Origin of the sequence: Achromobacter sp. UMC71, from assembly GCF_014170305.1 — a bacterium.
Taxonomy (GTDB): domain Bacteria; phylum Pseudomonadota; class Gammaproteobacteria; order Burkholderiales; family Burkholderiaceae_B; genus Achromobacter.
Window position 1 is genome coordinate 1 of record NZ_LZZT01000009.1, and the last position, 56,485, is coordinate 56,485.

The 56,485-nt window shown below is 66.5% G+C and carries 49 protein-coding genes; 16 read left to right on the forward strand and 33 right to left on the reverse strand.

The window, feature by feature from the left end; all coding sequences use genetic code 11:
• The first annotated feature begins 665 nt into the window (after positions 1-665).
• The 3 genes from A9974_RS03285 to A9974_RS03295 all read left to right on the forward strand — a co-directional run bounded on the left by A9974_RS03285 (position 666) and on the right by A9974_RS03295 (position 4,368).
• Positions 666-1,682, forward strand: coding sequence for an amino acid ABC transporter substrate-binding protein (locus A9974_RS03285; protein WP_183002731.1), 1,017 nt, complete (start codon positions 666-668; stop codon positions 1,680-1,682).
• A gap of 152 nt (positions 1,683-1,834) precedes the next feature.
• Entirely contained in the window at positions 1,835-3,976 is a 2,142-nt protein-coding gene (locus A9974_RS03290; RefSeq protein ID WP_183002732.1) for an ATP-dependent helicase, read from the forward strand.
• A gap of 110 nt (positions 3,977-4,086) precedes the next feature.
• Positions 4,087-4,368 carry a peptidylprolyl isomerase gene (locus tag A9974_RS03295; RefSeq protein ID WP_175174789.1) on the forward strand — a complete coding sequence of 94 codons (282 nt, stop codon included), beginning with the start codon at positions 4,087-4,089 and terminating at the stop codon, positions 4,366-4,368.
• 127 nt (positions 4,369-4,495) lie between these two features.
• On the opposite strand, the gene A9974_RS03300 is transcribed toward A9974_RS03295, so the two are convergent.
• The 5 genes from A9974_RS03300 to A9974_RS03320 form a co-directional block, all read right to left on the reverse strand.
• A complete protein-coding gene (locus tag A9974_RS03300) occupies positions 4,496-5,653 on the reverse strand; it encodes a hypothetical protein (RefSeq protein ID WP_183002733.1) in 1,158 nt (385 codons plus the stop codon).
• A gap of 108 nt (positions 5,654-5,761) precedes the next feature.
• Positions 5,762-6,514, reverse strand: a complete 753-nt coding sequence (locus A9974_RS03305; RefSeq protein ID WP_183002734.1) for an ATP-binding cassette domain-containing protein — start codon at positions 6,512-6,514, stop codon at positions 5,762-5,764.
• 39 nt (positions 6,515-6,553) lie between these two features.
• Positions 6,554-7,516, reverse strand: a complete 963-nt coding sequence (locus A9974_RS03310) for a substrate-binding domain-containing protein (RefSeq protein WP_183002735.1) — start codon at positions 7,514-7,516, stop codon at positions 6,554-6,556.
• A gap of 15 nt (positions 7,517-7,531) precedes the next feature.
• Entirely contained in the window at positions 7,532-8,476 is a 945-nt protein-coding gene (locus tag A9974_RS03315) for an ABC transporter permease (protein WP_183002736.1), read from the reverse strand.
• Positions 8,477-8,621: 145 nt separating this feature from the next.
• Complete coding sequence (locus A9974_RS03320; protein WP_183002770.1) at positions 8,622-10,190, reverse strand: FGGY-family carbohydrate kinase; 1,569 nt, start codon at positions 10,188-10,190, stop codon at positions 8,622-8,624.
• 198 nt (positions 10,191-10,388) lie between these two features.
• Here A9974_RS03320 and A9974_RS03325 point away from each other — a divergent pair, with 198 nt between their 5' ends.
• Complete coding sequence (locus A9974_RS03325) at positions 10,389-11,588, forward strand: ABC transporter substrate-binding protein (RefSeq protein ID WP_183002737.1); 1,200 nt, start codon at positions 10,389-10,391, stop codon at positions 11,586-11,588.
• A 19-nt stretch (positions 11,589-11,607) separates the two neighbouring features.
• Here the strand turns inward: A9974_RS03325 and A9974_RS03330 are convergent, their stop codons facing one another.
• From A9974_RS03330 to A9974_RS03400, 15 genes are all read right to left on the reverse strand, one after another.
• Positions 11,608-12,537: a LysR family transcriptional regulator gene (locus A9974_RS03330; RefSeq protein ID WP_183002738.1), complete on the reverse strand. Its 930-nt coding sequence runs from the start codon at positions 12,535-12,537 to the stop codon at positions 11,608-11,610.
• A gap of 135 nt (positions 12,538-12,672) precedes the next feature.
• A complete protein-coding gene (locus A9974_RS03335) occupies positions 12,673-13,278 on the reverse strand; it encodes a tail assembly protein (RefSeq protein WP_183002739.1) in 606 nt (201 codons plus the stop codon).
• 21 nt (positions 13,279-13,299) lie between these two features.
• Positions 13,300-13,521, reverse strand: coding sequence for a hypothetical protein (locus tag A9974_RS03340; protein WP_183002740.1), 222 nt, complete (start codon positions 13,519-13,521; stop codon positions 13,300-13,302).
• Positions 13,502-13,873 carry a hypothetical protein gene (locus A9974_RS03345; RefSeq protein WP_183002741.1) on the reverse strand — a complete coding sequence of 124 codons (372 nt, stop codon included), beginning with the start codon at positions 13,871-13,873 and terminating at the stop codon, positions 13,502-13,504. The genes A9974_RS03340 and A9974_RS03345 overlap by 20 nt, the downstream gene beginning before the upstream one ends.
• Positions 13,870-17,478, reverse strand: a complete 3,609-nt coding sequence (locus A9974_RS03350) for a host specificity protein J (protein WP_220805829.1) — start codon at positions 17,476-17,478, stop codon at positions 13,870-13,872. Before A9974_RS03350 ends, A9974_RS03345 begins: the two co-directional genes overlap by 4 nt.
• On the reverse strand, positions 17,475-18,080 hold the full coding sequence (locus A9974_RS03355) for a tail assembly protein (RefSeq protein ID WP_183002742.1): 606 nt from the start codon (positions 18,078-18,080) through the stop codon (positions 17,475-17,477). Before A9974_RS03355 ends, A9974_RS03350 begins: the two co-directional genes overlap by 4 nt.
• On the reverse strand, positions 18,077-18,856 hold the full coding sequence (locus tag A9974_RS03360; protein WP_183002743.1) for a C40 family peptidase: 780 nt from the start codon (positions 18,854-18,856) through the stop codon (positions 18,077-18,079). Before A9974_RS03360 ends, A9974_RS03355 begins: the two co-directional genes overlap by 4 nt.
• A gap of 2 nt (positions 18,857-18,858) precedes the next feature.
• Entirely contained in the window at positions 18,859-19,587 is a 729-nt protein-coding gene (locus tag A9974_RS03365; RefSeq protein ID WP_183002744.1) for a phage minor tail protein L, read from the reverse strand.
• Positions 19,588-22,230: a pyocin knob domain-containing S74 family peptidase gene (locus A9974_RS03370; protein WP_183002745.1), complete on the reverse strand. Its 2,643-nt coding sequence runs from the start codon at positions 22,228-22,230 to the stop codon at positions 19,588-19,590.
• 5 nt (positions 22,231-22,235) lie between these two features.
• Positions 22,236-22,574 carry a phage tail protein gene (locus A9974_RS03375; RefSeq protein WP_370539566.1) on the reverse strand — a complete coding sequence of 113 codons (339 nt, stop codon included), beginning with the start codon at positions 22,572-22,574 and terminating at the stop codon, positions 22,236-22,238.
• A 2-nt stretch (positions 22,575-22,576) separates the two neighbouring features.
• On the reverse strand, positions 22,577-23,884 hold the full coding sequence (locus A9974_RS03380) for a phage tail tape measure protein (protein WP_183002747.1): 1,308 nt from the start codon (positions 23,882-23,884) through the stop codon (positions 22,577-22,579).
• 56 nt (positions 23,885-23,940) lie between these two features.
• A complete protein-coding gene (locus A9974_RS03385; RefSeq protein ID WP_183002748.1) occupies positions 23,941-24,231 on the reverse strand; it encodes a DUF4035 domain-containing protein in 291 nt (96 codons plus the stop codon).
• Complete coding sequence (locus A9974_RS03390) at positions 24,231-24,704, reverse strand: phage tail assembly chaperone (RefSeq protein WP_183002749.1); 474 nt, start codon at positions 24,702-24,704, stop codon at positions 24,231-24,233. Before A9974_RS03390 ends, A9974_RS03385 begins: the two co-directional genes overlap by 1 nt.
• 5 nt (positions 24,705-24,709) lie before the next feature.
• Entirely contained in the window at positions 24,710-25,177 is a 468-nt protein-coding gene (locus A9974_RS03395; RefSeq protein ID WP_049076510.1) for a phage tail tube protein, read from the reverse strand.
• A gap of 255 nt (positions 25,178-25,432) precedes the next feature.
• Positions 25,433-26,020, reverse strand: coding sequence for a hypothetical protein (locus A9974_RS03400; RefSeq protein WP_255467988.1), 588 nt, complete (start codon positions 26,018-26,020; stop codon positions 25,433-25,435).
• 273 nt (positions 26,021-26,293) lie between these two features.
• Between A9974_RS03400 and A9974_RS03405 the strand changes: the two genes are divergently transcribed.
• A complete protein-coding gene (locus A9974_RS03405) occupies positions 26,294-26,989 on the forward strand; it encodes a helix-turn-helix transcriptional regulator (RefSeq protein ID WP_183002750.1) in 696 nt (231 codons plus the stop codon).
• Between the two features lie 61 nt (positions 26,990-27,050).
• Here A9974_RS03405 and A9974_RS03410 read toward each other — a convergent pair whose 3' ends face one another.
• From A9974_RS03410 to A9974_RS03435, 6 genes are all read right to left on the reverse strand, one after another.
• Positions 27,051-28,514 (reverse strand): DUF1254 domain-containing protein, encoded by a 1,464-nt coding sequence (locus A9974_RS03410; RefSeq protein ID WP_183002751.1) that lies wholly within the window; start codon positions 28,512-28,514, stop codon positions 27,051-27,053.
• 170 nt (positions 28,515-28,684) lie between these two features.
• Positions 28,685-29,233, reverse strand: coding sequence for an ureidoglycolate lyase (locus tag A9974_RS03415; RefSeq protein WP_183002752.1), 549 nt, complete (start codon positions 29,231-29,233; stop codon positions 28,685-28,687).
• Complete coding sequence (locus A9974_RS03420) at positions 29,230-29,523, reverse strand: Arm DNA-binding domain-containing protein (RefSeq protein WP_255467989.1); 294 nt, start codon at positions 29,521-29,523, stop codon at positions 29,230-29,232. The genes A9974_RS03415 and A9974_RS03420 overlap by 4 nt, the downstream gene beginning before the upstream one ends.
• A gap of 66 nt (positions 29,524-29,589) precedes the next feature.
• On the reverse strand, positions 29,590-30,114 hold the full coding sequence (locus A9974_RS03425; protein WP_183002753.1) for a hypothetical protein: 525 nt from the start codon (positions 30,112-30,114) through the stop codon (positions 29,590-29,592).
• Between the two features lie 89 nt (positions 30,115-30,203).
• The gene (locus A9974_RS03430) at positions 30,204-31,418 is read right to left on the reverse strand and encodes an MFS transporter (protein WP_183002772.1); all 1,215 of its coding nucleotides are present in this window, start codon (positions 31,416-31,418) and stop codon (positions 30,204-30,206) included.
• Positions 31,419-31,558: 140 nt separating this feature from the next.
• Positions 31,559-32,980 carry a sensor histidine kinase KdpD gene (locus A9974_RS03435; RefSeq protein WP_183002754.1) on the reverse strand — a complete coding sequence of 474 codons (1,422 nt, stop codon included), beginning with the start codon at positions 32,978-32,980 and terminating at the stop codon, positions 31,559-31,561.
• A 72-nt stretch (positions 32,981-33,052) separates the two neighbouring features.
• Here A9974_RS03435 and A9974_RS03440 point away from each other — a divergent pair, with 72 nt between their 5' ends.
• The 4 genes from A9974_RS03440 (at position 33,053) to A9974_RS03455 (ending at position 40,717) form a co-directional block, all read left to right on the forward strand.
• A complete protein-coding gene (locus A9974_RS03440) occupies positions 33,053-33,691 on the forward strand; it encodes a response regulator transcription factor (protein WP_183002755.1) in 639 nt (212 codons plus the stop codon).
• A gap of 287 nt (positions 33,692-33,978) precedes the next feature.
• Positions 33,979-34,563, forward strand: a complete 585-nt coding sequence (locus tag A9974_RS03445; protein WP_255467990.1) for an RNA polymerase sigma factor — start codon at positions 33,979-33,981, stop codon at positions 34,561-34,563.
• A gap of 116 nt (positions 34,564-34,679) precedes the next feature.
• Positions 34,680-37,829: a WG repeat-containing protein gene (locus A9974_RS03450; RefSeq protein ID WP_183002756.1), complete on the forward strand. Its 3,150-nt coding sequence runs from the start codon at positions 34,680-34,682 to the stop codon at positions 37,827-37,829.
• Positions 37,830-37,831: 2 nt separating this feature from the next.
• The gene (locus A9974_RS03455) at positions 37,832-40,717 is read left to right on the forward strand and encodes a WG repeat-containing protein (RefSeq protein ID WP_183002757.1); all 2,886 of its coding nucleotides are present in this window, start codon (positions 37,832-37,834) and stop codon (positions 40,715-40,717) included.
• 58 nt (positions 40,718-40,775) lie between these two features.
• Here A9974_RS03455 and A9974_RS03460 read toward each other — a convergent pair whose 3' ends face one another.
• Complete coding sequence (locus A9974_RS03460; protein WP_183002758.1) at positions 40,776-41,636, reverse strand: oxaloacetate decarboxylase; 861 nt, start codon at positions 41,634-41,636, stop codon at positions 40,776-40,778.
• A 104-nt stretch (positions 41,637-41,740) separates the two neighbouring features.
• On the opposite strand from A9974_RS03460, the gene A9974_RS03465 reads away from it, so the two are divergent.
• Positions 41,741-42,619 carry a LysR family transcriptional regulator gene (locus tag A9974_RS03465; RefSeq protein ID WP_183002759.1) on the forward strand — a complete coding sequence of 293 codons (879 nt, stop codon included), beginning with the start codon at positions 41,741-41,743 and terminating at the stop codon, positions 42,617-42,619.
• A gap of 63 nt (positions 42,620-42,682) precedes the next feature.
• On the opposite strand, the gene A9974_RS03470 is transcribed toward A9974_RS03465, so the two are convergent.
• The 4 genes from A9974_RS03470 to A9974_RS03485 form a co-directional block, all read right to left on the reverse strand.
• Positions 42,683-43,498, reverse strand: a complete 816-nt coding sequence (locus A9974_RS03470; RefSeq protein ID WP_183002760.1) for a siderophore-interacting protein — start codon at positions 43,496-43,498, stop codon at positions 42,683-42,685.
• 25 nt (positions 43,499-43,523) lie between these two features.
• The gene (locus A9974_RS29370) at positions 43,524-44,318 is read right to left on the reverse strand and encodes a PadR family transcriptional regulator (RefSeq protein ID WP_255467991.1); all 795 of its coding nucleotides are present in this window, start codon (positions 44,316-44,318) and stop codon (positions 43,524-43,526) included.
• A gap of 99 nt (positions 44,319-44,417) precedes the next feature.
• Positions 44,418-45,323, reverse strand: coding sequence for a DMT family transporter (locus A9974_RS03480; RefSeq protein WP_183002761.1), 906 nt, complete (start codon positions 45,321-45,323; stop codon positions 44,418-44,420).
• A 51-nt stretch (positions 45,324-45,374) separates the two neighbouring features.
• Entirely contained in the window at positions 45,375-46,325 is a 951-nt protein-coding gene (locus A9974_RS03485; RefSeq protein ID WP_255467992.1) for a helix-turn-helix transcriptional regulator, read from the reverse strand.
• Positions 46,326-46,420: 95 nt separating this feature from the next.
• On the opposite strand from A9974_RS03485, the gene A9974_RS03490 reads away from it, so the two are divergent.
• On the forward strand, positions 46,421-47,866 hold the full coding sequence (locus tag A9974_RS03490; RefSeq protein ID WP_183002762.1) for an MFS transporter: 1,446 nt from the start codon (positions 46,421-46,423) through the stop codon (positions 47,864-47,866).
• A gap of 1 nt (position 47,867) precedes the next feature.
• On the opposite strand, the gene proC is transcribed toward A9974_RS03490, so the two are convergent.
• Both proC and A9974_RS03500 read right to left on the reverse strand, forming a co-directional pair.
• Entirely contained in the window at positions 47,868-48,674 is an 807-nt protein-coding gene (proC, locus tag A9974_RS03495) for a pyrroline-5-carboxylate reductase (RefSeq protein ID WP_183002763.1), read from the reverse strand.
• An 18-nt stretch (positions 48,675-48,692) separates the two neighbouring features.
• Positions 48,693-49,841 (reverse strand): alpha-hydroxy acid oxidase, encoded by a 1,149-nt coding sequence (locus tag A9974_RS03500; RefSeq protein WP_183002764.1) that lies wholly within the window; start codon positions 49,839-49,841, stop codon positions 48,693-48,695.
• Positions 49,842-50,060: 219 nt separating this feature from the next.
• Between A9974_RS03500 and A9974_RS03505 the strand changes: the two genes are divergently transcribed.
• The 5 genes from A9974_RS03505 to dapA are packed head-to-tail and all read left to right on the forward strand — an operon-like array spanning position 50,061 to position 56,447.
• A complete protein-coding gene (locus A9974_RS03505) occupies positions 50,061-51,488 on the forward strand; it encodes an FAD-binding oxidoreductase (RefSeq protein ID WP_183002765.1) in 1,428 nt (475 codons plus the stop codon).
• 46 nt (positions 51,489-51,534) lie between these two features.
• Positions 51,535-52,617: an ABC transporter substrate-binding protein gene (locus A9974_RS03510; protein ID WP_183002766.1), complete on the forward strand. Its 1,083-nt coding sequence runs from the start codon at positions 51,535-51,537 to the stop codon at positions 52,615-52,617.
• A gap of 22 nt (positions 52,618-52,639) precedes the next feature.
• A complete protein-coding gene (locus A9974_RS03515) occupies positions 52,640-53,728 on the forward strand; it encodes an ABC transporter ATP-binding protein (protein WP_183002767.1) in 1,089 nt (362 codons plus the stop codon).
• Between the two features lie 4 nt (positions 53,729-53,732).
• Positions 53,733-55,508, forward strand: coding sequence for an ABC transporter permease subunit (locus tag A9974_RS03520; RefSeq protein ID WP_183002768.1), 1,776 nt, complete (start codon positions 53,733-53,735; stop codon positions 55,506-55,508).
• A 36-nt stretch (positions 55,509-55,544) separates the two neighbouring features.
• The gene (dapA, locus tag A9974_RS03525) at positions 55,545-56,447 is read left to right on the forward strand and encodes a 4-hydroxy-tetrahydrodipicolinate synthase (protein ID WP_183002769.1); all 903 of its coding nucleotides are present in this window, start codon (positions 55,545-55,547) and stop codon (positions 56,445-56,447) included.
• Positions 56,448-56,485 lie beyond the last annotated feature (38 nt).

Consider the following 56,485-nt stretch of genomic DNA (forward strand, 5'->3'; position numbering starts at 1 on the left):
CGCCTGGCCCGTCCCCTGAACGTTGAATCCGCTAGCGCCACCGTTCCCCCCCGCTATCGCCCCCGCGGCCCCGTTGCCGGCACTACCTTGACTGCCAAACCTGTTCCCGCCATCGCCCGCGGGCGTGGCCCCATCATAGGACGCCCCTCCTGCGGACATCGGACCCGCTCCCAGCCCTCCCGCGCCGGCGGCGAAAGCGGGATGGGCGCCAGAGGCCGTGATCGCAGCCAGCACCAGTGTCAACGGCAAGGGGGATGGACGCTTGGATGTCATCAACGTACTCCTGAATTCACTTGCGAATAGGGAGCCTCAGTAACGCCCGCGCGGAAAAGGTTCCGTTTGATGCCAGGGCAGCCGTGACCGCGGCATCGGTCGTTCACCGGCGATCAAAAACGGGGCCGAAATAAAATCCATGCAGGAAGCATCCGCCCGACGAGCGTTCGATCCCACGAAGAAGATCACCGCCACACGCACGCGAAAGCCCGCGCTACCGTTTGCAGAGTGCGGTCTCCGAAGCGCCCGGCCATCCGGCCCCTTAAATTCCGCCCAGTGGATTTAAGGGGAATTCCCCGATTCTCCCTCCCCGGCCCGGCCGATACCATTCGCCGCATTTCCGCCTGCCGGCGGACATAGACCAATATGTTGCGCGCCCGCGCGGAGACACCATGAAAGCACTGACTACCGTCGCGGCAGGGGCCGCGCTCCTCTTCTCCTCTTGGGGCGCCAGCGCGGGCGTGACGTTCGAAAGCGTCAAGAACAAGGGCTTCGTCCAATGCGGGGTGTCCACGGGCGTAGCGGGGTTTTCGGTCAATGACAGCAAGGGCGGCTGGATGGGGCTGGACGTGGACCTGTGCCGCGCGCTGGCCGTGACCATGTTCGGCGACGCTTCCAAAGCCAAGATCATGGCCGTCAGCGCCGTGCAGCGCTTTACCGCCTTGCAGTCGGGTGAAGTGGACGTCCTGCCGCGCAACACCACGCTGTCCCTGACACGCGACACGACTCTGGGCCTGATCGGCGTGGGCGTGAACTACTACGACAGCCAGGGCATCATGGTGAACAAGTCGCTGAACGTGAAAAGCGCCAAGGAGCTGGACGGCGCCACCGTCTGCGTGCAGCCCGGCACCACCACCGAACTGAACCTGTCGGACTGGTTCCGCTCGCAGAACATCGTGTTCAAGCCCGTGGTGGTGGAGCGCCTGGACGAGATCATCCGCGCCTTCGCGGTGGGCCGCTGCGATGCCTTCACCGGCGACAAATCGCAGCTGGCTGCAGCCCGCACCAATCTGGCCAACCCTGAGCAGTACGACATCCTGCCCGAGAATTTCTCGAAGGAACCGCTGGGCCCGATGGTGCGCCAGGGCGACGAGCAATGGTTCAACGTGGTTCGCTGGACGATGTTCGCGATGCTGGAAGCCGAAGAATACGGCGTGACGTCCAAGAACGTGGACGAGATGCTGAAAAGCACCAATCCCAACGTGCAGCGCCTGTTGGGCGTGACGCCGGGCATGGGCAAGAACCTGGGCGTGGATGACAAGTGGGCCTATAACGTCATCAAGCAGATCGGCAATTACGGCGAGAGCTTCGAGAAGAACCTGGGCGAGACCAGCCCGCTGAAGCTGACCCGCGGGTTGAATGCGTCGTACCGCAATGGCGGGCTGATGTATGGGTGGCCGGTCCGGTAAGGGCATCCTCCACCCGACCGACCAGCGAGCGCCCAGGGCGCTCGTTTTTTTGCTGGCCGGGTCGGTGACGCATGGCCTTGCGGGGCGCCATTACCGGATGTCACTTACGTAGTATCGTTGACGACCCCGGCCTTTCCCCTTCCCTCAGGTACATGACCTCTTCATCGATCTCCGTTCAATTCATCCCGACAGGTTTTGTTCCGACCGACGAACAGAGAAAGATCCAGGCGTCCCGGCACCGCATCAATCTGGTGCTGGCCAATGCGGGCGCGGCCAAGACCACGACGCTTGCGCTGCGCATCGGGGAAGCCATCAGCAAGGGCACGGCGCCGGAAGAGATCCTGGCGCTGACGTTCACCGACGAAGCCAGGCAAGTCCTGCAGGCACGCCTGACGGCAGTGGGCATCGCCTACAACACGGCCAGGCGGGTCCGCGTGCAGACGGTCGAGGAGTTTGCGCGGCAGGTGCTGGCCGGGCTGGAAGATGCGGTGCCGAGCGCGCTGGCGTCGGTGCGGGAACAGAAGGCTTTCGCGCTGGACGCGCTGGAAAACGTCGCCCCCAATCATCCGGACCGGGGCGATGTGCTGGATATCCGCACGCACAACACGGCGGTCAGCCAGTTTCTGGACAATCTGCTCAAACTGAAAGCCACCATGACCCTCATGCGTGGCGGCGAAGGCCTGGAGCCGGAATTGGCCGCGGAAGGCCTGGCCATTCCGGTGACCGATTATCTGTGGGCCATCGAGTATGAAAAGCAGCGCATCGACCTGTTCGGTTATGTCGAGGCGCGCGGTTTTTTTGACGCCACTTACGACCTGGCCTGCATGCTGCGCACGACGCCTGAAATACACGAAGCCCTGCCCGCGTACAAACTGGTGGTTTGCGACGAACTGCACGACGTCAACGAGGCGTCTTTCTGCATTATCGAAACCCTGTTGAATGTGCACCAGCCCTACTTTGTGGGCGTAGGGGATAAGGACCAGGTGATTTATTCGCACCTGGGCGCCGACGATGCCTTTCTGCAGTATCGAATTGCGGCCAGCTTTCCGGACTGCGCGACGTTTGCGCTGTCGATGACGTACCGCCATGGCCCGCACCTGGCCTATGCCATGGAAGCGTTCAAGCACAAGACGGTGGAGTCGAATCTGCCGCTGCGCACCGAGATTCACGAGGCTGCCTACGCCGATCAGCCCGGCGCTTGTGGCCGGCAGGTGGTCCAGGCCGTGCTTCAATGGCAGCAAGACGGCAAACCGCTGGACGCATGCTGCATTCTGTTCCGCGATCAGCATCAATCCATCGACATCGAAAACGCGCTCATGCAGGCGCAGGTTCAATATCGCACGTTGACGATGCGCAGCTATCTGCTGCGCGACGAAATACTGTTCCTGCGCGGCATGCTGGCAATTGCGCTGGCCGATTTTCATAATGTGGCCTCCCCGGACACCCGGGCTGCCATCGTGGAAGCGCTGGCGACGTTCGCCGAGGTGCCGCTGTCCCCGCAGGAACTCAGCGAAGCCAAGACGACCATCGCCCGGGACCCCGCCACGCTGGAGTATTTTTTTGAAGGCCAGATCAAGCGCGTGGGCAACCCTGCCGCCCGGGCGCGGATTGAACAGGCGGTGGCGTATCTGCGCGACCTGGAACCGGCCGCGCCCGCCCATGCCGCGTTGGCAACGGTCTGCGACTTCGTGGAAATGGAAAAGCTGGCGCAACGCCTGTATGTCCACCCCTACCAGGCCTCGGTCGTGACCAAGTGCGTGAACGGCTTTATCGCGACGGCGCGCAACCTGAACCAGAACCTGTCCGATTTTTCCGCATGGATCGGAACCGCGGAGAAGGTCGCCGGCGCGCGGCCCGGCAAGGCTACGGTGTTGCTGGACTGCGTGGCCAACGTCAAGGGCAAGGAATTCGACCACGTGATCCTGCCTTTTCTGGACCAAGGCGAGTTTCCGAATCCGCTACGCACGCTGTCCGAAGAGGAAAACCTCTTTTATGTCGCCGCCACCCGGGCAAAATCGCGGCTGACGCTTGTGACGGCCGAAGACCCCGCACGGCGCAGCCCGTTCATCGCCAGGATGCAGCTGGCGGGCACGCTCAACCGCGCCAACAATGCCGTGCGCCGCAACGTCGGCGTGCCCACCGCAACCGCCGGCCGTCGCGATCTGAAGGTGGCCTATGCCAACAAGGACGCGGTGAAGTCGCTGGGCGCCCAGTGGGACCGCACCCGCAAGGTCTGGTACGTCCCCGATCACCTGGATCTGGAGCCATTCAAGAGCTGGCTGGCCGAGCCGTGATCCGTCCCCGGCATGGCTTTGCCGTTGGCCCGTTTATGATGTCGGGGTAGCGAGTCCGCCCAAATGCGGTACTCTCCCCACCCCGATCATTTCCCCGCAAGGAGCCAAACATGGCACAAGCCTCCGCCCGTCACATCCTGGTCTCGACCGAAGCCAAAGCGAACGAACTGAAGACCGCCATCGCCAACGGCGCTGATTTCGCTCAAGTGGCCAAGGAAAACTCCAGCTGCCCGTCCAGCCGCGACGGTGGCAACCTGGGCACGTTCGGCCCCGGCCAGATGGTCAAGGAATTCGACACCGTGGTGTTCAGCGCCCCGGTCGGTGAAGTCCAAGGCCCGGTGAAGACGCAGTTCGGCTATCACCTGGTTGAAGTGACCAGCCGCAAGGACTAAGTCCCCGCCGCTGCACGCAAGAAGGCCGCTGCCAGAAGACGCTGGCGGCGGCCTTTTTGTTGCCTGAACAGTCCAGAAAACGGGAAGCGACGGCCTGGCCACACGCCCCCCCGCCGGGGCCCTACCCCTAGAGCAGATACAACCTGAACGGATACGCGTAGTAGATCTGCTCGGTGCGATTCACCCTGCCTTCGAATTCCTTGTAGATCTGCCGCCGGGTCCGGTACAGCGCGTCGATCGGGGCCATGCCTTGCTTCAGGCCGCCAAAGAAGTAACGCAGCGTCAGCGTGGACGAATGGCCGGCTTCATTGCTGATGATGGGCGCCAGGTAATGGCGCGCGCCGCTGCGGCGGGCCGCGTCGATGAACGCTTTGCTCAAGGCGAGCTGGCTGGCGTCCAGGTAGACCAGTTTGAAAGCAGCGCCGTGCAGGTCCTGGGGATACATGTCGTCTTCGCCCAGGCCGATGGCGTCGTTTTCGTCTTTTTCCGGCTTGCCCCAGGTGGGGCTGACGACGCCTTCGCCGCTGATCAGCAGGAAGTCATAGCGGCTGCGCGCGAACATGTCCGGGGTGGCGCTGCCGATGAGCTGGAACTTGGAGCCTGGGTAGAGTTTCTGCACTTCACCGGTGCCGTCGTCAGGGTCCGTTTCCAGGTCGCGCAGGATGAGGCCTTTGGACTGCGGGCCGAGACCGGTGGCCGGGGCGGCGACTTGAACCGCTGCCGATTGGCCTTGAACCGCCGGCGCGCCCCCGGCATCGGCGAAGCCGAAGGCGACCGGCTTCTGCACGAACAGCGGCACGCCATCCAAGGGCAACAGGTCCAGCGCAAAGTGCATGGACGTGGGTTCGATCTGGAAGATGACGCAGGGCGCTTTACGCAGACCCGGCAGCAGCGGGCCGAGCAGTTCGTGGGACAGGATCGCCATGCGGGCATCGAAGCGCGCATCCAGCCGCCGGTTCTCTTCGAGCATGTCGTAGACGCGGCGGAATTCCTTGGACAGGATGGCGGCGGAACGCTCGGGGCTGACGGTTTGCGTGATGGTGTCGAAGGTAGATTGCAGCGTCAGGCGGTCGTCCTGCTGGTGCACCTGGATGCGCATGCAGCGTTCTGGCGAGGTCTGGGAGACGGTGTCAGCAACGGTCGTGGATTCGATGGCGGCGGCCGCCATGCCAGAGGCGATTGACGCGATGGCCAGCAGCGCAGCGCAAGTGATGCCGTGAGCGGCACGGCGAGCAAACGCGCGTGGAGGGAGCAGCCCGGAGTGCAAGGCAGCGGTGCGGGACATGTGAAACGTCTCTCGGAAACCAGACCCGCCAATGCTACGCACGATCCTTGTGAAGGTCTGTGAAGTTTGCCGCGGACTTTGTCTGGGACGCGAGGCGCCAAGCCGCGGCTACGCCCTCCCCGTCATCACCATATGCGCCAGCGCATCCGCATCCAGCCCCGCCACGTCCCGTTCAATGACCTTGACGCCGCTCTTCAGGATGGCGACGCGGTCGGCCAGCGCCACCACGTCCGCCATGTTGTGGCTGATGAGGATGACGGTGCGGCCTTCTTCGCGCAGCTTGCGCACCAGGTTCAGGACCAGGGCGGTTTCCTTGACGCCGAGCGCGGCGGTGGGCTCGTCCATGATGACGACACGGGCGTCCCAGCGCAGGGCGCGGGCGATGGCGACCGCCTGGCGTTGGCCGCCGGACATGCGTTCGACGGGCCGGTCCATGTCATCGATCGGCACCGACAGGCGTTGCAGGTAGCCGCGGGCCTGCTCGGCCATGCGGCGCTTGTCCAGCACGCGCAGCGGACCGATGCGGCGCACCAGTTCGGCGCCCATGAAGACGTTTTCCCAGATGGACAGGCGCGGGGCCAGGGCCAGGTCCTGGTAGATGGTGGCGATGCCCTGCACCAAGGCATCGTGGGGCGAGCGGAAGATGGCGCGCTTGCCCGCCAGGCTGAGTTCGCCGCCGCTGGGCTCCTGGGCGCCGGAGATGATGCGGATCAGGGTGGATTTGCCGGCGCCGTTGTCACCGCAGATGGCCATGACGCGGCCCGCGGGCACGTCCAGGTCGACGCCCTTGAGCGCCTCGACGGCGCCATAGGATTTACGGACTTGGCGTAGCGACAGGGCAATGGTTGGGGCGGCGGTCATGGTGATGGCGAAACGGCAATCAGGCAGCGGGTGTGGGGCCTACTTCGCAGGCGCGAGGAATTTCTGCACGTTGCCGGCATCGACCAGCACCGAATCCATGAACAGGTATGGCCCGGCGGCGATCTTGTCCTTGGGTTCCTTCTTGACGACGATACGGTCGATGGCGTCGATGGCGGTGGCGCCCAGTTGCTCGAAGGGAATCATCATCGTCGCGGTGATGAGGCTGTTGGGGTCGGCGATGCGGCGATAGGTCTCGGGGCCGCCGTCGACGGACACCAGGGTGATGTCGCCCTTCTTCATACCCTGGGCTTGCAGCAGGTCGTCGATGACATAGGCCTGGCCGTCGAACGAGGCCCACACGCCCTTGAACTGGCCCTGGTTGCGCAGGAACAGCGCCTGCATGCCGTTGCGCACGTCGTCGCGCCAGCTTTGCGTGCGCGCCATGCTGAATTTCGCCAGATCCTTGACGGCAGTGTTTTCCGACAGGACGGCATCGAGCATCTTGCCGCGGATGCGGGTGCCGGAATTGCCGTCGAAACGGGCGGACAGGATGTTGCCCTGGTAGCCCATCTTGCCCAGCAGGTACAGCACCGACTGCGCGCCCGTGGCGTATTCGTTGACCTCGACGTCGACCAGCATGTGCGGGCTGGCGCCGGACATGACGCCGACAACGGGGATACCTTTGTCCTTGGCGGCCTGCAGCTGCGCGTCGGTTTCAACGGGCTTGCCCATGGCCACCACGATGGCGTCGACCTTCTTGTTCACCAGGGTGTCCAGCTGTTCAGCCAGCTTGGGCAGCGAACCCTCGGCGTTCAGCTGGGTGACGGTCCAGCCTTTGGCGCGGGCGGCTTCCGACGCGGCATTGGCGGCGCGGGCATGGGTTTCCGAGGACATCTGGAAGGCGATGACGCCGACCTCGAAAGCATGAGCGGCGCCCGCCGCGGCCAGCGCCTGAACGGCGAAGACGCCCGCCAGCAGCGTGCGCGTGAAGAATCGGTTCATGGCGTTTCCCCTTGCTTATCCGAATTTGAAGGCCGCTTTCTTGAGCACGGCCGATGACACCGCGACGGACGCGATGATGATGAAACCCAGGACGATGTCCTGCACGTAGTAGGCCGCGCCCATCAGCACCAGGCCGTTGCCCAGCACCTTGAGGATCAGCGCCGCGACCAGGGTGCCGGGAATGTTGGCGTGGCCCGGGTTGAACATGGTCATGCCCAGCAACACCGCGGCGATGGCGTACAGGAAGTAGTCGCCGGCCATGTTGGGCGCGGCCGACGACAGGCTGGACGTGAGCAGCACGGCGGCCAGGCCGGCGCACAGGCCGGACAGCGCCAGGCCGATGCCTTTCATGGCGTGGATGTTGATGCCGGCCAGGCGGGCGGATTCGCCGGCCTCGCCGGTGGCGGTCATGCGGGCGCCGGTGCGGGTCCACTTGACCAGGAAGAAGGCGAACAGCACGGCGCCCAGCATCCACAGCACCAGCGCCGGAATGCCAAAGGGCTTGCCCCGCGCCAGATCGGTAAAGGTGGCGGGCCAGCGGCCCACGTAGGACACGCCATCGGTCAGCATGAAGGCGAAACCGCGCGCCATGGCGGCCATGCCCAGGGTGGCGATCAGGGACGGCACCCGCAGCCGCGTCACGGCCATGCCGTTGACCAGGCCGCACAGCAACCCGACGCCCAGGCCCGCGGCGATGGCCAGCACGACGGGCTGGCCGGTATGCACCAGGGCGCCCGTGACGACGGCGGCCAGGCTGGCGACGTCGGCAACGGACAGGTCCAGCTCGGCGGTGACCAGCGCCAGCGTGAAACCAATGGCGATGATTGCCAGGAAGCTGGTTTCCTTGGCGATGTTCAAAAGATTATTGGGTGCTGCGAAGTTCGGCGCAGCGATCGCAAAAAAGCCCACCAGGACCAACCCTGCGATGGCCGTACCGTACTTTTCCAGGATGCCGCGCATCGCCTCGCCCTTGCTGCATTTGATGATGGCACAGCGCGCCTGCGCTCTGCCCCCGGCCGGGTCGTTGCCCAGGCCTGTGGCGTCGTAGTGTATACCCGGCGTAGCCGGCTGGGCGCGGGTTGGCGCGGCTTCGGGCCCTAGGGTTTTACCCCAGCCGGGTCGCCGTCAAGGCGTGCGATACGGGCGCCAGCGCGGCTTCGGCGGCGCGGAACTGGGCATACATGCCGCGATAGATCTCGGACTGCGCGGGCCGCGGCTCGTAGCGCCGGGCGACCGCCGCCAGGGCATCCTGGGCGGCGGCGAAGCTGGCATGGCGGCCCAAGGCTGTCCACGCTGTGACCGCCGCGCCCAGGATGCCGGGCTGGTCCGCCTGGCCCACGACCACGGGGCGTTCGCAGATATCGGCCTTGACCTGGCACCACTGGGGGCTGGACGCGGCGCCGCCGCCGAAGCGGATCTGCGCCACGGGGCGGCCCAGGGCGGCTTCGGCGCGTTCGAGCACGATGCGGTTCAGGAAGGCCACGCCTTCCAGTACGGCCCAGGCCAGATCGCCGGGGCCATGGCGGCGGTTCAAGCCCAGGAAAGCGCCCCGCAGGTTGGGATCCCAATACGGCACGCGCTCGCCTTGCAGATAGGGCAGGAACAGCGCGGGCTGCGGATCGCGCGGGACGGCCAGCAACGCGTTCATGGCGTCGCCCACGCCGGCCATGCCTTCATTGCCCAACCGGCCCAGCAACGGCAGCAGCCAGGCGATGGTGTCCGCGCCATTCTGCCCCGGGCCGCCGATCTGATGGTTACCGCCGCCCCAGTCCACGGTCATCAGGCCTTGGGCCTGCACCGGTTCGGCGCCCACGGCGCCAAAGACTTCCGTGGTGCCGGAGATGTTGTAGGCGTAACCAGGCCGCAGCGCCCCCAGGCCGGCCACGGCCGCCCAGGTGTCGTTGGCGCAGGCGACCACGGGACGTCCGGCCAGACGGCGCAATGCGCCCGGCAGGCCCGGTTGCACGGGACCGACGACGTCCAGGGGGCTGAGCAGGTCCGGCACCCAGGCGGGGTCGGCGCCTATAGCGCTCAACAGGTCTTGGCCAGTCGCCGCCCCGTGGGGCGCCGCGCTGACAGCGCTGGCCGGGCGCGCAGCCGAGGCGCCATCGGCCGCCGCACCGGGCAGCGCCGACGCGGCCAGGCGCGCCAGGGATACGGCATCGCTGGCTGCCCTGCCCGTCAGGCGCAGGTTCAGATAGTCCTTGGGGTCCAGCACGGCGCGCACGCGGGCGGCATGGCCGGGTTCGGCGCGCAGCAGCCAAGCGATGCGGGCCCAGGGGTGAAAGGCATTGATCTGGCGGGTTTCAGGATGATGCTGCGGCAAGGCCGTCATCCATTGCGTCACGTCGGCCGCCGCGCGCGTATCGCGCCAGGTGATGGCCGGACGGATGGCCGCGCCTTGGGCATCCACGAACACTTGCGTGCGCGTAACGCCGCAAATGGCGATGGCCGCTATCGCGTCGAAGGCCGGGCCGGCCTGCACGGCCAGGGTATCGGCCAAGACCTGCAAGCCGCGCCACCAGGCATCGGCGTCGATCTCGTCCCATCCCGGCTGCGGCCCCGCGCCTGCGGGGCTGTCGATGGCGCAGGCATGCGCGATGGCCCCCATGCTGTCCACTAACGCCGCTCGAAAGCGCGTGCCGCCCAGATCGACGGCCAGGACGTAGTGCATTGCGGAAAGGTCGGACTTCAGAGGCACCATCGCATATCCAAACGCCCTGCCGGCGGCGGCAGACCAAGCGTGCGGCCATTGTATGGCAGCGGTCCGCTGCAACGCAGCACCGGATTCCCTATCAATTGATAATTTCTGTTCAGGTGACAGCCCCGATACCGTGCGACAGAATGGCCTGCACCCGGAGGAGACAACACCATGAAAAAGACACTATGCGCGGCCGCGCTGGCCGCAGCGCTGGGCTGGGGCGCAGCCGCCCAAGCCGACGACGGCGTGATCCGCATTGGTTTCATCACGGACATGTCCGGGCTGTCGGCGGACGCGGATGGGCCCGGCGGGGCCGAGGCGATCAAGATGGCCATCGCCGACTTTGGCGGCACGGTGGCAGGCAAGAAGATCGAAGTGCTGGTGGCCGACCACCAGAACCGCGCCGACATCGCCTCGTCGCGCGCTCGCGAATGGCTGGACCAGAAAGGCGTGAACATGTTGATCGCCGGCGCCAATTCGGCGGCGGCGCTGGCGATGGCCAAAGTGGCCGAGGAAAAGAAGACGCCCTTCTTCGTGGTCAGCGCGGGCGCGTCGGAACTGACCAATTCGCAGTGCACGCCCTACACAGTGCACTACGCCTACGACACCGTGTCGCTGGCGCGCGGCACGGCGCGGGCGATGCTCAAGGAAGGCAACAAGGACTGGTTCTTCCTGACGGTGGACCACGCCTTCGGCCAGGCTCTGGAGCGCGACGCCTCGGCCGTGGTGACCGCTGACGGCGGCACCGTGAAGGGCCGGGTGCGGCATCCCTTGAACACGGCGGACTTCTCCTCGTTCATCCTGCAGGCGCAGGCTTCCGGCGCGTCGGTGCTGGGCCTGGCCAATTCGGCCAGCGACACCAGCAATGCGGTCAAGGCCGCTGCCGAATTCGGCCTGACGCCCAAGATGAAGATCGCGGGCCTGCTGGTGCTGATCACCGATATCCACGCGCTCGGCCTGCAGGCCGCGCAGGGCATGTACCTGACCACGGCCTGGTACTGGAACCAGGACGATCCGTCGCGGCAATGGGCGGCGCGTTTCGAGGAACGGATGAAGAAGAAGCCGTCGATGCTGCAGGCGGGCGACTATTCAGCCGCCACGACCTATCTGAAGGCGGTGGCCGCGACCAAGAGCACCGATGGCGACACCATCATGACATGGCTGAAGGCCAATCCGGTGAACGACTTCTTCGTCAAGGACGGCAAGATCCGCGCCGACGGGCTGATGGTGCATGACATGTTCCTGATGCAGGTGAAGACCCCTGCCGAGTCGAAAGGGCCCTGGGACTACTACAAGCTGGTGGCGCGCGCGCCGGGCGACCAGATCTACACATCACCGGCGGAATCGGCCTGCCGGTTGATGAAACCGTGAAAGGGCGCCGCGTGGCGCCTTACTCCAGTACCTGGATCGTCTGCGCGAACGCGCCCTGCTGGCGCTCGTGGGCGGTCGCGCGCAGCGCGTCCAGCAGGCGTTCGGTCAGCTCCTGGTTGGCGGATTCCTTGCGCGTGATGAGCAGGAAATCGAACCACAGTCGTGACGACAAGGGCAGCGCCATCAGATCCGGATAGGCCGCCACGATGTCGGACGCCGACAGCGCGTTGACCAGGCTGATACCGCGCACCGCGCGCACGGTACCCGCCAACAGCGACATATGCGCCTGCATGCCGGACCGCAACTGCAACGTGTCGGTGATGTCGCCCTGAGGCATGACGTAGTCGGACCAGAGCGGCTGCACATAGGTCTCTGGCGCGATATCGGCAACGGCGATGGTCGCCCTTCGCGCCAACGGATGGTCGCGATGGACGATTGCCATGACCTCGGTGCGCAGAAAGGGCCGGAACGCTACCCGGGCGCTGTCCTGCGACACCGCCCCCAGGCCGAAGTCGGCGCGCATGGTTTCCACCGCGCTGATGACCTGCACCGAAGATTCCAGGTCAATCGAGAACGGTCGGGTACCGTTGGCCTGCAGATAGCGGCGCACCGCGTCCGGCGCATAGGACAGCGCCAGCGCGGGCGACGTGGCAATCCGCAGACCACGGCCGCCGAACTGCTCGATGCTGTGCAGCGCCTCGTCGATGCGGACCAGTTCGTCCAGCACGAATTTGGCTTCGCTGTACAGGTAGTGGCCGGCCTCGGTGGGGCGCAGCGTCTTGTGCGACCGGTCGAACAGCAGCACGCCCGTGGCGCCCTCCAGCCGCGAGATGGCGTGGCTGACCGCCGGCTGCGTCAGGTGCATGGCCTGGGCGGCCTGCCGCGTGGAGCCGGTCATGACGACTGTGTAGAAAATGCGCAGGTCGTGGATGTTGAAGTTGCGCTTCATGCGGCGTCATAGCTCCCGATAGCACGCTGACGGCGGGACCGCGCCCCGCCTGATGCCTGATTCTAGGGCCTGACCGGGCCAGAGGTTGCCCGCGCCAACCGGGAATCCGTCTGCCATCGGGCAGGCACCCTCGCTTTACACCTGGTCCTCCGAGTAGATTCCCGCCGAAATGGTGGAGCTGCCCACGATCAGTTCGCCGTAAAGCAGCGGCACGGGGTTGCCTTGCGCCGTCGTATTGACGGGACCATTGAAGTTATACGAAGCGCCGTTGTTGGGTCCGTCTTTGACGCTCAACGCCCGCTGCTGAGGGCTCAACATCTGGACGAGGCCGCCCAGCGCCATGGCCATACCCATCGACATCATGGTGCCCGAGATGGTCATGGCAGACCCCCATACCGCGACGTTCAAACCCGGGATGAAAGACGCAACGATCAGCGCCACGCCCACCACCACCTGCATCAGCCCCCCGCGCTTGGCGCCCGTCGGCATCGGTGCGATACGGATGTCTTCGTCGCCCGCCGGCCGCGCCAGCTCGTCTTCGCGCAGATTGCGCCGGCCGATGAAGCACGCATAGCGCACGCCCTTCGATTCGCTGTCGAGCAAGCGGTTTTCAAAGCCGGGCAGCAGCACGCACAGGGCGCGTATCGCCTCCGACGTGCTGGACACGGCCAACCGGTGCAACCGGCCGAATTCCGCGCCCAGCCTGCCATAGAGGCGGATGGTTTTCAGTTGTTGTGACATATTGACTCTCGCTTGAAGCCGCTAGACGGACTGCGGCGGCTCGACGCCACGTGTGGCGGTCTTCGGAAAGCGCTGCTTCACGTGGTTGCATTGCGCGACCCATTGCGTGACTTCGTCAGGCAAGCTCTGGCCCGAGCGTTGCAGATGCTCGGCGAACTTCATGATCGCGTCGAGCTGGTCGCCAATGGCGGGATAGGCGCGCGCGCGCAGCGGCGCATAGGGTTCATAGTGGCGGATTTTCAACTTCAAACTCCTTGTCGATGTGGGGCCAGGCGCGCACCACGATGCGGTAGCGGCCCGGTTGATCGAACTCCAGTTCGATGCTGGATTGATTGCAGGGGTATTCCATGCGATTGACACTGACCACGCAGGGGACGGGCAGTCCTGAAAGCATGCTTCCGGTCAGCACCGACGTGCCCGGCGGCCTGGATTCGACTCGCCCTTCCTGGACATACTGTGTCTCGGGGTCGACTACGCCCTCGATATAGCCTGCAGCGCCATTCATGGAAACGAGCCGCTCCAACTGGTCAACCTGCTGCAAGGAAAGCACGCTGAAAACACGGCCATCCGAGTCGTAGAGTGAATATGTGTTCATCGTAGTAGTCCCATAAGTGCCACGTTGCCCCTGGCGTTGCCGTAGCCATCCAAAGGCCTGGGAAACGTTATCGTCAGCGAATACGTTCCTGGTTGCAGAAAATCGCTCAGCCATACCTGCGCCATACCGCTGAAGCCAAAGTTTGAAGTCATTGTTCCTTGAGGCGCTTCACCGCCCCAGTTCCCCCCGCCCAATCCGAAAACATGGTTCTGCATCATCATCAAGCGGGCCGGCACATTCAGGTAGATGGACACCGTGGCGGTATTCGTTCCCGAATAACGCCCCCATTCCAGGCTGTAAGTCGCCGAATTATTGATAACCACCGCGCCGCTCGCGATACGCAAGGTATCCACCTGCGCCACGCCGATATGCGCCGTGCTGATGTACGCCGTATTCAGGTTCGCCAGCTTGGCTGCCAGCACGTTGGCGTCGAGACGGTCGGCATTGATATACCCTGCGCTGATCTTGCCCGCGTCCAGACTTCTGATCATCGCGTTGGTGATCCGCCCCGTGCCGATTACCGCGTCGTTGATGAAGGTCTGGCCGTTCTCGATCACGAACGGGGTGGTCGTCGCGCCATTGGCCAGGTTCAGCAAGGCCAGCCGGTCAGCCAGGAAATACACCGAGGTCTGCACTTGCCCGTCGGGCTGGCTGTAGGCCCCCAATGACATGCCGGCGGCGTAGACCTTGTTGTCCTGCGTGACCTGGGCCTTGACGCTCCAGGTGGCCTTCAGCTTGCCATCCAGCCCGACCAGGGCCGAGCGAGCCTCTTCGACCCCGGCAGCAGCGCCGTTAGCCGTCGCCAGCACCGTATCCACGCGCGAAGCCAACGCGCCGTCTGCGTCCTCGCGCTTGATTTCCTCGGCGGTAATGGCGGCGCGGGTCGCGTCCAGGCCGGTGGTCAGGCCATCGATCGTGCCGGTCAGATCCTTGGCCAGTTCATCGCGGCTGATCTTGCCATTCAGGTACTCCAGAATTTCGCTGGCTTCCCAGCTCGATTCCCCCATCACGCCTTGGTCACCCGGATACCAGGCGCCGATCTCGCCATTGAGCGCGACGATGCGGCCCCAGAAGTAGAAGCGCTTGCCAGCCGACAGCCCCATCAGGGTGTGGGCGCTTTGCGGGAAGGCATAGTCGCCCAGCTTGATGGCGCTGGCACGGTCGTTGGACGCGCTGTACCAGATCTCGGTGCGTTGCGCCGTGAAGCGACCTTCCGGGAAGGCCCAGCGCAGGTCGATGCCGAACACCAGCGGCTTGGCGGCCAGCAAGGCCAGCGCGGGCGGCGGCGCAATGTCGCCCTCCAGCTGCGTTTCGGTGGAATTGACCCAGACCGACGAGATGTCCGCCACATTGATGGCGCGCACCCGCGCCACGTAGGCGCCGGCCCGGATGTCCGGCAATTCCAGGGTCAGCGCGCCGGTACGGCCCGCTTCGACCCAGTCAGAGTTGTCGCGGCGCCATTGCACCTGGTAGGCCACGGCCGAAGCCGCCGCGTCCCAACTGATCACCCCGACGTGCCGCGCCATGCCCTGGTCAATCACCGAACGCGACGCCAGGCGGATGTTGGTGGGCGCGGGCTGGACGGACGGCGGCACCACCGTGATGGGCTTGGGATCCAGGCGCGTGCCGAAGTCCACGTTGTCGAACTTGCCCGGTTCGTGCTGTACCGCCGAGATCTCGGCGATCAAGCCTTCCTTGCGCTTCACGCTCAGCACGCGGAAGGTCTGGGCCGACAGGGCCTCGGATTCCAGTGTCCAGACACACTCGGCTTCGGGTGCCTGCGAGAAGGGCGTGGTCACCGTGATATGCAGCACCGTGCCCGGCAGGCCGACCAGGTCAGCGGTCAGCTCGGTGGAGTCCACCGTGAAGACCGTGTTGTCCGCCGTCAGGCCCGTGCCCACCGCGGTGGCGACCACGCGCGTTTCCGACAGGCCGTTGGGCAGGTTCACCGTCAGGCGGTCGCCGGGCCGAACGCCCAGTTCGGCATCGACCGTGATCTTGCTGAGCGACCCTTCACGAATGCGACCGCCGATGCGGCGACCGGCCAGGTGCTGGTCCGCTACCCGGATGACGCTGCCCGGCCGCACGCGGCAGGCGTCCAGGCCCACCGAGAAGGTGACCGAGCGCGTCTCCATGTTAGAGGTCAACAGCATCCACTTGCCGATGCGGTGGGCCTGGCCGCGCGAGGTGCAGCCAAAGCCGGTGACTTCCACCTGCTGGATGCCGTAGCGCGCGATGCCTTCACGGCTTTCGACGTACTCGACCTTCTGGCGGCCCATTTCGGACATGTCGTTCCAGGACACCAGCGCCACGGTATAGCGGGTCGTCAGCGCCGATCCGACGTAGTTGAACTTGCCTTCGACCACGTTGGCGGACGAGAAGGTGTAGACCGGGTCGCCGGGCATGTCGGCCGACGCGAACACGGCGGCGTTGGCCCAGTAGGCCATGCCGCGGAAGATGGACGCGAAGTCCTGCACCACGCGATAGGCGTCGGCCGCCTGTTGCAGGTAGACGTTGCAGGTGAAGCGCGGTTCCTTGCCGCCAAAGCCGTCGTCGACCATCTCGTCGCAGTAGCGGCCGATCTGGTACAGGCCCCACTTGTCCAGCCAACCCGCGGGCACGCGGGTACCCAGGCCGTAGCGGTCATTGCTGATCAGGTCGTAGAACACCCAGGCCGGGTTGTTGGTCCAGGCCAGCTTGAAGGTGCCATCCCACACGCCGTTGTAGCTGCGCAGATCCGGATGGTAGTTGGACGGCACGCGGATGATGCGGCCGCGCACGTGATAGGCGCGGGTCGGGATGCTCTGGAATTGCGAGGCATCGATCTTGATGCCGACCACGGCCGACATCGGATAGCGCAGCTTGGCGTCGATGATTTCCGTGACCGTATCCACCACCGTGCGGTCCGAGATGGTGTTGCTGTTGGCATTGGGCGTGATGCGGCGCACCCGGATGTTCCAGCCCTGGCGCGCCCGCGGCAGGTCGATGCGGTGCGAGCGGGTATAGCGCTGCGTAGTCTTGCCGTCGAACGCCGTGGCCAGCACCACCTGGTAGCCGGCGCCGTCCGTGTTCACCTCGATCAGGTATTCGACACGGTAGCCATTGATGTCGCCATTCTTGGTGTCCGCGCGGCTCAGCCCTTCGACCGCCAGCGTCACGCGCACGGCGGACGCCTGCAGGTTGGTGAAAAGGCGCGTCCAGGGCTGATTCGATTTCAGCTCGGCATTGATGCCGATGGTGCTTTCCGACGCCGGAAAGCCGGGCAACGGATCCTGCAACTGCGTGCCCGTGCGAAAGTCGATCGACGCCCCCGTGAAGTTCAGCGAGCCGTCTTCGTTGGCCACGGGCGTGCCGTTCAGGTAAACGTCGCGCAGGGCATTGTCCATGCCGTGCACGGGGCCGTAGATCTCGCCTTCGCCAAGCAGGTCGATGACGCGCGCGTAGGCCGTGCTGTGCAGGCTGTCGGGCGATTCCACCGGCGCGCGGCCGCCGCCGCCGCCCTTGCCCTTGTGGCCGATGACGTCCTGTCGCGCATCCGCCCGCTTGCCGCCAAAAGCAAAGGCGCCCGTGGGCGCCTTGTTCCTGATGCGATGTCGTTGTTTCATACGTGGTCTTCCGAATAGATACCTGCGGAGATCGTGGCGCTGCCGACGAACATTTCCCCGTAAAGCAGCGGCACGGGGTTGCCCTGCGCCGTCGTGTTCACGGGTCCGTTGAAGTTGTAGGACGCGCCGTTTTCCGGGCCATCCCTGGCGCTTAGCACGCGTTGCTGGGGCGACAGCATCTGGGCGATGCCGCCCAGCATCATCGACAGGCCCAACGTCGCGGTGGCCTGCACCAGCCCGCCTGCCTGGAACGCTGCCGCCAAGCCGCCCGTGTAGAACGCGGCCACGGCGATCAGGACCGCCCCCAGCACGGTCTGGAACACGCCGCCGTTCTTGGCGCCGGCCAGTATCGGTGCAATGCGAATCGTGTCCCTGCCAACCGGATGCCGCAACTCGTCTTCCGACAGATTACGGCGACCGGCAAAGCACGCAAAGCGCACGCCGTTTTGCTCACTATCCGACAGCGCCTTTTCAAAACCGGGCAGCAAGACGCACAGCGCCCGCACGGCCTCGGCCGGGCTGGTGACCGCCAGCCGGTGTTCCCGGCCGAACCGCGCGCCCAACCAGCCATACAGGCGGACCAAACGTGTCTTGTCGTTCATCGCTTCTCTCCATGACGCAGCACCACCCGGGTCGCCTCGCGCCAGAATCCGCCATATACCACCCGCTCGGAATCGCGCCCGTACAGATGGTGCAGCATGGCGTCCGGCAGCGGAAACAAACCTGGCGCCTCGCTCAACGGTTCGGCACCGATGAAAACACCCGCATGATTGGCCCGGTCGGACCGCACCTGCATGATCACCACATCGCCCGGCGCCATGGCCTCGTGGGCAGCCAATGGCCGAAACCCGGCTTCGGCGTAATGGTCCATGTACAGGTCACCGGCGCGGCCCGCTTCCCACCAGCCGTCTTCGCGGGCGAAGTCGGGCAGGCGGATGCCGCGTTCCCGCGCATACCAGTCGCGCACCAGCGAATAGCAGTCCAGCACGCCATGGGCGAACTGGCGGCCCAGCAGCGGCGCCTGGAAGCCTTCGGGCGTAAAGCCGCGGATCTCGCCGGCCTTGACCTGGCCGTCCAGGTGCTTTTCGACGGCAACGATGTACCAGGGCAGGCCCGACGCCTCGCAGGCCACCCGGTCGGCTTCGCTGGGAATCGCCGGCGCATCCGGATGCGAATGCACCACGGCCGCGATCTTGCCGCTTTCCTCGGCCGCCGCGTAGTCTTCGGCCGCCATCACGAAATGTTCTTCGCTGGCGGCCGTATTGCGGCACGGCACATACCATTCGCGGCGGCCGGCCTTGACCACCAGCCCGCAGCATTCCTGCGGATACGTCGCCACGCCATGGTCGCGGATGGCCTGCATCGTGCTCTTGCGCATGCTTATCCCCTGACCAGATCGGCGGACGGAAAGCCGCCGAAGTTGATGATTTCGTATTCGCCGAAGCGCTTCTTGCAATCCGACATCAGGCCGGAACACCGGTCCTGCGTCGGGTCGTTGACGGACTTGCCGTCCAGATCGAACATGCGGTTGCCGGTGTAGCCGCAATACGGGCCGCGATAACCGCCCTTGCGCAGCCACGAGCACACGCCCGCGATGATCGGACGGTCCGGCAGCTTCTGGCCGTTGAAATCCAGCGCGCTGGACAGCGAGAACTCGACCACCTGGGCGGTTTCCGCGGTCTTTTGCTGCACGATCCAGACTTCGGGCGGCAGCTCTTCCTGCGGGTCCGCCGTGGGATTGCCCTGCGGGAAGTTGGCCGCGTCCAGGTACTTGCCCAGCGTGCGGCGCACGACCACCCGCGCGCCCACCAGGTCATCCAGGTGGATACACAGGGACGAGATCACGCCCACGACGGCGTTGCCCTTCTCATCCTGGCCGATATTGCCAACGCGCAGCGTGGGCGATGGCTGTTGGCCTTCACCGACCTGCTCGAAGCCTTCGGCCTGGATCGCCCAGGGGTCGTACTGCTTGCCTTGCCAATAGATCGGCCCCACCTGCATGTAGCCATGAAAGCGCTGCACGGCGCCGCCGATCTCGCTGGCGTCCAGTTCGAACAATTCGACCAGGGCGCCCGGCTCCAGTTTTTGTATGTCTGCGTTGATACCCATTCATTTATTCTCCAGAGACGGCGCGGCGGACGTGGATGCAGCAGCGCCGCTGCTCAATTGCTCAAGCTGGCGATTCAGGCTTTCAATCTTGCTGTTCATTTCCTGCATCGCGCAGACCATCCGGGCGACCAGTTTCGAGCTGTCGACGCCTTGCAACTTCATGCGCGGACCCGAACCATGACCGTCAGGCATCACAGCATCCTTTTCTCCGGACACGGCTAAGGGCGCCACCTCCTGCAATTCGTGCGCAATGAAGCCGTCCTGCGAGCTGTCATCCATCACCATCTTGAAAGTGCGCGGACGCATTTTCAGAATCGAGGCCAGCGCCCAAGCCCCGTCCATGTCTCGAACGTCGTACTTAACCCGGTAGTCCGAAGTCGTGTAATAGGACGTGGCAGACGGCGAAGTCTGGATGGAGCCGACGAGGCCACCGGCCGCATTTGAGAAACCGATGGCCACGGTATCGTCCGCTCGCGGGCTATACAGCGTGCCGAATCGGGTTCCGCCTCCGTCGAAGTTGATCGCCTGACGCACCAGATAGTTGCGGCTGTATTCAGGGCCGAGCACCCACGTGGCAGCGGTACTGATCCGGCCGCACTCCTGACCGACGGCCTCGAAGATCAGCGGTTGAAACGCGCCGCTTCCCGTTCGGCCACTGGTGATATAGGCACCCGTAGGAAAACATTGAAGGGAGAGCATGCTCGCATTGGCGCTGCTGTCCTGCCATACGTTCACGCGGCTGCCGCCCGCCGCGGTACCCGGCACCACGTTGAGGTTCGCCGAACCGGAGGTGCTCTGGAAGACACCGCCCGCGTTCGGGCCGAAGCCCATCGCTCCCCGTACTTTCCAGGTCGCCGAATCGAAGGCGAGGTCCTGGGAAATACTGGGGTCGTACTTCGCATAGGCGGTTCCATTCCACCTGTACCACCCCGCACCGTCCACATGGATGTCGCCGCAATCGGCTGTAGGCATCTGTACTGCGCTACTCCAGGTCCCGACGACTCGCCAGGGCTGCCAGGTTCCATTGGCAGGATTGCCATAGCGTGAGTATCTGCGGGGCTTCTGGTTTGAGAAAAGCACCGACATTTCCTGGCACACGATCCCCGCCGTGAGCCAATACACGTTCATGTATCCGGCGTTCACTGCCACACCAGCAGGCCAGTTCGACCCACCCGATAGCGGCACAGCCGCCGCCCAGGTGTAAAACGTGTTGTCCGCCACCAGCGTGTTGGCGTCGGTTGCCGTGGCCAGGTACACGTGCGTGACCGCCTGATCGCTGCGAGCCAGCTCGAACCACGGCCCCCAGGCCGCCGTGCCTGCACTCAGAAAGCGATTGCGAATGAACTTGCGCGGGTTGGTCAACGTATAGGTCGTGTATTCCTGATACACCGCGCTATTGCCGCCCGGGCCAAATTTCACCGACAACATGCCCGCCAGCGGCACGGGATAGTTTGCTCCGGCCGTCGCAGCGGCATTCGTGTTCTGGCTGTAGTCGCCCGGGGTCGCATAAGTATTCAGGTCTTCCGCGGCGCCCAAGGGCGTCGCATTTACGCCGGGGATCTGCGCAACGGACACTTTGCCGTTGCTGTCCAGGGTGGCCACGCCGCCCGGCGCGGCAAGCTGACTCGAGTCCACACTCGCCACCCAAGGCGACCAATTGCCGTTGACCAGCGAGCGGTTGTAGACCTTGTTGCCATTGGCGGCGTAGTAAACCTGGCATACACCGGAAGTCACCGAGACGCCCCCCAGCGGCGCAGCAGACATGACCAGCAGATAGCCCGACTGCCCCACGGGAAAGTTCGACCCACCGGCGGCGATGGCCGAGGAGCCGACGGCCCACAAGCCCCGTTGGGTGTAGCTGTTCAGGTCCTGCGCGGTGGCCATGCCCCCCGCATACGAGACCACGGTCGTGACATCCGCCAGCTCCTTCCAGGCCGACCAGACAGTGGCCGACATGCGTACACGCCAGAAGCGCTGCATGGCCGTCGTAACGTTGGTACGTGTGGTGTAGACCTGGACCACCGGCGTGCCCGTGGCGGTGACCTCCAGGAACCCCACATTGGCTACCGGATAGTTGACGCCAGCCGTCGCGCCAGCGATGGTCGTCTGGTAGAACGACCCCGGCGTGATGTATTCATTCAGGTCGTGCGCCGCCGTCGGCAGCGCAGCCGAGTATGCGGCAGGAATCTGCGCCGTGGGTACTTTGCCGTTCGCATCCAGCGCGGCCAGACCGTTCGCAGCGCCCTTTTGCGACAGCGCGGGCAATTCCTGCCAGGCCGCCCAAGTGCCGCCGTAGAACGATCGCCAGAAGCGCCGCGAATACGCACCCGCGCGATACTGGGTGTACTCCTGGTAGACGAACGCACTGTCGGCGGACCCAGCCACCTCCAGAAGGCCCGCATTCGCGACCGGGTAATTGCTGCCCGTTTGCGCATTGGCGTTCGTATGCTGGTGATAGCGCCCGGGAGCCGTGATCGTGTTCAAGTCGACCGAGGCGCCTAGGGCTGCGGCATTCCACACGCTGGCCAGATCTGCCTGCACCGCAGTGAAATTGGCGTTCACCTTCTGCATAGCAATGCGCAGCGGGTCGCCCGTTTTGTCGTTGTCGGTTTTTCCGACATTGATGGGTTGCGTATTCGCCATGGTTTTCAAGGCCTGAAGACTTGTTGGAAGGTGACGGCCAGCGAGTACATCTCGCCGCCCATCGCAGTAAGGTCGTAGTCCGCCGCCGTGTAGTACCCCATCTCGCCCAGCGGCGGCTGCCACTGGAAGGCCCGAACCGCCTGATGGCGGTCCAGGAAGGCCACGATCGGGCTGATCTGCGCCGCCGATCCCGCGAATTGCAGCGGCCAGGAGGCCACCTTGTTGTTGATGCCGTCGGCGGCGGTCTGGCTGTAGCCGTCGCCGAACTGCGCGGTCAGCACGCGAAACTTGGTCCTGCCTTGCGGATTGATGCGCGGGGACCAGTTGAAGGTTTCGATTGCCATGCTCATGCCCCTGCTAAACGGTTGTTGCTGGCCTGCCAGGCCAAACCGCCCTGGCGGTACGACTGCGTCATACGACGGTCGACCAACTGGTTGACGTATTCGCCGATCTGCTGGCCGAACTGCTTCCAGCCCCCCTCGCCCGATTCGGTTTCGGTATTGACGTTGCCGTCCTGTACGTAGACGTTGACGGACACGCCGCCGCCCACCTGGCCGGTGTCACCCGCCACGTTGGGGAAGGCCGCGCGGATGCCCAGCGAACCATCCGAACCGCGATGCAGCGGCATGATGGCTTCGGGGCCGGCTTCACCCATGACGCCCATCGGGAAGGCGACCGGGCTGCTGACCATGCCATTGGTGAAGGCGTTGCCTTTGGCGTTCATGGAGATAGGAAACGCCTGCGCCACTCCCGAGGCGGCGGCCGCGCCGGCGCTGGCGCCGCCACCAAACAAGCCGGATATCCACGACCCTGCCGCACCAATCCAACCGCCCAATCCGCCCCCGTTCTTGCCAGACATGAAGTCGCCGCCCAGCAGTGTTTCCATCAGTTTGGCCGAAGCCGCAGACGTCGCCATCTTGGCCACATTGTTCAGGAATGAGAGTCCCATCTTGTCGAACTTGTCGGCCACAAAGTCGTACATCTTTGTGCCCAGGACGTCCTGAATTTTTCCTGCTCCGTCACGCGCAGATTCAACGAGCTTTCCGTTCAGCTTGGACATGAAGTCTTCGTCGGGCTTTTTCTCCTCCAGCCCCTTCATCGACTGTGCGTATTGACCTTCCGTGATCTCGCCGGTATTGCGCGCCTCTTCCAGCCAGTCACGCTTTCGCATGATCTGCGCATCTTTCTCCGGATCCTTTCCGGTAATCCCGTTGATGTAGGCCTGTCGATCCTTGCCTTGCTGCTGCTGATCCAGTTCCCTGGCACGCCAGAGCAGCTCTTCCCGGGTCTTGTCGTCCTCCCCCGCGAACTTGCCGAAGCGAGTTTCATACCGCATCTTTCCTTCTTCGGTCTTTATGCCGAACAACTGCCAGGTCCGATCAAGATCTGCCAGGGTCTGCTCAACTGCAGCGGATCGACGCGTTTGCGCCCTTGCTTCTTCGTTTAATCCTTTCGATACCTTGTCTCGCTCGGCGAGGGACCTCTGCTGCACCGAAGTGTCGGCTTTCGCCGTCGAGGTCGACTGCGCCACACTCTTGGAGTAGGCGTTGCAAGCCGCCGTCATGTTCTTGTAGGCGGTCGTCTGCTGATTGGTCGCGTTGACCAGCCGTGCCAGGTCGCTGGCGGAGAGCCCGCCTGAATTACTTGTTGCCATGGTTTGCCTCTTTCATTGCGTCGCTACCGGCCCGCTCACGCGGGCCGGACACGTCGTCAAGACCCCTTCTTGACCTTCGACAGCAGGAACGCCTTCAACGCGTCCGCGCCGGCCTCGGCCGGTGTTTCCGCGTCTTGCTCGCCCCAGCGCACCAGCATGTCGGTGGCGCGCACCTTGGCGCCGGCAGCCTGGGCCACCGTGGCGGCCAGGCTGGCCGCGAGCAGGTCGGCCCGTTCGTCGCCCAAGGGAGACGTGCGGTCCAGCTCGCGCCACAACGACAGTTCATGGGTGTCGATGGCCAGCATCAACTCGCCCAGCGTGCGCCCCAGCCGAAGCGCCAAAACCATCAGGAAACGGAGGTCTGGCGTTTCCTGGAGGGCTTTTTTGCGCGCGCCTGCGCTCCCTCCCCGAGATTGCCCAGTTCGATCGCCTTGGCCACCAGCGTGGCATGCGCCAGCCCATAGGCCGCCGCGACAATGTCCACGTCTTCGTCGCTGAAGACGCGTTGCGGGCCCGTGGCGGTCTGCTCGAACAGGGTGCGCACCAGCAGGCTGGCCGAGGCGCGGGTGTAATCCACGCCCGGCGCGTCCAGCTTGGCGCGCACGATGTCGTTGTCTTCGCCCGGCTCCACGCCCGCGGCCGCCCAGATGGCGCGGATGTGGAACAGGTGGTCGCCGGCGCTGGGCGCGCGCACGATGACCCGCGCGTCCTGCCATTGCGGCACGGTGACGGTTTCATGGTGAAAGCCGGCCAGCGGATCGGCAGCCAGGCCGCGCAGGCCCAGGTTGCGGGCAGTGGGGTTGATCGACGTGTCCGTCATGGCGCTCAGCCCCCGTTGGCGGGTGCGTCGGTCAGCTTGACGGCGCCGGTGACGCGCACGTTGAACGTGGCGGACACGACGTTGTCCAGCTGGCCTTGCCACTGGTATTGGGTGACCAGACCCAGGAACTCGAACTTGGCGCCGTCGGCGAAGGTCACGCGGAACGCGCGGGTCTTCTTGTCGCTGCGTGCGGCCACCAGCGCTTTCTGGGCCGGGTCGCCCGCTTTCCAGTTGCCGGCCATGCTGAAGGTACCGCTGTCGTCCAGGCCCAGGGCGTATTCCTTGGCGGTGGACTTCAGGACGGTGACGTCGATCTCGGTGGTCTGGCCGCCCTGGAAGTTCGGGTCCTTGATGGTGATGGCCAGATCGGCGTAGGTCAGGCCGGCGGCGCCCAGATCTTCGGTAGCCGTGGTGGACACTTCCAGCTGCGTGCCCTGGGTTTGAACGAATTGCGAAACGGTAGTACCTGCCATTGCAGACTCCAGAAAAAAGCCCGCCAGCGGCGGGCAACTGCGGCCGTCCGGGAATCCGGAGCGACCATGAAAAAGGCCCCGCGGCAATTGCCGGGGGGCCTGATCAGTGTTGAAGAGGAATGTCGGGGATAGGGACCGCAAGCCGGGCGGCGCCCCAAAGAAGTGTCGGACATGAAAAAACCCGCGGGCAGGCACGGGTTCTGTGCAGGCCAGCGGGTTTGTTTTGTTCGGGCGCAACTTGCCCCGACGACTGAATTATGCGCGGGCCCTGTTGATGCCGCAAGCGTTTACGCGATCAGCGTGTCGCACTGGCGGCGCGGTCACCAGCGAACGGCGACGCAGCGCGGGCAACAGCGCGGCCTTGGCTTGCTGGTAGGCCGCGTGCTGCTGTTCGGGCGTCAGGCGCGGGTTGCTGAAGACGCGCGCGCCGGCCGCCTTGTTGCCGGCATGAACGCCGATGGCCGAGCGCTGCTGCCACGGCAGTTCGTCGATGCACAGTTCGGTCTGCTCGCCGCGCGCCGCGGTCAGGCGCGCGTCGATGTCTTCGTCGTCCACGTAGGCATCGTCCGGCACCATGCCGCGCGCAAATGCCGACACGCGCCCCACGCCCAGCTTGGGCCGATAGCCACGGCTCCAGTGATACCACTCCATGATCAATGCTTCGACCTGGTCCGATTCTTCTCGCGTCATGCCCTGCCCCTTCTGAATGCTTGCGCGGGCCGCCCGGTCCGCGTCGACCGCCGGCCGCGCGGCGAACGAGCGCGCGATCGCGGCCCCCGCCTGCGATGCCGCCACTGCCCAGCCTTGCGGTGCCCGCAACGCCATGTTTCCTGCCTGATCCATATGCCGCTCCTTGCCGTTGAGTTCGATGCCGGGGGGGACCGCCCGAGGGCTGTCCCGGGAGTGCGCCGGCGGGGTGCCTGCTGCGCGGACCGGCGACGAGGCCGGTCGGAAAGGTTGCCGGGAGAAGCATTCTGGTAGCGAAACGCTACCGACGCTTCCGTCTGATAACAACACGCGTGTGGGGTGATTCATAGCTATGATTCTACAAGTGTATAATCGCTATTTCAACACTTGTTGTTGCACAACATTCCACAACTGTTTAGCGTCCCCACCATGGCTCTCGGAAAACAAATCAGGCGCTACCGCGCCGCCCTCGGTCTCACTCTGGAACAGCTGGAAGCGCGCACGGGCGTGGGCGTGGGCACCATTGCCGCGCTCGAAGGGCGCGACAGCGAACGGTCCAAATACGCGGCTCGGCTGGCCGCCGGGCTGGGGCTGTCCCTGGAACAATTGCTGGACGAAGCGGCGCAGTATCCGCCGGACATGGTCCTGGCCTCGCCGCATGAAATCCTTCAGGCCGACGACGGCCTGGCCGACGACCTGCGCATTCCCCGTTTCGACACAGGTGGCGCCATGGGCGCGGGAGTTGAACTGCGCGACCAGCCCGGCGTGATCCAGAGCCTGCGGGTCAGCCAGGAATGGCTGCACAAGAACCTGCGGCACTACACGTCAGCGGCCAACCTGTGCGTGGTCACGGGTTTCGGCGACAGCATGCGGCCGATGTACAACCCGGGCGACCCCTTGCTGGTGGACCTGGGCGTGGCCAAGGCCGACATCGACGGCGTGTTCTTTTTTCGGGTCGGCAACGAAGGCTTCATCAAGCGGCTGCAACGCATTCCCAGCGCGCAGGGCTTGCTGATCCGCGCCAAGTCCGAGAACACCAAGTACGACGCCTGGGACATCACCGAAGACATGGACCTGCAGATCTTCGGCCGCGTGCTGAAGGTATGGCGCAGCGACGATTTCTGATGCACGGGCAGTCCGCAAGCGTCCTAGGCCCAGCCGGCCGGGGCGACAGGCACCCCGTTTGTCATTGCGCCTGAGGCGTGGCCTGCTGCACCTGCGGCGTCTGCCAAGTCCCATCCAACAGCGCGGGCTTGGGCCAGTAGTAGCGTAGCGCCAGCATGAACGGCCCGGCCGGCGTGGGCAGCCAATTGGCGTCGCGCCCCTTGCCCGGCGCCTCGCGCTGCAAATAGATCGTCAACCCGCCGTCACGGTCGCGCCTGAGCGACGGCAGCGCGGCTGAGTGGATCACATGACGATTGGCCGGGTTGGCCGCCAGTTGCTGCTGCGGCAACCGATATAGCGTCACCGACCAGAAGGCATTGACGGGCGGCAGGCCACGCGGGGCAAAGCGCAAGATGTAGGCCTGGGCGCCGTCCAGCGGCTGGCCGGCGCTGTCCTGCTCCAGCACGGGCATCAACGTCTCTTCGCGGCTGGGGCTGCCCAAGCCGATCTGCGCGCCGACGGCGCGCGCCACGTAGTCGTTCTTGAACGTCTGCCGATCGCCAGACAGGGTGTCCGTCTTGCCGGCCAGCGCCACGCGGCGCTTGTCGATTTCGTTCTGACCGTCGTGCATGCCTTCCTGCATCATCTGGCGCAGGCGGGGATTCATCGCATCCGTCACCACCGCCTCGCCCGGCCGGATGCGCATGCTGTCGAGGCGTCGGCGCAGCATTTTTTCACTGGCCGGGGGCGGTGCGAACTGCAACAGGAAGGCCAACTGGTTGTAGAACTCGAGCGAGGTGCGCAGTTGCGCAGGCGATTCAGGCACCATCCACTGCACCGGCACCGATGCGGGCGGCGCTTTTTTAAGATACGCGGACAGCGGCTGGACCTTGTAGCCCGCCTGGATGCGCTTGACGTTGGCCACATCCGACGCCGAAAAGCGCTGCGTGCGCCCCACCAAACTGACCAGTTCCGTTTCGGCGCGGATGACCTGGTTGATGCCCTTGGGCGCGGCGCCCTTCCAGCGGGGACCCGCGATCAGGAACCTGCCGCCGCCGTTACCGGTGGCGCGGCTGCCGATATAGGCGAAATTCTGCGAATACAGGTCCGTGAGCTGCAGCGAGAAATAGCGCTTCGGCTCCATCGGCGGCACGCTGATGATGACCGGTTCGGCCCGCAGATCCAGCGCGGCGAACGACGCTAGCGTATCGCCAGTGGGCGCCACCACCGCGGTGTCGTCGGGACTGAACGCGTGCGTCGCGTGGCTGATCGTATTGAAGGGTCCGCGGTATTGCGGATTGCCCTGATCGATGCTGGTCGCGTACAGGGCCTGATAGCTGGCCACCATGGGATAGCCGTAGACGTAGGCCTCCTTGGCAATGCGACGCGCCTCGGGCGCCAGGACGCCGTCGATGCCGACATACTGCGACCCGCTGGCCGCATCGGGGGATGTGAAGCTGCAACCGGCCAGGCTTGCGGCCAGCGCCAGGGCGGCCATGCCGCGAACAGAGGGGAAGAGTCCAGCGCCAAGCAGGCGTACGCGCATTCCAATGCTCCAACATGTGAGGATGTTGGCAACGCCCAGATGGCGGCAGCGTCGCGGACAAGACGGGAAGGTCCGCGAAATTCTGGCACATTTCACTTCGTTAGTGAAACCGGACCCGTCCGGCCGCACTGCCTGTTCATGCCGGAACCGCATCCCGATCCGGATCCGGCTCAGCCCGGCAGCGGCAAGCCTTCCAGCTGGGCCGGCGGGATCGGCGCGATGGCGCTTTCGCTGGCGGCGGCATCGGTGGTCAGATGCTGGATCAGGTCCACTGTGGTCGAGCGGCGGGTCAGCATCAAGCATGTGACTTCCGCGCCCGTGACGCGGGTGGCGTGCCAGCACCCCGGCCGCATGCACACGCCCTGCCCCTGGGCCACGCGAAACGCGGTCAGCGTGGACACATCCGGGCTGCCGTCCGCCGCGCTGCGCGCCACGACCTGGATGATGTCGCCGGTCAGCGGCACGATGGCCTGTTGCGTCAGCAGGTGCTTTTCGAGGCTGGCGATATCGGCGGAGGCGCTGCGGTAGTTGACCCACAACACCTCGGCGTCACCGCCCGCGCCGGTATTGAAGACGTGTTCCTGCCAGAAGTCAGTTGCCTCGTTGCTGAACAGCGGTATGCCATTGCCCTGTGGCATGGGCTTGCCCAGCATCCAGCCGTAGGGCTTGAAGGCGTCGGCGGTCAGGTCGTGCAAAGGCAATGCGGCAGCGCGGGTCATGCGTCGTCCTTGGCGGGTTTGGGAGGATGGGCGGATGAAGCGGGTTGAGCAGCGGGCGCGGGTTGTGCCACCGGCGTCACCCTCTTGCGCTTGGGGAATTCAGCGTCATAGTCGAAATCGCCCCGCGCGATGGCGGCCAGAATCGCGGCGCGCCGGTCCGCGGCGCGCTTGAGGTTGGCGGCGGTGGGCTTGACGCGGATGCGCTCCACGCAGTGACGGTCCTGGTAGAAGAAGCCAATTTCAATGGACGACTCGGAAGCCGGCCTGACGCCGTCGAATCCTTTACTCATACCGACAATTTCTCCGAGATACGATGGGCCACGTCCTGCACCGGGCCCGGCGGGATCGCGCAGTGCTCAACCACGGGCCTGGCTCGCGCCCGGCATGGCCTCGGCGGGATTCTGCGCTTCCTTGGCCTGCGCCTGCAAGGCCAGCCGGCGCCAGTTGCGGCTGGCGTAGGCATGCGCCTGGCGCAGGCCGGCCCACAGGCCCAGCTGCTTGGCCCAGCGCAAGGCGCCGGCCGCTTCGAACTGGGTCGTGCGGCGCACTTCGGTGCCTTGCCCCGGTATCGCGCGCAATTCAAAGGTATCGACCAGCGTGCCGACCCAGCCGGCACACCATACGGTACTTTTCTGCATCTGGTAGCGCAGGCGCGCGTTGGGTTGCAATATCAGGATGCGCTGGTCGATGGTGCCGCGATCGGTCGTGCATTGGCGGGTATTGCCCACCGCCGCCACGCCTTCCAGCACTTTGCAGCTGATCGGCTTGGGCACCCCCAGCCGGAACAGCAGCGGCCGGGTGTCGTCCATGCGGGCATGCAAGAAATGCGGCCAGATGTGCTGCGGTTCACACGGGAACAACCAACGGGATTCGATCTGCATGGGGACTTTCCTTGCCACACGCGGGGGCGGCAGCGCTATTGTCCCGTTATACCGCGTATTACCCCGTCCACGCCCGCCCTGCCGCGGGTTCAACCCGCCGCCATCGCGTTGCGCAAGCGCGGCAGTTCGCGATCGTCGATGGGCCAGTGCAGCACCGCCGCCAGCACGCCCAGCGCCATCGCCCCCAGCCAGATCAGGTCGTAGGAATGGGTGGCCTCGAACACCACCCCGCCCAGCCAGACGCCCAGGAACGAACCCACCTGGTGGCCAAAGAAGACAAAGCCGAACAGCGTAGTGATGTAGCGCACCCCGAACACCTGCGAGATCAAACCGTTGGTGAGCGGCACCGTGCCCAGCCAGACAAAGCCCATGACGGCCGCAAAAACGTACACTGACCAGGTGGACAGTGGCAGCAGAAAGAACAGCGCCATGGCGGCGGTGCGCAGCAGGTAAATGCCGGCCAGCAGGTATTTGCGGCGATGGTGCGCGCCCAGCATGCCGCAGACATAGGTGCCGATGACGTTGGCCAGCGCGATGATGGCCAGCGCGGCGACCGCGTCGGCCGCGCGCAGGCCCTTGTCCATCAGGTAGGCCGGCAGGTGCGTGCCGATGAACGCCAGCTGGAAGCCACAAGCCAGAAAGCCCAGGTTCAGCAGCCAGAAGCCCCGCTGCGCAAAGGCTTCGCGGATGGCGGCGCCCATCGGCAGGTCGGCCGGCCTGGCGGCGGTCTGCGCGGTGCCCCCGGCAGTGGCCGCCGGCTTGCGCGCGGTTTCCTTCAGCGGCCACGCCAGCGGCAGCACCACCGCCAGCACCACGGAGAAGGTCAGGAGCGCGCTGACCCAGCCCCAGCCGCCGATCAGCCATTGCGCCGCCGGGACCATGGTGAACTGCCCCAGCCCGCCGACCGCGCCGGCCACGCCCAGCGCCCAACTGCGCTTTTCCGGTGGCACCAGGCGGCTGAGCGCGCCGTAGATGACCGCGAACGCAGTGCCGGACAGGGCGATGCCGACGCAGATACCGGCTGTCCACAGGAAGGCCGCCGGGCTGGCGGCGTGCGCCATGCCGGCCAGGCCCAACGCATAGAACACCAGACCGCCCAGGATCACCTTGGCCGACCCGTAGCGGTCGGCGATCATGCCGGTGAACGGCTGCGCCACGCCCCAGGTCAGGTTCTGCACCGCCAGCGCCATGGCGAAGGTTTCGCGCGACCAGCCCCGGTCCATCGTAATGGGCAGCAGGAATAGGCCCTGCACGTGCCGCACGCCCAGGGCCAGGCCCATGACGATGCCACCGGCCAGCACCATGACCCACAGGTTGCGCGAGGTGGCGAAGCGGGCGGGCGAAGCAGCGACGGGCATGGCGAACCTCAGGCAGGAAACGTCAACACCCGCTTGGGCGGGCAGCTTGCGCTATTACAGAGCCGGCGCGGCCGCCGTTCAACTGATTATTTTTCGCCGGCGGCATGCGCGGCGGGAATGCCAGGGGGCACCCACAGCGAGAACACCGAGCCCTTGCCCGGCACGGAGCGCAGCGAGACCTCGCAGTGCAGCAGATCGGCCAGGCGCCGCACGATGGCCAGGCCCAATCCCAGGCCTTGGCCGACCAAGGCCGCTTCCGAGGGGGCAGCGCCACGCGTGAACTCGGCGAACACGGATTCCTGCAGTTCGGGCGCGATGCCCGCACCCGTGTCCCAGACTTGGATCAGCGCCCCGCCACGACGCCTGCGCGCTGCCAGCAGCACGCGGCCGCTGGGGGTGTACGACAGCGCATTGCTCAGCAGGTTGTCGAGGATGCGGCGCAACAAGGCGGGATCGGTGTCCACCACCAGGGCGACGGGCGCCACGGACAGCCGCAGGCCGCGCGCGCGTGCCTGCGGTTCGTAGTCCTGGCGCAGGTCATCGAACATCGTGTCCAGGTCGACCGCGCGGCGTTCGACCCGCAGCAGGTGCGCGTCCATGCGCGACAGGTCGAGCAGGCCGTCCAGCAGGCGGTTCAGCCCGTCCAGCACCGCTTGCTGACGGCGCGCCACATGCAGGGTGTCTTGCGGCGTGACGCTGCCCCGCTCGGCGCGGCTGGCCAGCACATCGGTGAACATGCCCAGCGCATGCACCGGCTGGCGCAAGTCATGGCCGGCCGCGGCCAGGAAGCGCGTCTTGGCGCGATCGGCGGCAGCGACGCGGTCGCGCTCGCGCTCCAGGCTGCGTACCAGCGCGGTGTTCTCGAAGCGCAGCGCCACCGTCGTTTTCAGGCTGCGGTAGGTGACGGCGCTGTAGTACAGGTTGACCCCCAGCAGGCAGACGCCAAAGGCGGCATACACCAGGTGCAGCCCGTCGGCCGCCGCCAGGCAGGCGATGATGAAGGGCAGGATCATGGCCAGCGCCGATCCCGCATAGGCGGGCGGATAGGCGGACAGCGACGGCACCGCGCCGCTGCACATGCCAGCCAGCATGACGCAGCCAAAGGCCAGCAGCATGTCCTGCTCCGAGAGCACGGCCGCCAGGCCCGCCAGCCCCCAGAGCAGGCCGGAGGTCCAGGACAGCGCGCAGAAGCCGCGCACCCATGGGCGCGATGGCGTGGGGCCGCGCCGCAGGAAGCGGCGGCTGACAGCGACGCGCGCCAGGGTCAGCAGGTACACCGCGCCTGCCCACAAGAGCAACAGCCAGCCCGGCAAGGCGTCCCGCATGACGTAGGCCACGGGCACCACCACCGCGAAGTTGGCAAACAGCACACCGTGGGACTGCTTATAGAGCAGCGTGGCCAGCTCGGCCGCGACCGCATCGGCGACAGCGAGCTCCCCCGCGCCGCGGGCGTCGGCATGGGTCTCGCCCGGCGGACGGGGCGGAGTAAGCGCGGCGGGGGCGGTCATGCGCCTGGATCAGTCCCTATAATGATGCATCATTCTGACACAAGCTCGCGACGCCGCCCCCGTCGGCCTTCCATGACATTGCCCTATCCCCCTCCCTTGCTGCGCGTCCTCCTGGCCGACGACCACGGCATCGTGCGGGAGGGTTTGAAAATGGTCATGCACCAGGCGTCCGAGCTGATCGGATCGGTGGACGAGGCCGCGACCGGCGAACAGGTGCTGGCGCTGCTGGCCGCGCATGGCGCCGACGTGCTGGTGCTGGACCTGGGCATGCCCGGCGTGGCAGGGTCCGGTTGGGTGCGCGCCCTGCGCGAACGCCATCCCGCGCTGCACATCATGGTGCTGACCGCCAATACCGATGAACGCAGCCGCCTGGCCATCCTGGAAGCCGGGGCCGACGAGTACCTGGCCAAGACCGGCAGTTCGCGCGAACTGATGGCGGCGATCGAGCGCCTGCAAAACGGCCACGACAAACAACCCGCCCGCGCCCAGTCAACCCATACGCCGGCTCCCGCCGAAACCCTGACGCGGCGCGAGCAGCAGGTGCTGGCGCTGGCCGCGCAAGGCGCCACCGCGGCGCAGATCGGCCAGGCGCTGCACATCAGCCCCTTGACCGCGCGCAAGCATCGCGAAAACCTGATGCGCAAACTGGCCCTGCACAGCACCGCCGAACTGGTGGCCTATGCGGTGCGTCTGGGGTTGCCCAGCGCCTGAACGGCTGTGGCCGCCTTGCCCGTTCAGGTCGCGACGCGGCGCTCCGCGCCTCGAAAAAGTCTGCAAAAAATACGGCGTGCGCCGTATTTGCTACCGAATCTTCCAAACATAAACTGATTTCGCAGCGTCCTGCTTTCTCTTTCCGCAAGGGGCCATGGGAGATCGCGGGCCTGCACAGTATTCCCCCCGAACGCCCACCATCCCGTCCGCGGCCATCCCGCGCGGCGACGGGATGGTGCGCGCCCAAGCCAGGCGCCGGCCCCTTCGGCGCGCCGAGCATCCCGTCCATGTACAGCTGCACCGTCACCATGCACCCTGCTCCCCGTTCCGCCGCCGTTGTCTTGCCTCATCCCTTTTCCGAGCCGGTCAGCCGCCTGGTGCGCGAGGAATCCGAGCGCTTGCGCCGCTTCGTCTTGCGCCATGTCGGCAACGGGCCGGATGCGGACGACATCACGCAGCAGGCGTTCGTCGAGATGTCCTGCCACTACGACACCTTTCGCGGTGACAGCAAACCGTCGACCTGGCTGTTCGGTATTGCCCGCAACCTGATCCGCAATCACCTGTCGCGCACCCCGGAGCGGCGCTACGACTTCGTCGGGGAAGACGCGCTGGCCGAACAGACAGACCCGCGCTCGGACCCGGCCGCGCAAGCCGAACGGGTGCAGATGATCCGCATCCTGGACCGTTCGCTGGCCGCCATGGCGCCGGATCTGGCCGAAATGCTGGTAATGATCTGCGCGGACGAACTGTCGTACGAAGAGGTCGCCGCGCAGCTGGACCTGCCCGTGGGCACGGTACGCAGCCGTCTGTCACGGGCGCGCACGCAGATCCGTACACGCATGCGCCAGCAAGGGGCATGGCTTGACGACTAAGGCCACGCCGGCACGGTGTTAACGGTTCGTTTTCTATAGTTACATTTACCGGTTCTTTGACTGCTACGGCTGGTTACAGTGCTGCCTTCCCCCATTTTTTGGCAGGCACCCCGACCATGCGGCACGTCCGGCTTCGCTCATTTCGCCTGTTGGCGCTCGCCACGGCCCTGACCGGCCTGTATGCCGGCTCCGCCAGCGCCCAATACGACAGGGACTGGCAACGTGAGTGCATCGGCAGCACTTACGCCATCAATCCGGACACGCCCTGCAACCGCGCCTATACCGAAGGGCTGGCGGCCGTGCGGGTCGGCAAGGCCAGCGATCCGGCAGGCACCTGGGGCTACATCGACAAGCAAGGCCGCATGGCGATCCTGCCCACGTTCCAGGAAGCCGAGCCGTTCCAGAACGGCCTGGCCGCCGTGCAGCAAGACAAGCTGTGGGGTTACATCGACACCCGCGGCGAATGGGTAGTCAAACCGCGCTTTACCCGCGCCACGGGTTTCAACGCCGAAGGCACCGCGCTGGTGGAAGCGGACGAGCGCGACGTGCTGATCAACCGCCAGGGACAGGTCGTCAAGACCTTTGAACTGGGCACGCGCTCATGGGGCTTCGAGCCTGGCCAGAAACTGGCGTCGATGGAGGTGCCGCAGGCGCCGCGCTTGTTCGATACCGCCACTGGCCGCGCGCTGACGTTGCCCGGCGATGTGATGATGCTGGCCAAGCCTGACGGCGGCTACCTGCCCGCACAGCGGCGCAACGCGCGGTATGGCGGCTGGTGGGGCCTGCTGGACGCCGAGGGCCGCTGGGCCATCGCGCCCGATGTGCTGCGCTCGCATGAACCGCCGCAACGCGACGGTGACACCCTGGCCGTGCGCCGCGACGAGGAATGGAGCTTCGTGCGCCCCGACGGCACGCCGCTGTCCGACGCCCGTTATTCGAACGTGCAGCGGGTCACGGCCGGCCTCTGGCTGGTCAAGCCCAAGGGCGACGGCCCGCCGCTGCTGCTGGACGCCAAGCTGGCGCCTGTGCACACCTTCTCGGTGACCTACCCGGGCGTCGAAGAACGCGACGGCTGGAAGATGCTGACCGACGTCGACATGCTCATCCTGGTCTTCCCGGACGGCAAGATGCAGAAGATCCCCGCGCGCTTTGCCCGCGTGGGCATCAACGATGGCCTGGCCTGGGTCTACGCCCATCCGCCGGCCCCCGCCCCCGATGGCCTCAGCGACGCCGCCCGGCCCGCACAGGACACGGACGCCGCCGCCACCATCACCTCGCCCGTGCCGGTCGTGGCCTCACCGCAGGATCCGCCGCCACCGGTCCGGCCTGACGCGCCGAGCGTTCCGTCGCCGCCCGCCAGGCCCGACGCCCCACCCACGGCCGCGGCGAACGATGCAACGGCTGCCGCTACGGCCGTCACGTCGTCGTCGGCGGAGGCCTCCGCCGACGACGACGCCGCAATAGACGCGGCCTCGGATATCGCCGCCCCCGCGAACGCCGCGGTCGCCGTCGACGTAACCGAGAGCAGCACGCAGACTGAAGCAACGCTGGTGCAGATCTACCGGCCCGACGGCACGGCCCTGCTGGACGCCGACACGGCCGCCCGCCTGGGCCAATACCGCGTCACCGAGTTCTCCCCCCGCACCGCTGCCGACACCGCGCAGGACGGCCCCGAGGCGTCCTCGCAAGACGCCGCCACGCTGCCGTTGGCGCTGCTGCGCCCGGTCGACTACGAACAGCCGACCGGCATCCTGACCCCGTCGGGCAAGATCGTCACCAATCCGGATTGGGACGACATGAACACCTACAACGCCACCGCGCCGCTGGTGGTGCAGACACGCAAGCGCACGGTGGGCGCGATCGACGCGGAAGGCAACTGGATCCTGGCGCCCACCTACGCCGGCATCGCCGGCTTCAACGGCGCGTATTCCTGGGCCCGCACCCCCGGCATGGACCGCAACAGCGCCAGCCTGATCGACACCCGCGGCCAGATCCAGCCCTTGCCCGCCCGGGTGGAGGTCAACGGCGAGAAGATCGACGGCGACCTGCTCTACTACTTCTCGCTGGACGACAACCGCAATCGGCGCTGGGGCCTGTGGAACATCCGCAGCGCCAGCGTGGCGGTGAAGCCGACGCTGGAAAACATCGAGGAATTCACGGACGATTGGGCCAAGGCGCAGGACAACGACCGCTGGGGCGTGATCGACCGCCACGGCAAATGGGTGCTGCCGGCCACCTACTCCGGCAGCTACGAACTGGAATACCTGGGCAACGGCTATCTGCTGGCGCGCGAGCCCAAGCGCCGCGAAGATTCCAGCAGCTACCGCGAGAGCTACCGCCTGATCAATCTGCGCACCGGCCAGCGCAGCCCCTTGCTCGGCGAAAAGCCGCAGAACCTGCGGCAAGGCCGTTTCCTGGCGCAGGGGCAGGATGGCGCCACGCTGCTGTTCGACAGCCAGGGCCGCACGACCCGCCTGTGGGAAGGCGCGCCGGACCGCAAGGAACAATACGGCGATTGGATCTACGTGCAATACCGTTCGCGCAACGGCGCGATCGATGCGCGCGGCAACATGAAGATCGCTGCCGTCAACGGCGAATTCAATCCCTTCTTCGTGCAGCCCGAAGGCCTGGCGCGCGTCTACGACGGCCGCAACTACCGGCTGATGGACGAAAACGGCAAGACCCTGCTTGAGAAACGCGGCGATGGCACGCCGCTGGCCTCGATGAAGCGGATCGTGTTCCGGGACAGCAATAACTCCGCGGGCATCATCACCGACCTGCAAGGCCGGGAAATCACGCGCGTCAAAGGCGAATACTCGCTGGAAGAAGACAAGGCCAGCGAAGGCGTGGTGCCCTATCGCGGCGACGGTGACCGCTATGGCTTTCTCAACGCCGACGGCAAGCGCATCGTGGGCCCCTACTTCGACCGGCTGGGCCCCTTGCGCAATGGCCTGGCCGTTGCGCAGCGCGCCCAGCGCACCGGCAAGCTGTTCGGCTACATCGACCTGACGGGCCGCTATGCGATCGCGCCCGAGTTCGGCTGGGCCGCCGATTTCCAGGACGGCCGCGCGCTGGTGCGCCGCGACCGCCTGCTGGAATTCATCGACACGCGCGGCAAGACCACCGCGCTGTTCGGCCAGTTGTGCGGCGAAATCGTGGTGCTGGACGCGCAAGAGCGCCAGACCTGGCCGCGCGAGAAGCTGACCTGCCCCGAGGCCGCCGAGATCGAACAAGCGCCCGTCCCCGAATCCGCCAAAGCAGAATGACCATGACCTCACGCGCGTTTCACGCCACCCGTATCGCCTGCGCCGTCGCCGCGCTGGGCGTGTCCCTGTCTGCCCATGCGCAATACCGCCAAGCCCGCAACACCTGCGTCGACGCCTCCGAGGTCAGCGCCATGGCGATGGTCGATCATCGCGACGACAACCGCAACGCGGCCCTGGGCTGCATCCGGCCGCTGTCCGACAACCGCGCCGCCGTGCTGCTGCCGTCGGCGCTGGAAGAGATCGACCGCGTGCCCACCGACGAATCGCTGCGGCGGCACGCCTGGGGCTTTCTGGACAGCAACGGCAAGTTGGCCATCAATCCGCAGTTCGAAGCCGTCGGCGACTTTCATCACGGCCTGGCCGCGGTGCGCTGGAAGGGCAAGTGGGGCTACATCGACGCCAAGGGCAAGATGGCGGTGCCGCCGCGCTACGACAGCGTGTCGGACTTCGTCGAGGCCGGGTTGGCCGTGGTGACGCTGGACGGCAGCCGTCAACTGATCGACCGCGGCGGGCGCGCCGTGGGCGACGTACTCGACGCCAGCGTCCAGACCGTGGAGCTGGGGGAAGGCAAGCCGGCCCAGATCTCCATCTCGTACCGCGAGGAGTACCGTTCCAATAGCGGCGAGCGCCGCTACGCCACGGACGACATCCGCATCCTGTCCGGCTACGGCGCCGACCTGTTCATCGCCGCCGACGCGCACGGCATGTATGGCTTGCTCGACAGCGACTGGAACTGGCGCGTCAAACCGCAATACAGCGACATCTCGCGACCGTCCAAGTCGGCCCTGGCGCTGGCCGTCGGCGACAACGAAGTGGCGCTGATCGACGCGTCCGGCAACGTCATCGGCCAGGGCAAGGGCTACCAGCGCCTGATCCGGGTCGGCCAGGCCTTCTGGAGCGGACAACTGCCCCGCGGCGGCTACGCGCTGCTTGACGCCGCCGGCCAGCCCCTGGGCAATTTCACCGATGCCGAAGCCCAATCCACGGTGCTGCATGGCAACACCCTGGTGTACGCCACTGGCGACACGCTCAAAGCCTATGTGCCGGGCCGCGCGGAGGCGCTGACGCTGGGCACGGGCCTGACCGCCGCCGAGAACGAAGGCGACTACGTGCTGTTCCGCGATGGCGCGCAACGCGTGGCCGGCATCCTCACGCCCAAGGGCGCCTGGCTGCATGGCGATACCGCGCCGTCCTGGCTGGCAAACGTCGACCGGATCGTGCTGCGCCAGGGCAAGCTGTGGCTGTCCGGCAATGACGGCGAACTGTTCAATGCGCTGGACGCGGACGGCCGCGAGATCCTGCAAGCGGATGCCCTGGCCGCCGCCCAAGGCTCGCAACTGCGCGACATGCCGCTCGACCTGCCCGGCGGTCCGCTGGGCCTGCTGGGCCAAGGTTATTGCCAGTGCGGCGACAGCAATGCCGGGCTGCTGCTGGCCGACGGCAGCGTCGCCACCGACAAGACCTGGACCGAGATCGTGCCGCTGGACGGCCCGAAGGACGAATACGCCGCGCGCGACGACTCGACCGATACCCTGACCGCCGACCAATTGCGCTTTGCCGCGCAAACCGAAGACGGCATGCAGTTGCTGGATGCGCACGGTAAGCCGATGGACCTGCCCCTGCAGCAGCACATCGGTGACTTCCGCCACGGCTATGCGCTGATCTACGCCAAGGGCGAGGCGCGCATCATCGACCGCGCCGGCAAGTCCTACGCCCTGCCGGATTATTTCGAGACCGAGGTGGTCGCGCCCGGCCTGGTGCGCTATCTGAAGACCGCGGCCGAAGGCGACCCCTGGGGCCTGTACGACTTCATCGCCGGCAAGGAAGTGGCGGCACCGGCGTTCCAGTTCATCGACGTCTTCCAGGACGGCCAGGCGGTCGCCTCGCTGGGCGCGGACAAGGTCGGCGTGATCGACCAGCAAGGCAAATGGATCGTGCCGCCGGCCCATCACGGCGCCAAACGCGTCAGCGACAAGCTGTGGCTGGTCTCGCAGGCCGCGTGGAAAGGCGACGACTACCAACGTCCGCAAGCGGTGATCAATGCCAGCGGCCACGCGCTGACCACGTTCCAGTCCGGCATGGACGTGTCGCGCGCCGACGACGGCGCCTACCTGGCCTACAGCCAGAAACAGCGCTGGATGATCTCGCCCGACGCATCCGATGCCCTCGACATGAAAGACGCGGGCTACACGCCGATGGGTAGCTGGATGGCGATCCGGCGCGCCAACCGACATGGCTACCTGGATAGCGCCGGCCGCTGGCAGATTGCGCCCGGCCCGGTCGCCGGCACGCCGTTCCAGGGCAAGCCGGCCCGCGCGCTGTTGAGCGACGACGACGGCGCCCGCCTGATCGACGAGCACGGCAAGACCGTGGCCAGCCTGCCCGCCGGCGAGTGGAGCTGGCCCGCCGGCTCGCCCTGGCTGGTGCGCCGCGACCAGCAGCAAGGCAAGCACATCACCCACTATGTCGACCTGACCGGCAAGACACGCATGACGCTGGCCGGCTTCGGTTCGGGGTTCTCGGAAGGCCGCGCCGTCATGACGTTGCCCAACGGCACCGAACGCGCCGTCAACGACAAGGCGGTAGCAGACGGCCCGGTGTTCGACTATCTGGGCGCGCGGCACGACGGCCTGGCCGTCGCCCGCGTGGGCGGCCTGCTCGGCTACGCCGATGGCCAGGGCAAGCTCGCGATCGCGCCGGTCTATCTGTACGCCACGCCGTTCTCGGGCCAACGCGCCGTGGTGTCCACGCGCGACATGTCGATGATCCTGGACAACCAGGGCGCGATGGTGGCGCGGGTCGGCATGGAATGCGGCATCCGCACGCTGTACGGCGCCTACAACCAGCGGCTATGGCCGCTGTCGATGCCGCAGCGCTGCCGGCAGTAGCGCTGGCAGTCGCGTGCCGCCACGGCCGCGCCTGCCGCGCGGGCGTGGCGCGCCGCGATCACTGCGTGTCCAGCGCCAAGTAGCGGCGCGTCTGCACGATCTCTTCGCGTTCCTTGAAGCTAGTCAGGCGGTCGGCCAGCGCGCTGCTGTCGCCGGTCTCGCGGATGGCGGCCAGCGTCGCCTGCATCGCGTGAATGGCCGCGCGCTGCAGGTCCGACGGAATGATCGCCAGTCGGTAGCCCATGACCGCCAGGTCGGGCAGCGGCACCAGCGGCGTCTTGCCGCCGTAGAACATGTTGATGAGCTTCAGGCCGGGCAGGCGGTCCGCGATGGCGCGGATCTGCGCCAGCGTTTCCGGCGCCTCGACGAACACCATGTCGGCGCCGGCCTTCACATACTGCTCGGCGCGGTTGATGGCCGCGTCAAAGCCTTCCACGGCGATGGCGTCGGTACGCGCGATGACCAGCGTGTCGGCATCGGCCAGGGTCTGCCGTGCGATGTGCACCTTGCGGCTCATTTCCTCGGCGTCCACCAGGCTCTTGTCGTCCAGATGGCCGCAGCGCTTGGGAAAGGACTGGTCTTCGATATGAAAGGCGGCCACGCCCGCCCGCTCCATGATGCGCACGGTGCGTTCGACGTTGGCCGAGCCGCCGAAACCGGTGTCGGCATCGGCCACCACTGGCAGGCCGCTGGCGTCGACGATCTTTTCCACGCGGTCCATCACCTCGGTGAAGCTGAGCAGGCCAATGTCGGGATAGCCCGCCGCGCGGGCAATGGCGCCGCCGCTGGCGTATACCGCGTTGAAGCCTGCGGCCGCCACCAGGCGGGCCGACATGCCGTCGTAGGCGCCGGGCGCCACCACGATGTCCTGGGCCAGATGCTGGCGCAAGCGCGCGCCGGGAGTCAGAGAGGTTGCCATGCGCATTCCTTGAAAACGAAAGATCGATGCCCGCATGATCGTCCCGCCACAATAGAATGTCCAATATATGGAAAATTGATAATCAGTACTCTATAGGTATCAATATGGAACTGCGCCACCTGCGCTATTTCGTGGCCACGGCCGAGGCCCAGCACTTCACCCGCGCGGCCGAACAGCTGGGCATGGCCCAGCCGCCGCTGTCGCAGCAGATCCGGCAACTGGAAGAAGAAGTGGGCACGCCACTGTTCGACCGCCGCGGGCGCGGCGTCAGCTTGAACGACGCCGGCCGCGCCTTCCTGGTGTGCGCACAGGACATCCTGCAACGCGCGCAGGCCGCCGTGCAGACGGCGCAACGCGCCGCGCGCGGCGAAGTCGGCGAACTGGCGCTGGGCTTTACCGAGTCGGCATCGTTCCATCCGGTCGTGACGGAATTGATCCGCCTGTACCGGCAGCAGTATCCCGACGTGGAAATGACCTTGTCGCAGGACGACAGCGAGACGCTGGTGGCGCAGTTGCGCGACGGCGCGATCGATGCGGCCTTCGTGCGCCCGCCCTTCGCGATCGACGGCGGGCTGCGCTTCATGCAGCTGACCGAAGAGCCGTTGGTGGTGGCGCTGCCGCTGGGCCACGCGCTGGCGCGGCGCAAGCGGCTGGCGCCCGCCGACCTGGCGCAGGAACGCTTCATCCAGTATTCGCGCAAGTCCGGCTATGGACTCAGCGCCGATATCATGGCCGCGTGCCGCCAGCATGGCCTGAACCCGCTGCCCGGCCAGCGCGCGCCGCAGCTGTCGTCGGCGGTGAACCTGGTGGCCGCGGGCATGGGCGTGGCCATCGTGCCCGCGTCGCTGCGCCACCTGCGGCCGGACGGCGTGGTCTACCGGCCGTTCGCGCTGGATTGGCCGCGCGCGGTGCTGGGGCTGGCGGTGCGCCAGGATGCGCCCGGCGGCCGGGTCGCCAATCTGCTGGCGCTGGCGCGGGGGTAAGCGCGCTCAACCTGCCCGCTGCGCGTGCCGGCATTCGCGCACCGGCGCATGAACCGCTACGCTTCAGTCTTCGTGCGACTCGTGCACCGCCACTGCGCCACGCTTCCAGTAGCTGGCCGCGCGGATGCGGTGCTTGTCGATGCCGTGCTGCGCCACCATGATCTCGCGCACCGCCTTGGCTGCCGCGGATTCGGCCGCGACCCAGGCATAGCCCTCGCCCGGCGGCAGCGCCAACTCGCGCGCGGCTTCCAGCAGCAGCGTGCTGTAGCCCGGCGCGGTGCCGTTGCGATGCAGCCAGCGCACATGGGCCTGGGCGCGCGTGGCCAGCGGCATTTCGTTGTCGGGGCCGGGCACTTCGATCAGCACCAGCGCCTGGGCGGTGGCGGGCAGTTCTTCCAGGCGGCGCGAGATCGCCGGCAGCGCGGTCTCGTCGCCGATCAGCACATGCCAATCAAAGCCGGTGGGCACCACGAACGAGCCGCGCGGGCCGCCGATGCCCAGGCGCTGGCCCGCCTCGGCCTGTTCGGCCCAGGAGGATGCGGGGCCGTCGCCGTGCAGCACGAAGTCGATGTCCAACTCCTGCCGTGCGGCGTCAAAGCGGCGCGGCGTGTAGTCGCGCGCGGCCGGACGCGGCACGCCTTCTGGGAACTTGAGGCCGTCGGGACCCGCTTCGGGCAACGCCACGGGCTGGGACGGATCGGCGGGGAAAAACAGTTTCACGTGGTCGTCGAACGAGGCGGACACGAAGTCCCGCAGGTCTTCACCGGTGAAGGTGACACGGGCCAGCAGGCCCGCGATGCGCTCGACACGCGCCACGGTCAGCGTGCGCATCTTCAATGCGTGGCGCACACGTTCGACAGTCAGGTCGGTACGGGTCATGGGTACTCCAAGGGAATGAACGGAATCAGGCACAGCTCTTGCCGGTGATTTCCTCGGTGGCGCGGCGCAGGATGGCGGCGATGCGGCGCTGTTCGGCGGGCGACGCCTCGGTGCGTTCCAGCAGCGCGTGGCGGATCGCCTGGCGGGCATGGACGAATTCGTCGATCCAGCCGGCGGCCGCGTCGTCATCGGCGGGGGCGGAACGAGGCTCGCCGCTCCAGGCCTGGCGCATCCAGTCCATCTTGCGCGCCACGTGCTTGAGCTTGTTGAACATCAGCGACAGGCGTTCGCGGTTCGCTTCCAGGTGGGCGCGGCCGGGCTCGGCCAGGTGGTAGCGCTTCTTGGTGCCTTCCTGTTCGACGGTGGCGTAGCCCAGTTCTTCCAGGTAGGTCAGCGCGGGGTAGACCATGCCCGGGCTGGGCGTGTAGAAGCCGTTGGACAAGGTGCCCAGCGCCTTGATGAGTTCGTAGCCGTGGCTGGGGTTCTGTTCCAGCAGGCCGAGCAGCATCAGTTGCAGATCGTCGGCGGTGACTTTGCGGCTGCGGCCCCAGCCGCGGCCGTCGCCGCCGAAGCTGTCGTCGGCATCGCCGCCACGGCCGCCCCAGGGGCCGCCGAACCAGCCGCCACCGCCGCCGGCATGGCGGCGATGACGGCCACGGCCGCCTTCGCAGAAATTGCCTTGGGGCTCGTCGCCGTGGCCATGGCCGGCGCGGCCAGGATGATCGGCATAGCCGTAATGGCCATGGCGGCCGCCGTGGCCTTCGCGCATGGCATGGCGCGAGCCGCGGACAAACGCGGTCAGAAAGTGGAAATAGCGCATGGGGGTGCCTCGCTGGGTATCGGGAGTATGACTTACGATGTATCTTAAGATATATATCTTACGATACATAGCCCTGCTTCCCGCCGTCAAGCGGCTTTTTCACCCCGTCACGGCCCGCCCCTTGTCCAGCACGCCGGCCGCGATGCCGGCGACGATCAGCAGCATCCCCGCCACCAAGGGCGTGCTCAGCGGCTCGTGCAGTACCACCGCCGCGCACAGCAGGCCGACGACCGGCACCCCCAGCAGGCCAATGGACGTCACGCCCGCGGGCAGGGAGCGGTTCACATTTACCGCTGCCCAGTACGCCACCGCGATTCCGAACACGCCCCCATACCCCAGCAGCCAGGCCAGGTCCGCATGCCACACCACGCGCGGCGCGCCCTCGGCCGCCCAGGCCACCGCCGCCAGCACCACCGAGGCCAGCAGCGCCTGCCAGAACGCCAGTTCAAACGGCGGCGTCACCCAATGGTGGGCCCGCACATAGACAATATTGGCGGCCCAGCACAGCGCCGCCAGCAACACCAGGCCGTTGCCGAACACGGCATCGCCGTTGCGCCAGTCGAATGCCAACGGATTGAAGATGACCCCCAGCCCCAACAGGCCCAGCACCAAGCCGGCCTGGCGGCCGCGACCGATGGGTTCGCCCAGGAAAATGCGGGCCGCGGGAATGACCCATAGCGGCGTGGTGTAGGCCAGCACCACCGAACGCCCCGCCGGCACGTACTGCAGCCCCAGGCTGACCAGGGCGGCGAACGCGCCCATGTGCAGCAGGCCCACGCTGAGGATCACGGGGATGTCGGCTTTGACCGGCCAGGCAACCCGCCGCAGCAGCAGGCCTAATACGAGCAAGGCGGCGGTGCCGGCCAGGCTGCGCGCCGCCACCGCCCAGATCGGCGTCATGAATTGCAGGAGCAGCTTGCTGACGACCCAGGTGAAGCCCCAGGCGAGCACAACCACGACGAGCAGCGACAGGGCCTTGCGGCGCGAGAGGATTTCGGTAGCCATGGCGGCGACTATAGGAGTGCGCCGCCGCCCCGCCGTAGACCCACGCGGCGCTTATTCTCTGGGGCCACGCGCCGGCTTGCGCGCCACCCATTGCGCAAAGGCGCGCGCCTGCGGTTCGTCCGGCGCGGGCGCGTACACCACCAGGCGCAGATGCCGGCTTTCATCGACCGACAAGGTCGAATGCTCGAACGCCACATCGCCCAGCGAATCGATATGCAGACTGCGCACGCCCATGCAATTGCCATGCACGTCATGTTCGCGCCACCACGATTTGAAGTCGGGCGACACCCGTTCCAGTTCGTCGACCAGCTCGGCGATGTCGGGCACGCCCGCGGCCGACGCGAAATCGCGCCGGAAGGTGGACAGCATGGCGGGCGCCTGCGCTTGCCAGTCCACGAACAGCTGCCGCATGGCCGGGTCCGTGAACAGCATCCACAACAGGTTGCGCCGCCCCGGCGACTGCGCGCCGAAGCCGAACACGCGCTCGGCCGCTGCGTTCCACACCACCACGTCCCAGCGCAGGTTCAGGATGTAGGCGGGACGCGCGGGCAGATCGTCCATCAGCCTGCGCACCTGCGGCGGCACGGTGCACCACGTGCGCCCCGGTTCGGCCGGCGGGCGCTGGTGGGCCAGCAGATAGAGATGCCGCCGCTCGGCCGCGTCCAGCTTCAGCACGCGCGCCAGGTTTTCCAGGAAGGTCGCCGACACGCTGATGTTGCGGCCCTGCTCGAACCACGTGTACCAGGCCAGGCCCACACCGGCCAACGCCGCCACTTCCTCGCGCCGCAAGCCCGGCGTGCGGCGGCGGCCGCCCGCAGGCAGGCCCAGCGCCGCAGGGCTCAGGCGTTCGCGGCGCAGGCGCAGGAACTCGGCCAGATCGCTACGGGTGCGGTCCAGCCGCTGCGCGGGGGCGGCGTCGGCCGCGGGAGGGGGGACGATCAATGCGGATGCGGCATCCGCTACGGAATCAGGCACGGCTTCAAGCTTGCGGGAACGGGGCATCGGCTATTGCCTTCAGTAATAGCATAAACAGCTAAATTGTATAAGGCTGGAAGACTGCCCAGAATAGCGCCAATCGTCCCTTCCATGGCCTATCCATGTCTTCCACCGCGCTGCCTTCCCCCCGCTGCAACCACGCGCCGGCCCCCGCCGCGCCCGGCCCCTTGGGCCTGGCCGTACTGCTGTCCGGCGGCTTCATCACGATCTTCGACCTGTTCGTGGTCAACGTCGCCATCCCCAACATGCAGGCCACCTTGAGCGCCAGCTTCGCGCAGATCAACTTCATCATCGTGGCCTACGAACTGGCCTATGGCGTGCTGCTGATCGCGGGCAGCCGGCTGGGTGACCGACATGGCCGGCGACGCCTGTTCATGCTGGGCATGGCGGGCTTCGCGCTGACCTCCGCGCTGTGCGGGCTGGCCCCCAGCGCCGACGCGCTGATTGCGGCGCGGGTGTTGCAGGGCGCAGCCGCGGCCATGCTGTTTCCGCAGGTCTATGCGCTGATCCGCGTCAGCTACGACGGCCATGCGCGCCGCCGCGCCTTTGGCCTGCTGGGCATGACGCTGGGCCTGGCCGCCATCGCCGGCCAGGTGCTGGGCGGATGGATCGTGCACGCCGACCTGTTCGGCCTGGGCTGGCGCACCATCTTCCTCGTCAACGTCCCGCTGGGCCTGATCGCATGGCGGCTGGCGCGCCACATTCCGGAGTCCCGTAACGCTTCGGGCGCCGCCATGGACTGGCCTGGTTCGGCCCTGGTCGGGCTGGGCCTGGGCTTGCTGCTGCTGGCGCTGATCGAAGGCCCGGCCCGCCACTGGCCCGCCTGGACATGGGCCGCGGGCGTTGCATCGCTGGCCCTGCTGGCGTGGTTCGCACAGTTGCAACGCCGCGCCGCCGCCGCGGGCCGCATGCCGCTGGTGGACATGGCCTTGCTGGCGCAACCGCGCTTTGCCGCGGGCTGTCTGCTGGTGACGCTGGTGTTTTCCACCGCCAGCGCCATGTTCCTGTGCTATGCCTTGCTGTTGCAGACAGGCCTGGGCGTGGATGCGTTGACGGCCGGCGCGGTGTTCGCGCCCGCCAGCGTGGGCTTCGTGGCCGGCTCGATGGCGGCACCGCGGCTGGTGGCGCGTTTTGGCACGCACGCCATCACGCTGGCCGCGTTGCTGTACGGCGGCGCCACCGCCGCCTTGATGTGGCAGGTGGACGCGGCCGGCGCCGCGCTCGCGCCCTGGTCATTGGTGCCGGCCCTGGTATGGCTGGGCGCGGCGCAGGGCGCGGTCAATACGCCGCTGGTCAATCTGGCGCTGGGGCTGGTGCAGGACCGCCACGCGGGCATGGCCGCCGGCGTGGTCGCAACATTGCAGCAGGTCGGCGCGGCGCTGGGCGTATCCGCCGCCGGCATGCTGTTCAGCGGCGCGCTCGACACGTACGCCGACGCCGCGGCCGGCGAACGCTATGCGCGCGCGTTCGCCAGCGCCATGCAATTCAATGTGGCCGCCATCGCCGTGTCGGTGCTGCTGCTCGGGTGGCTGGGGCGGCGGCGCTGACTCAGCCCGCCGACAATTCGCGTGCGCGTTGCTCGGCCTTAAGCGCCGCTTCGGTGATGGCGGCGGCCACGCCGGCCTCGCGCAGATGCGTCAGCGCGGCATAGGTGGTGCCGCCCTTGGAGGTCACGCGGTCCTGCAACTCGGCCAATGCCGCGTCGTCGCCGGCCGCCAGCTCGGCGGCGCCGCGAAACGCCGCCACCGACAAGCGGCGTGCATCGGCCGCCTCAAAGCCCAGCTCCCGCGCCGCTTTTTCCAGCGCCGCCATGAAATAGAACACGTAGCCCGGGCCGCTGCCGGTCACGGCGGTGACCGCGTCGATCATGGCTTCGGTATCGACCCAGATGCGCTCGCCGACGGCCGCGAACAGCGCATCCACCTGATCGCGCTGCGCCGCGTCGCAAGCCGCGGTGGCGTACAGGCCGGTCATGCCGAGCCCGACCTTGGCCGGCGTGTTGGGCATTGCCCGCACGATGCGCGCATGGCCGCCCAGCCATGGCGACAAGGACGCGAGATTGACACCCGCCGCGATGCTGACCACCGTGCTCTGCGCCGGCAGATGTGCCTGCACTTGCCCGCAGGCTTCGCGCAACGCCTGGGGCTTGGTCGCCAGCACGCACAGGGCCGCGCCGGCGATCTCGGCGCCGACGCTTTCGCGGCACGTCAGGCCGCGCGCCAGCAAGCCGGCACGCGTGGGTTCAAAGGGTTCCACCACCAGGAAATCCGCCAGTTTGCGGCCCTGTCCAAGCAACCCGTCGATGATGGCGCTGGCCATATTGCCGCCGCCGATGAAGACGATTTTTTCACGCATGAGGTCTGGTTCCTTCCGTCAATCGAAAATGGCTCGGCGCGTGCGCACCGCGGCGGCATCCAGCGCGCCGATGTGATTGCGCCCCAGCAACCGCAATGTGTTCTCCAGCTCGGCGCGCAGAATCGCCAGCACCTCGCCCGCGCCGCGCGGCCCCCGGCCCGCCAGTCCGTACAGCGGCGCGCGGCCCAATAGCACCGCACGCGCGCCCAGCGCCGCCGCCTTGGCGATATCGCTGCCGCGCCGCACCCCGCCATCCACCAGCACGTCAAGCGACTGCCCCAGTTCGGCCGCCACCTGCGGCAGGGTTTCCAGCGCGCAAGGCGCACTTTCCAGCTGCCGCCCACCATGGTTGGACAACACGATGCCGTCCACGCCGCGCGCCTGGGCCCGGCGCGCGTCGGCCAGCGTCTGGACGCCCTTGATGACGATGCGACCGCGCCACTTGCGGCGCAGCCAGTCGATATCGTCCCAGGTCAACGCCAGATCCATCTGACGGCTCAGGGCGGACGCCTGCTCGGTGATGTTTTCACGCGCATTGGAACTGACCGCCAGGTTCTTCAACTGCGGACCTCCCCCACGCAGCATGCGCCAGCACCAGCCCGGGTGCGCCGCCAGATCCAGCAGCATACGGCCGGACGGTCGCAGCGGCAGTTTGAAGCCGTTGCGCTTGTCGTGGTCGCGGTTGCCATGCACCGGCACGTCGACGGTCAGGAACAGCACGGTATAACCACTGCCCCAGGCCCGGCCCATCAGGTGTTCGGCGATGCGGCGGTCGCGTTGCACGTACAGTTGCAACCACAGTTCGCCCGCGCTGGCCGCGCGCACATCTTCCAGCAAGGAGGTCGATGCCGTGGACAGCACGAACGGCAGGCCGGCGCGATGCGCGGCGCGCGCCAGATGCACGTCCGCATCGGGCCAGAACAGCCCGTTCAGGCCCGTCGGCCCGACAATGGCGGGCATGGCCGCGGCCGCGCCCAGCACGGTGGTTTCCAGGCGGCAGTCGGTGACGTCGGCCAGCACCTCGGGCACAAACTCCAGATCGCCAAAGGCGGCCACGTTGCGCCGCAAAGAAGCGCCATCCTCGGCGCCTCCTTCCAGATAATCGAAGGCCAGCCGGGGCAGCCGCTTGCGCGCCTGCGCCCGGTAATCCATCACGCTGGGCAGCATGTCTCTTCCTTGTTGCCGGGATTCCGTTTAAATTACATATCGAGCATATCAATTGTATTTCGATTGTTTTAAAAACCGCTATTCGGGCCTTCCGCCCTAGGACATACCCTAAAATCGATTGATATACGATTAATCAAATCGAAAAGCGATTTAAGTAATCGTATGCTGTGTCTCAACGTGATCGGGTTCCAACCCTCCGATCCCCACGGGATGACAGACATGACCACAGGCACCTCCCTGCTCGATGCGCTTATCCAGGCCTTGGGCGATAGCGCGATCCTGCGCGCCGACGCCGACATGGCCGGCTACACCGAAGACTGGCGCGGCCGCTACAAGGGCGCGGCGCTTTGCGTGGCCCTGCCAGGCTCTACCCAGCAGGTCGCCGAGATCGTGCGCCTGTGCAACGCCCACGCCACCCCCGTGCTGCCGCAAGGCGGCAACACCAGCCTGTGCGGCGGCGCGGTGCCGGACGAGGCAGGCCCGCCGCCCGTCATCGTCAACCTGTCGCGCCTGCGCCAGATCCGCCGCGTGGACCCCGCCAACAACTCGATGGAAGTCGAAGCCGGCTGCGTGCTGGCCACTGTGCAGCAAGCTGCCGCGGAACATGGCCGCCTGTATCCCATCAGCCTGGGCGCCGAGGGCTCGTGCCAGATCGGCGGCACCATCGCCACCAACGCGGGCGGCACGGGCGTGCTGCGCTACGGCAACACGCGCGACAACATCCTGGGCCTGGAAGTCGTGCTGCCCGACGGATCCATCTGGAACGGCCTGACCGCCCTGCGCAAGAACAATACGGGCTTCGACCTGAAGCACCTGTTCATCGGCGCCGAAGGCACCCTGGGCATCGTCACCGCGGCCGTCTTGAAACTGCACCCGCTGCCCACCCGCCACGCCATCGCCTGGCTCGCGCCCGCCGATCCGCAGGCCGCCCTGGACATCCTGGGCCTGTTCCAGCAGCAATGCGGCGCGCGCCTGTCGGCCTTTGAAATGATCGACAGCAACCAGCTGGATATCGTCATGACCCACGTGCCCGGCCGCAGGAATCCCCTGGCCGGCGAGCATCCCTGGCATGTGCTGGTGGAGCTGTCGGACACCGGCAGCGGCCCGGAACTGCAGGACGTGCTGCAACAGATCCTGGAGCAGGCGTCCGAACAGGGCCTGCTGCACGATGCCGTGGTGGCCAGCAACGACAGCCAGCGTGCGGCGCTCTGGGAAGTGCGCCACAGCGTCTCGGAAGGCAACAAGAAGGCCGGCGTGGGCCTGACGACCGACAGCGCCGTGCCGGTCTCGAGCGTGCCGCGGTTCATCGCCGCCGCCACAGACGCCGTGCGCCGCCTGGTGCCTGACCTGCCCATCCTGATCGTGGCCCACCTGGGCGACGGCAACGTGCACTTCATTCCATTCTTCACGTTCGACGCCTGGCACGCGCTGCCCGAACGCGACGCGATGGCGGCCGCCATCCGCCGCGCCGTCAATGATGTGGCCGACGCGCTGGGGGGCACCTTCAGCGCCGAGCATGGCGTGGGCCGTACCTCGCTGGCCGAAATGGCGCACTACAAGTCGCCGGTCGAACTGGCCATGATGCGCACGCTGAAAGCCAGCTTCGACCCCGCTGCTCTCTTCAATCCCGGTCGCTTGCTGCCCTGAAGCCGCCCGTCCTGTCCCGCCGTCCCCGCCCCGCTGGAGCCCTTCCATGAAATCCACCCCGCACAACGCCTCGCGCCGCAGCGCGCTCAAAACCGCCGCCGCCGGCGTCGCCGCCCTGGCCATGCCGATGATCTGGACACCGTCGCGCGCGGCCTCCAAGCGCATCGTCGTGCGCGATGACGGCGGCATCTACAGCAAGGCCTACGGCGCCGTGTTCTACAAGCCGTTCACGGACGCCACCGGCATCCAGGTGGTGGGCGTGCAGGCCAACGCCGAGCCCACCGCGCAGATCCGCAGCATGGTGGACACCGGCAACTACACCTGGGACATGGCCAAGATCAGCCAACCCGCCATCCTGATGCTCACCGAAGGCGGCAAGGTCTACCTGGAAAAACATGGCCTGGAATCCGATCCGGTCGTCGCCACCATCCCCCAGCAATACATGTCGCCCTACGGGGTCGGCAACAACGTCTACACCACCGTGTTGGCCTATCGCACCGACGCCTTCAAGGGGCGCCGCGCCCCCGCTTCGTGGGCCGATTTCTGGGACGTCAAGAACATCCCGGGCCGGCGCGGCCTGCGCAAGCATCCGTTCGACACCATTGAAGAAGCGCTGATGGCCGACGGTGTGCCGACCGACAAGGTGTACCCCTGCGACATCGATCGCGCCCTGGCCAGTCTGGACAAGGTCAAGCCGTCCGTCGACGTGTGGTGGAACACCGGCGCTCAGGTCGAGCAGATGCTGGGGTCCGGTGAAGTCGACATGATCGCCACCTGGGTCTCGCGCGCGCAATCGGCCATCGCCAACGGTGCCCCGGTGCAGATCGTGTGGGACCAGAACATCTGGGGCTGCGACAACTGGTCGATCCTGAAGGGCACGCCCAACGCCGACGCCTGCCGCGAGTTCATCAAGTTTGCCTCGGACCCCAAACGCCAGGCCGCGCTGGTCGAATATTTCGCCGCCGGCGTGACCCAGCCCGCCGCGTTTGACTACATCAAGGCCGACGTGGCGCGCAACTGCCCCACCCACCCCGACAACATCAAGACCGGCCTGCACATCAACGCCGCGTACTGGCTGGACAAGCAGCGCGACGTGCTCGAGCGCTTCAACGGCTGGGTCTTGAAGTAATTCTTTGCATACGCCGAACACCATGTCTTCTTCCAATCTGCAAATCTCGGGCCTGGGCAAACGCTATGGCGACTTCGTCGCCCTGGCACCCACCCACCTGGATGTCGCCCGCGGCGAATTCCTGACCCTGCTGGGCCCGTCCGGGTCCGGCAAGACCACGCTGCTGAGCCTGATCGCAGGCCTGGCCCGGCCCGACGAGGGCCGCGTGCTGATCGACGGCAACGACGTCACCTACGGCGCGCCGTACGAACGGGATATCGGCATGGTGTTCCAGAACTACGCGCTGTTCCCGCACATGACCATCCTGGAAAATATCGCCTTTCCGCTGAAGATGCGCAAGGTGCCGGCGGCCGAAGCGAAACGCCGTGCGCAGGAAGCGCTGGACATGGTGCGCTTGCCCCATGTCGGCGCACGCCTGCCGCGCGAACTGTCCGGCGGACAACAGCAGCGCATCGCGCTGGCGCGCTGCATGGTCTACCGCCCCGCGATCATCCTGATGGACGAACCGCTGGGCGCGCTGGACAAGAAGCTGCGCGACCAGATGCAGCTGGAAATCAAGCGCATCCACCGCGAACTGGGCACCACCATCGTCTACGTGACGCATGACCAGGAAGAGGCCATGACCATGTCCGACCGCATCTGCCTGATGAACGGCGGCGCGATCGAACAGCTGGGCACGCCAGCCGACCTGTACTTCCGGCCGCGCACCCTGTTCGTGGCCGACTTCCTGGGCGAATCCAACCTGCTCAAGGGCGAGGTCACGGCCGTCGACGGCGACATGCTGACGGTCAAGCTGGCGCATCAGGGCGTCACCGGCCAGGCCCTGTCCAACGGCGCCGCCACCAAGATCGGCCAGAAAGTCACGCTGATGCTGCGACCGCAGAACCTGCAGGCCGGCCCCGCCGGCACTCATGGCCAAGCCCTGACCGGCAAGCTGCTCGACGTGATGGTGACGGGCAGCCTGACCAAGCTGTATCTGGACTCGGGCGTGCCCGACAGCGCCCCGTTCGTCGTCGCCTACCCCACGCGCCGCCAGGCCGAGCAATACACCATCGGCCAGCCGCTGTCGGTAGCCTGGCAGGCGACCGACGCGGTCGCCATTGCGGAGTGACCCCATGAGCTCCCTCGCCCCTCCCCGCAAGCGCATGAGCCAGGGTCACCGCCACTTCCTGATGGCCGCGCCGCTGGTGATCCTGCTGCTGGTGCTACTGATCTATCCGGTCGGCCAGTTGTTGTTGCTGAGCTTCTACGGCGATCAGGGCTTCTCGCTGGCCCAATACCACCGCCTGTTCGAGTCGTCGGTGTACGTCAACGTGCTGCTGATCACGTTGAAGATCTCGCTGTGGACGACCTTCTTTTCCGTGGTGGCCGGCTACCCGGTCGCCTACCTGATCTCCAGCCTGTCGGCCAGGCGCAAGACGTCACTGCTGTTCTGGGTATTGCTGTCGTTCTGGACCAGCTTCCTGGTGCGCACCTTCGCCTGGGTCGTGCTGCTGGGCCGCAACGGCGTGGTCAACCAGTTGCTGCAGGCGCTGGGCATCCTGGATGCGCCGGCCAACCTGCTCTATAACTTCGGCAGCGTATTGGTCGGCATGGTGCATGCGCTGATGCCGCTGGCCGTGCTGACGATGCTGTCGGTCATGGAGAACATCGACCGCAACCTGCCGCGCGCCGCCTCCACCCTGGGCGCACGCCCCGGCACCGCGTTCTGGAAGATCTACTTCCCGCTGTCCATGCCCGGTGTGGCGGCCGCGGCCATCATGGTGTTCGTCACCGCCATCGGCTTTTTCATTACTCCGGCACTGCTGGGCGGCCGCAAGGAAACGATGATCACCCAGATCATCATCGATCAGGTCCAGCAGACCATGAACTGGGAATTCGCCGGCGCGGTGTCTGTGCTGCTGCTGGTGGTGGTGCTGGCGGTCTTCGCGCTGTACGACAAGATACTGGGCCTGTCGACCATGACCGGCGGCGGCGCGTCCCGCCCCCGCGCGGCCGCCAGACCCGGCCTGCTGCACCGTGCAGGCGAAGCCCTGCTCGACCTGCTGGCCGCGCTGTCCGACCGCCTGTTCTCGCTGCTGCCCAAGCGCCTGCGCCGCTCGGTGTCCGGCACCGGCCAATCGCGCACCCTGTGGTGGATCGTGCTGGCGGTGCTGGCCTTCCTGTCCGCCCCCGCGTTCCTGATGATCCCGCTGTCGTTCGATTCAGGTTCCGGCCTGACCTGGCCGCCCAAGGGCTTTTCGCTGCAATGGTACGAGCAGATGTTCACGTCGCCGGTGTGGATGCAAGCCATCACGCGCTCGCTGATCGTGGGGGTGGGCACCGGCCTGCTGGCCATGCTGATCGGCACGCCGGCCGCCTTCCTGCTGGTACGCGCCGACATGCGCGGCAAGTCCGCCATGCTGGCCTTCGTGCTGTCGCCTATCGTGGTGCCGCGCATGATCATCGCGGTGGGCATGTTTTATTTCTTCGCCCGCGTCGGCCTGGTCGGTTCGACCATTGGCCTGATCCTGGCGCATACGGTCGTGGCAGTGCCGTACGTGGTGATCACCATGATGGCGGTACTGCGCAACTACGACACACGCCTGGACCTGGCGGCGCAGAGCCTGGGCGCGGGCCCCTGGTCGACGCTGCGCTTCGTCACCTTCCCGATCCTGGGCGCAGGCCTCATGTCGTCGTTCCTGTTTGCGTTCGCGACCTCCTTCGACGAGCTGACGATCGCGCTGTTCGCTTCTGGCGGCCTGAACGCCACCCTGCCCAAGCAATTCTGGGACGAGGTGACGCTGCAGATATCCCCGGTGATCGCCGCCGTATCCACCTGCCTCTTTATCTTCATCGCCGCGCTGATCTGGCTCGCCGACCGGCTGCGCCGCCGCAGCCTGACGGGCTGACGCGCGGCGCCGTTTCCCTTTATCAGGATTTCTTCCATGTTGAATGCAAGCCATCTGCGCGGCGTGTTCCCCGCGATTCCCACCCCGGTCAACGCCGACGACACGATCAATGCCCCGGCCGCCCAGGCCCTGATCGCCTACCTGCTCAAGCAAGGCATCGACGGCATCGTGCCGCTGGGCGGCACGGGTGAATACGGCGCGCTGGCCCGCGCCGAGCGCATCCGCATGTGCAAGCTGACGGTCGACGCCGTGGCCGGCCGCGTGCCGGTCATCCCTGGCGTGCTGGACCCGGGCTTTCACGATGCCCTGCAAGCCGGCCGCGAATTCGCCGACGCGGGCGCCGACGCGCTGATGGTGCTGACGCCCTACTACACGACCCCGACCCAGGCCGGCATCCGCGAGTACTTCCTGCGCTACGCGGACGCATCGCCGCTGCCGGTGATGATCTACGAAATCCCGTATCGCACCCGCATCGCGATCGCGCCGGAAATCCTGCACGAACTGTCGCGCCACCCGAATATCATCGGCATGAAGGCGTGCAATACGGACATGTACCACTTCTTGCGCACGGTAGCCGGCGTGGACGAATCGTTCGCCGTCTTCAGCGGCGAAGACACACTGCTCCCCGTCCACCTGGCCGCCGGCGCGCGCGGCGGCATCGTGGTGACGGCAAGCCTGCTGCCCAAGGCCTGGCGCAAGGTCTACGACCTGGCGGCCGAAGGCCGCACACAAGACGCGATGCTGCTGCACCGCCGCCTGATCCCTCTGATGAACCTGGCATTCGCGGAAACGAATCCCGGACCGATGAAGTCTGTAATGGATCTCATCGGCGTCGATTCGCCTTGTGTTTTGGATCCGTTGGTGGAGCCGGGGGCTGAGTTGCAGGCGGCTTTGCGGGCTGTGGTTCGGCCGTTGTTGGCTGAGTTTGAGGGCGTTTGAAAGATTGAGTTCTTAAGCCGCGCGTGGCGGTGTCGGGG

Bases quoted from the DNA above. Each gene is read 5' to 3' on its own strand.
- A9974_RS03285 (WP_183002731.1), top strand. From the start codon at position 666: ATGAAAGCACTGACTACCGTCGCGGCAGGGGCCGCGCTCCTCTTCTCC.
- A9974_RS03290 (WP_183002732.1), top strand. From the start codon at position 1,835: ATGACCTCTTCATCGATCTCCGTTCAATTCATCCCGACAGGTTTTGTT.
- A9974_RS03295 (WP_175174789.1), top strand. From the start codon at position 4,087: ATGGCACAAGCCTCCGCCCGTCACATCCTGGTCTCGACCGAAGCCAAA.
- A9974_RS03300 (WP_183002733.1), bottom strand. From the start codon at position 5,653: ATGTCCCGCACCGCTGCCTTGCACTCCGGGCTGCTCCCTCCACGCGCG.
- A9974_RS03305 (WP_183002734.1), bottom strand. From the start codon at position 6,514: ATGACCGCCGCCCCAACCATTGCCCTGTCGCTACGCCAAGTCCGTAAA.
- A9974_RS03310 (WP_183002735.1), bottom strand. From the start codon at position 7,516: ATGAACCGATTCTTCACGCGCACGCTGCTGGCGGGCGTCTTCGCCGTT.
- A9974_RS03315 (WP_183002736.1), bottom strand. From the start codon at position 8,476: ATGCGCGGCATCCTGGAAAAGTACGGTACGGCCATCGCAGGGTTGGTC.
- A9974_RS03320 (WP_183002770.1), bottom strand. From the start codon at position 10,190: ATGCACTACGTCCTGGCCGTCGATCTGGGCGGCACGCGCTTTCGAGCG.
- A9974_RS03325 (WP_183002737.1), top strand. From the start codon at position 10,389: ATGAAAAAGACACTATGCGCGGCCGCGCTGGCCGCAGCGCTGGGCTGG.
- A9974_RS03330 (WP_183002738.1), bottom strand. From the start codon at position 12,537: ATGAAGCGCAACTTCAACATCCACGACCTGCGCATTTTCTACACAGTC.
- A9974_RS03335 (WP_183002739.1), bottom strand. From the start codon at position 13,278: ATGTCACAACAACTGAAAACCATCCGCCTCTATGGCAGGCTGGGCGCG.
- A9974_RS03345 (WP_183002741.1), bottom strand. From the start codon at position 13,873: ATGAACACATATTCACTCTACGACTCGGATGGCCGTGTTTTCAGCGTG.
- A9974_RS03350 (WP_220805829.1), bottom strand. From the start codon at position 17,478: ATGAAACAACGACATCGCATCAGGAACAAGGCGCCCACGGGCGCCTTT.
- A9974_RS03355 (WP_183002742.1), bottom strand. From the start codon at position 18,080: ATGAACGACAAGACACGTTTGGTCCGCCTGTATGGCTGGTTGGGCGCG.
- A9974_RS03360 (WP_183002743.1), bottom strand. From the start codon at position 18,856: ATGCGCAAGAGCACGATGCAGGCCATCCGCGACCATGGCGTGGCGACG.
- A9974_RS03365 (WP_183002744.1), bottom strand. From the start codon at position 19,587: ATGGGTATCAACGCAGACATACAAAAACTGGAGCCGGGCGCCCTGGTC.
- A9974_RS03370 (WP_183002745.1), bottom strand. From the start codon at position 22,230: ATGGCGAATACGCAACCCATCAATGTCGGAAAAACCGACAACGACAAA.
- A9974_RS03375 (WP_370539566.1), bottom strand. From the start codon at position 22,574: ATGGCAATCGAAACCTTCAACTGGTCCCCGCGCATCAATCCGCAAGGC.
- A9974_RS03380 (WP_183002747.1), bottom strand. From the start codon at position 23,884: ATGGCAACAAGTAATTCAGGCGGGCTCTCCGCCAGCGACCTGGCACGG.
- A9974_RS03385 (WP_183002748.1), bottom strand. From the start codon at position 24,231: ATGGTTTTGGCGCTTCGGCTGGGGCGCACGCTGGGCGAGTTGATGCTG.
- A9974_RS03390 (WP_183002749.1), bottom strand. From the start codon at position 24,704: ATGACGGACACGTCGATCAACCCCACTGCCCGCAACCTGGGCCTGCGC.
- A9974_RS03395 (WP_049076510.1), bottom strand. From the start codon at position 25,177: ATGGCAGGTACTACCGTTTCGCAATTCGTTCAAACCCAGGGCACGCAG.
- A9974_RS03400 (WP_255467988.1), bottom strand. From the start codon at position 26,020: ATGGATCAGGCAGGAAACATGGCGTTGCGGGCACCGCAAGGCTGGGCA.
- A9974_RS03405 (WP_183002750.1), top strand. From the start codon at position 26,294: ATGGCTCTCGGAAAACAAATCAGGCGCTACCGCGCCGCCCTCGGTCTC.
- A9974_RS03410 (WP_183002751.1), bottom strand. From the start codon at position 28,514: ATGCGCGTACGCCTGCTTGGCGCTGGACTCTTCCCCTCTGTTCGCGGC.
- A9974_RS03415 (WP_183002752.1), bottom strand. From the start codon at position 29,233: ATGACCCGCGCTGCCGCATTGCCTTTGCACGACCTGACCGCCGACGCC.
- A9974_RS03420 (WP_255467989.1), bottom strand. From the start codon at position 29,523: ATGAGTAAAGGATTCGACGGCGTCAGGCCGGCTTCCGAGTCGTCCATT.
- A9974_RS03425 (WP_183002753.1), bottom strand. From the start codon at position 30,114: ATGCAGATCGAATCCCGTTGGTTGTTCCCGTGTGAACCGCAGCACATC.
- A9974_RS03430 (WP_183002772.1), bottom strand. From the start codon at position 31,418: ATGGTGCTGGCCGGTGGCATCGTCATGGGCCTGGCCCTGGGCGTGCGG.
- A9974_RS03435 (WP_183002754.1), bottom strand. From the start codon at position 32,980: ATGACCGCCCCCGCCGCGCTTACTCCGCCCCGTCCGCCGGGCGAGACC.
- A9974_RS03440 (WP_183002755.1), top strand. From the start codon at position 33,053: ATGACATTGCCCTATCCCCCTCCCTTGCTGCGCGTCCTCCTGGCCGAC.
- A9974_RS03445 (WP_255467990.1), top strand. From the start codon at position 33,979: ATGTACAGCTGCACCGTCACCATGCACCCTGCTCCCCGTTCCGCCGCC.
- A9974_RS03450 (WP_183002756.1), top strand. From the start codon at position 34,680: ATGCGGCACGTCCGGCTTCGCTCATTTCGCCTGTTGGCGCTCGCCACG.
- A9974_RS03455 (WP_183002757.1), top strand. From the start codon at position 37,832: ATGACCTCACGCGCGTTTCACGCCACCCGTATCGCCTGCGCCGTCGCC.
- A9974_RS03460 (WP_183002758.1), bottom strand. From the start codon at position 41,636: ATGGCAACCTCTCTGACTCCCGGCGCGCGCTTGCGCCAGCATCTGGCC.
- A9974_RS03465 (WP_183002759.1), top strand. From the start codon at position 41,741: ATGGAACTGCGCCACCTGCGCTATTTCGTGGCCACGGCCGAGGCCCAG.
- A9974_RS03470 (WP_183002760.1), bottom strand. From the start codon at position 43,498: ATGACCCGTACCGACCTGACTGTCGAACGTGTGCGCCACGCATTGAAG.
- A9974_RS29370 (WP_255467991.1), bottom strand. From the start codon at position 44,318: ATGCGCTATTTCCACTTTCTGACCGCGTTTGTCCGCGGCTCGCGCCAT.
- A9974_RS03480 (WP_183002761.1), bottom strand. From the start codon at position 45,323: ATGGCTACCGAAATCCTCTCGCGCCGCAAGGCCCTGTCGCTGCTCGTC.
- A9974_RS03485 (WP_255467992.1), bottom strand. From the start codon at position 46,325: ATGCCCCGTTCCCGCAAGCTTGAAGCCGTGCCTGATTCCGTAGCGGAT.
- A9974_RS03490 (WP_183002762.1), top strand. From the start codon at position 46,421: ATGTCTTCCACCGCGCTGCCTTCCCCCCGCTGCAACCACGCGCCGGCC.
- proC (WP_183002763.1), bottom strand. From the start codon at position 48,674: ATGCGTGAAAAAATCGTCTTCATCGGCGGCGGCAATATGGCCAGCGCC.
- A9974_RS03500 (WP_183002764.1), bottom strand. From the start codon at position 49,841: ATGCTGCCCAGCGTGATGGATTACCGGGCGCAGGCGCGCAAGCGGCTG.
- A9974_RS03505 (WP_183002765.1), top strand. From the start codon at position 50,061: ATGACCACAGGCACCTCCCTGCTCGATGCGCTTATCCAGGCCTTGGGC.
- A9974_RS03510 (WP_183002766.1), top strand. From the start codon at position 51,535: ATGAAATCCACCCCGCACAACGCCTCGCGCCGCAGCGCGCTCAAAACC.
- A9974_RS03515 (WP_183002767.1), top strand. From the start codon at position 52,640: ATGTCTTCTTCCAATCTGCAAATCTCGGGCCTGGGCAAACGCTATGGC.
- A9974_RS03520 (WP_183002768.1), top strand. From the start codon at position 53,733: ATGAGCTCCCTCGCCCCTCCCCGCAAGCGCATGAGCCAGGGTCACCGC.
- dapA (WP_183002769.1), top strand. From the start codon at position 55,545: ATGTTGAATGCAAGCCATCTGCGCGGCGTGTTCCCCGCGATTCCCACC.